The sequence below is a fragment of the Shewanella litoralis genome, assembly GCF_009828585.1.
Lineage (GTDB): Bacteria > Pseudomonadota > Gammaproteobacteria > Enterobacterales > Shewanellaceae > Shewanella > Shewanella litoralis.
The window spans coordinates 173015-230685 of sequence record NZ_WSRZ01000003.1 but is presented as its reverse complement, the minus strand read 5'-3'; the positions used below and the strand labels follow the sequence as shown (position 1 = coordinate 230685).

Here is a 57671-nt window from a genome sequence, read left to right as displayed (position 1 = left end):
AGCCTAAATCATTCGACTAAAGGGTGATCAATTTACTCTTCTAACAATTGGTAAAGAATTTTCTTTACCAATTGTGGTTCGAAAGGCTTATCACATAAGGCGTTAACCCCAGCACTGAATACATTACTTAGGTGGGTGTCGTTTGCTTCAGATGACACCATTAAAATAGGAATATGTGACTGCTGACTTTCGTTACGAATGTATTGCGTTAGCGCTAAACCATCTACTGAAGGCATGTTGTAGTCGGTGATGACTAAGTCATACATGTTGTTTTTCATCAAGCTTATTGCTTGTTCTCCATCTTCGGCTTCGGTAATAAGTTGCATACCTAAATTGCCGATAGTGCGTTTAATCACGTTACGTGCCATCCGACTGTCATCGACCACTAATACCCGAATATTGTGGACATCAAAATGGCTTAAATCGAGTTCATCATTACTCAGTAAATCAACGGTAGAGTTGAGCGCTGTGGCGAGGTTTTCGGCGTTAAATGGCTTAGGTAAAATAGCCACTACGCCAGATTGTCTAAATATTTCTAATTGTTCACGGCGGCATTCACTGGAGACCAACATAAATTGAATGTCGTTTAACCCTGGAGTGTTTTTGATATATTGCAATAACTCAGTCGATTCACCATCAACAAAGTGCAATGCACTGGCTATCAAGTCGGGTTTATGACGTTGAATGATCTCTTTTGCTTGGGTAATTGTGGCGGCCGTTTGTATGCTGCTGACGCCTTCTTGTTGTAAGCGGCTAATGATTATTTTGCGCTGCGTGTCAGACGATTCGACTAGCAAAATAGACAGCTCGCTTGGAGATAGACTTTTCATGATTAACGTTCCGCGTTGATGTATTTATTATTTTAGTTTTAGGGTGTTGCTGTATTGTTGAGCGTGTTAACTCATGATACCCAAACTTATGAGGTGATTATAGACAACAGGTTAGGTTATGTCTTTTGCTCTGCTTTTGCGCCAACCAAATAAGTGCGAGTGACGGTAGATAATCCCACCCACCATTGAAATCCAATAAGCGTGGTGAGTAGTAGCCATAAAGGGATCAGTGGAATGTTGTACCCTTGAAACGTTAAATTCACGTCATTAGGGGTAATTTGGTAGGCAATGATAGCCGTTGTGCTCATTGCAGCTAGGCCAAGCGTTTGTAATCCCACATAAAAAAACAATACTACTCTTGTCCATTGGGCGCGGGTCAATATGCCAAATAATAGTGGCAAAACACCCAGGGTGAGTAAATCAAATGCATAAAAAGTGGTCATACGCCAAAGCGCGATTAACGTAAGAAGTGCATACAGTGCTACCAGCATTTTTACTCTTAACGGCATGGCGGATTGTGCTATCTGATTCATATTGGTCATCTGGCTATAAAATTTGAGGTAGAATATCGCACAAACACGCCAGGTGGATATATTTTGATGACAGAAAACGATTTTTGGGCACTGGTTACACGTGATAAACCAAGCCAATCTTCTGATGACATTGCGCAACAACTGCGTGATAAATTAACCGCTTTAGACGATGACTCACTTAAAGCATTTGATAAAATGTTCGGCCAACAATTACGTCGCAGTTATTTGTGGTCAGTTTGGGGGGCAGCCTACATTATTGCCGGCTGCGATAGCGATTACGCCTTTGCCGAGTTTAGGTGTTTTTTGTTGTCGTTAGGCCAGCAATGGTATGACAAGATCGTTAACAACCCCGATTGCTTAGGTGAATTAAACGACTGGCCGTTAGTGGATAATTACGCTTATCCATTTGTTGAAGATTATGATCTTATTGCCGGGCAGATTTACGAAGATCGAACCGGGCATGAATTACCTTTTGTGCCGTCTGGACAAAATACGCCCGTGGGTAAAAAATTCAGCACTAAGCCAAAAATTATGCGGCAAACCTATCCATTATTAAGTGCACGGTTTCCATTTTAAGCGCGTGACTAGATTGTTCTTGTTAAGCGTTGGTTCAGCTTGATAACGCTAAAGTGAATGCATTGAATATGTCACTATGAGTGGCGACTCATGTTACTGCTGCGCAGCTCAAGTTATCCGCGTTAAAGTGGAGAACGGTTAGGTATTTTGGAGGTTTATTATGAAGATTAAATATTTACTATTGGCTTCGGTATTTTCGGGGCAGGTTGCGATGGCTGAAGATGCGCCTGAGCCTAATCCGCTAACGGAAGTTGGCGTGGTAAAAATTGAATGGCAAAATCCAAAAGAATTTCGAGATATTAAAACCTCTACGGAACTGCAATCGCGTTTTGAAAAGCGCTTATTTGAAACCTTAACTAAAAATATTAATAAACAGGCTGAAAAGTCGCTTAAACCGGGGCAAACCTTGCACATGCAAGTGACTAATCTGGATTTAGCCGGAGACATGCGCCCAACCTTTGGTGCGACACCAGGTGATTTACGCATTGTAAAAGATTTGTATCCACCACGTGCTACATTTAGTTTTACAGTAAATGAGGGGGATAAGGTCATCATTAGCGGTGATGAAAAAATCACTGATATGAGCTTTATGTACAACTCGCACCGTTTCAATGACAGGCCGTTTCAGTATGAAACCACGCTTTTTACCGATTGGCTGCAAAAGAGTGTTGAGCCTAAGTTATAGTGCTTTTGGTGACGTCATTGGATATATCGCTTTAAAAGCAAAAGCTCCACAGTTGGAGCTTTTATTTTTTATTCAGCCAGTGAAGTCACCATTAAAGCCCGCAAAGCCAACATAAGCACAGCTAATGAAACGTTAGGTTACTTAGCAAGCTTAAACACTTGCAGTGTTTGTAGCAGTGTCGCGAGCTTTTTAACAAACGCTTCTAGTGTTTCTGGGGCGACGTGCGTGCTGTTTTGCATTTTATCGAACTCAATGACAAGCTCTTGCACGTAAGGTAAAAAGCGGTTACTGCTTTCGGTGAACCCCTGGTCTTCAGTAAAAATCGCCACAAACTTACCATGACCTGCTTTACGCAACTCATCTAGGCGGGTATCTGAATCAATGGCTTGTCTATAGGCTATTTGCAGGTTTTCTTTTATCTGTAGAAAAACATTGGTGTACGGCATAATTGCCTCATACTGCATGGGTAAAGAATATAACTAATTATAAGGAGCTGCTATGCAGGCAACAAGGAAAAGTCGGCTTAATTTTAATATCGGTTTGATTTATCGTCATTTACAACGCAATGCCAAATTATTTTATACATTGTTACTGTGTTTATATGCCCTTCCTGCCGCGGCATTGGATTCACCCGTATTTTATAAAGTAGAATATCAGCAACAGCAAGCCTATTTATTAGGTTCGATTCATATTGGACAAGCTGATTTCTATCCTTTAGCGCAACACATCGAATCGGCGTTTACGCAGTCTGATGCATTGGTGGTTGAGGCTGATATTACACAAGGAAATGCGGCAGCGTTGTTGCAACAATACGGGGTGTTGTCGCCAGACATTGCTGCTGATGTTGATACCACGCGCAAGGTCTATTGCCAAACGCATCAAGCCATGTGCCAGGCGTTAGCGCCATATGCCCCCTGGTTACAGTCAACGCAAATTAGCGTAAACCGTTTTGCTGAGCTGGGGTACAGTGCTGAACAAGGTGTCGATGCCTATTTTACTGCCAATAAAAAAGACAAAGCCTTGATTGAACTTGAAAGTATTCAATTTCAATTTGAGCTTATTTCATCATTTTCAGTAGAAACACAATTACAAATGCTCGACGATGCGATTAACGCCAGCGATGCTGAAATGCTTGATTTGATCCACGCTTGGCGTCAAGGCGATGCGCAGGCATTAGCGCGAATTATGGAAGCGCAAGCGGGTGAGTCTGACGAGTTTTTGGAAAAATTATTGTGGCAGCGTAATCATTCAATGACACACAAAATAATCCAGTTGCTACAAGGCAAAACGCAAAAACAATTGTTTATTGTGGTGGGTGCAGGGCATATTGTTGGCCAACAAGCTATCCCTGATTTACTCAGACAACAAGGTGCGACGGTAACGCGATGCACCTTATTGCAATGTTGATACTGTGAGTAAGCAACAATCCGAGTGTTATTTTGTCGGTGATTGAGCTAAAAAATGGACATAACGGCCAAGCGATAAATACGGTTCGCGTTGCGAGTAAGCCAGCTCCATTTCTATCAGTTGTTGAGTGTCAAAGTCAGGCGGTAAATGTTTTTTAAGGTAATCGTTAATGACTCGTACCCCTGACTGCGTCACCATTGTGAGTTGCCATTGGGCAAACCACTGGCGCACATCTTCGATGTATAGTGGGTGCGTGGGGGTTAAGCCGACCTTCTTTTTAACCACAAAATCACGTTTTACATAGTCAAAATTACCCGACACCAGGCTGTGGAATCGTAACGCTTCTTTGTTGTAAAACATCAACGAAAATAAACCATTAGGTTTAAGTAGTTGCAGCAGTCCGTTTAGGGTGGTGTTGGCATCGATAAGCCACTCAGCTACGGCATGGCACAATATGACATCAAATTGCCCATATTGTGCAGCTGTTAATGCTTGAATAGGACTGTGTACTAATTCAATCGATAATGGTGTCTGGGATGCGGCAATTTGTTGTTTGGCCAATGCGAGCATTTGTTCTGAAATATCACAAAGCACTACTTCGTGACCTAACGCCGCAAACTTTTGACTCAAAAAACCAAATCCCCCCCCCGCATCTAAAATTCGTAACCGTGGTTTACCCTGAGCAGCAAGTGCTGGAGCGAGGTCTCGCCATAACACGGCTGCACGGATTTCACCTTTGGTGGTACCGTAGATGTTGTTAGCAAATTTAAGACTGAGTTTATCGAAGTTTTTATCTTGCACGGTATCATCACGTTATTGAATCAATGTCAGTGTTGTAATTGTCTCATTGCGAATGAAAAAAGGTAAAGACAAATCATCAGTTGTGTCCAGACAGTAAAGAAAAGTTTGCCGATAAATCAATATGGACTGCCACCACAACGGATATTAAACGCATTTAACAATTAGCTATTTAGTAACCTCAATACTGTAAGGTATAATGATTGATTAACCGTTTTGCAGCTTAGTATTTTGGCTGTCTATTTAGGGTCTATATTGTGAGTCACGACTACGCTATTGAATTAAAAGCGATGCCTTCGCTTTTGTCTTTGTATCGCAACATTCTGTTTGGGCGTAAGCCTGGGTGGGATCAGCAACCGTTGCCGACGATTTATGTGCAAGCATCAAATGTGGTGATGTCACAAGAGAAAATTCGCCAATATGCTGAAGTGTGTGGCTTTGAATTTGACGGTGTTACGTTACCACCAACGTATTTATATGTGTGGGCTTTTCGATTACATGCGACTATTTTTACCCATAAAGCGGTGACCTTTCCGTTGTTGGGCATGATCCACCTTAAAAATAGCATCAGTGTATTTCGCCCTGTGCGAGCTGATGAAACCTTAACGGTACAATGTGAACTTTCTGGCAGTCGTAATACTGATTCAGGTCTTGAGTTTGACTTAGTCTCTAAGGTATTTGTGGCGGATGAATTAGTATGGCAAGCCTTGTCGACGTATTTATATCGTATTGACACGCCCGGTCGTCGTGCTCGCCCACCTAAGGCGTCGGAAATGGCCTGGGAAGATGTAAAGCAATGGCGGTTAACGGAAGATTTAGGCCGTCGTTACGCTAAAGCCTCTGGCGATTATAATCTTATCCATTTGCATCCTTTATTGTCGAAACGTTTTGGCTTTGAGCGTGTACTTGCCCATGGTATGTGGTCAAAAGCGCGGGCGTTATCACAATTGATGCCACACATTGGCGAACGTGCTTTTCAGGTTGACGTTGAGTTTAAGCTCCCTGTGTTTATGCCATCAGAAGTCACTTTTGGCTTTGAAAGTATTGAAAACGGTAAACGTTTTGAAATGCGTGACGTTAAAGGGCGCAGACCACATTTGCAAGGCAATGTGACCTATTTATAAGCATCGACGTAAATGCCAATAGTAAAAAGCTCAAGTCAGTGACTTGAGCTTTTTCGTTTATTATTTTTGATAAATATGCACATCGCGTTGCGGGAACGGAATGCTAATACCTTCAGCGTCAAAGCGCATTTTAACTGCCCGAGTAATGTCCCAATAGACTTCCCAGTAATCATCAGGGTTGACCCAGGGTCTCACGATAAAGTCGACAGATGATTCGCCTAAGGTATGCAGTTTTACAATCGGTTCTGGTTGGGCATGAACTTTAGGGTGCTGTTCAACGATACTTTTTAAAATCGTTTCCGCATGTTCAATATTGTCGCTGTAACTAATGCCGAAGGTCATGTCTACCCGGCGTTGATGCTCGGCGGTAATATTATTAATAGTATCCCCCCAAATTTTATTGTTAGGAACAATCAGTCTTTGATTGTCTAACGTTTTGATGGTGGTAGACACTAAGCTCATGTGGCTCACACGGCCAGTTACTCCGGCGGCATTAATTAAGTTGCCGACATCAAATGGACGATAAATTAAGATCATCATGCCCGAGGCAAAGTTTGACAGTGTGTCTTGTAATGCAAACCCGATAATCACACCGGCGATACCAAAGCCCGCGAGTAATGGGCCAAGTTCAAACCCCAGTTGTGATAGGGCGATTAATAAGCCTACGGCATAAACCACCTTACTAGACAGCGAGATAAAAAACTCTTGTAACAGTTGGCTAAATTGTAGTTTAGAGGCGCGGACTGTTTTGGCAATAATTTGGTTTACGATTTTGGCGATTAAACTGGTCACGAACAAAATGAACAAGAACACCAAAATTTTAAATGTGAGATTAGGGCCGTTATTGATGGTTTGGTCTTTAATCACTTTGGCCCAACCCTGGAGTAAATTAGACGCCACGCTAAAGTTCAATACATCCTGGGTAATGTCACCAGACACGCTAAACAAGGTTTGTTTAATTTGCGATACATTTTCGCCTAAGCTTTCAAGGATTGACGCCGAAATTGCTAAGCTTGAGCTGTTTTGTCCTAAACGTTCTTTTAAAGACAGCACATTGGCTTTTTGTTCGGCGCTAATATCTGCACCCGCTTTAGCGGCTTCAGCAACGGCTTTTTGTAATTCGTCTTGGGTGTAATTCACTAAGCTGTCAAATTGATCGGCTCGTTGAAGCATAAAGTCGGTAAACGTTTGCTTTTGCGTGGCGACATCAATGCCTAAGGTTTCTGCCCATTGTAGGGTTTCTAAAGTTGCTTTTAAGTAATGGTCACGTTCAAATTCACGGTCAGACATGGCGGCAATCACTTTGCTGTCATCGTCACGGCCTAGTTGATTACTGAGCAACAACAAATCGACATCTAAATAGCTAATCACCTGGCGTAAAAACACCAATTGATTTTGCACTAACGGGATAAGGTATTGTGGATCTGTGGTACCGGAGGTCATTAACTGATCGATTTCATCACGTAACTGCGATGATTTATTTTTAATTCGATATTCGGTAATGGTACGCATTTCGCCTTTAGCCGACGATAATAACTGCGTGTCATGATCAATGGTTTGTTGCAACAAGGTCATTTTATTGAGCGTATTAGTGTCGATAGCGACACTAGAGGCACTGGTTGTTTCTGGTGCTGCTGTGATGGGGTCTTGTGCTGACACTGATGGCGTGATTAACAATGTGGTCGTTAATAAAAGTAAAGCAGGTAAAGTCCGTAACATCTAAGCGCGTCCTAATGAAGCTAAGTTGCGATTATAATAATAGAAAACCACTGATGGAGCTATGTTCAGCAATGTCATTAGCATGGTTATTTGTTAAACTGGACTCATTATTGATTAACGGTACTCAACATGTCATTGCAATGCGCCCATTGCTATAAACACTTTTCTATTGCGAAAGTTACTGAAAGCCGCGGCAAGGGATTGTCGGTTGAGGTGCAATGCCCACATTGTGCGGCATGGCTTGGGCATAATAAAACCTTAGCCTTGATTAAAATTAGCGGCTTTTATGGTGGGGTTATAGCGGCATTAGCGGCGTATTTTGTTGATGATGTTGCGCATATCACCACGCCACTGATGATTTTGGCGGTTATTGTGGTGGGCTTGTCACACATTATGGATCATTTAAAAATGGTGGAAGCGCCAGAAGACGACGCTAGCATAAATAATCAATAAGCGTGAACTGGTTTGTTTAGTCGACCACGATGACTTGGCTTTCTAAAGACGACTCTACATAGTAAATTCCGCCGAGCACGACAATGCCTACGATGGCCATGACTAAAATGATGCCGATATTTTCGCGAATAAATTGTGCCATGATGTGGGTCCTATTGAGGTGGTTTTTGCCTGTTGTGTTAATGGTATGAGTCACAGCTTAAGCTTATCTTAAAAATGCCTAACGTGATGAAAAAGTCAGCAGTTGCGCGATGTTATTAATCCGTGATCATGAATTGTCACAATCTATCTGTTGCTTTTCAGCACGGCTATTTTACACTAATGCTCACATTTATTAACCTGATGGAGTTTTGCCGTTGAGTTCACGCATCCACATTAGACAAACTATCGCAATCTGGCTCAGTGCCATTTTGATTGTGCTGTCTATTGCTGCGTCTGCCCACTCGGTTCGCCATCTTGATGATGGGGTGCAAAATCACTGTACCTTATGTTTTCATCAACATCAGTTAAATAAAACCATTCACACCAGCGAACTTGTGTTTACCGCAAGTAAGCAAACCTTTGAACGTCTGCAATTTACATTACCTTGTCTTGTTAGCGCATTTCAAGCTTACTACCAAAGCCGTGCCCCGCCTGTATCTCGTTAATCCAACAACGTTTTTAACCTAATCTCAGGATAGTAAATGACGCTATAGCGGCCTTTTACTTTGCGAGCTGTATTCATTCGCCAGCAATAGCTAAGCTATTGAGGTGTTAGTTCAGTGTATTTAGCAAAGTTAAACAGCAAGTTTTATAGTGTTTAATCGATATGATTATTAATCTTTTATCTCTGACTTAGGTACCCCATTTTTCTGTTATCAGCCGGTGTATTACTACCTAGAAAGTCGGCTATTTGTTGTATTTTGGAGATATCATGTCTGCGTTAAACACTCGCGTTTCTTTATTGGCACTAGCATGTGCTTTTGGTTCTTATTCGGCAATGGCTGAAGACTCTAGTTTAACTAATCCGAGTATTAGTGCCGTATTAGACGGTTATTATCAAACAGGCGACCGCCCACTGGCTGAGCGTGGCGAAGGCTTTGGTTTAGGCGAAACGGAATTGGCGTTAAGTGCCAATATTGATGAAATGTTCTACGGTAAAGTGACCGCAGTGGTGGAGTCTCACGACGGTGAAACTGAATTAAATCTAGAAGAAGCGTTTATTCAAACGTTAGCGCTACCAAGTGGTTTGTCTGTGCGTGCGGGTCGTTTCTTGTCTGATGTTGGTTACTTAAATAATCAACATCTACACACGGATGCATTTTCTGAGCGTCCTGCAGCATATCGTGCTTTTTTAGGCGGCCATTATTTTGATGATGGTGTGCGCTTAAGTTATGTTGCCCCAACTGATCTGTACTGGACCATGGGTCTTGAAGCATTTGGCGGGGACAGTTTGCGCGCTGCTGACGAACATGGCGAGCGTGATTTTGACGATGTCGGTGTGTTTACAGCTTTAACCAAAATTGGTGGCGATATTGGTGTCGAGAGTTCATGGCAGCTAGGGTTAAGTTATTTACGCAATGAAAATGGCTTAGCCTATGCTGAAGAGCATGACGATGAAGAAGAGGAAGTCGCTGATGAGCATGATCACAGCCACAGTGCTTCATATACAGGTGAGAATACTTACATCGCTGATTTTGTTTACAAGTGGGCACCTAATGGTAACTACAAGTACCAAAATCTTACTGTAAGCGGTGAATACTTCAGAGTGACAGATATTTTTGGTGAAGAACCAGGACATGTTGATGATGTCGGCGATGTAGATGACCATGACCATGAATTAAGCGGTGATGATTATCATGAAGGTTGGTATTTAAGCAGCGTTTATCAGTTCTCTCCAAGCTGGTCTGCTGGTGTGCGTTATGGTCAAGTGGATACGTTTGAAATTCATGAAGATCATTTAGACCCGCAAAAGCTGAAAGAAACTGAAGTTAGCCTTGCATGGCACAGCAGCCATTTCTCTACTGTGCGCTTGCAGTATACCCATCAGCAAGGTACTAACTTTGATGGTTTCGAAGACGATAATATCGTTACTTTACAATATGTCATGTCATTAGGAGCTCACGGTGCGCATCAATTCTAAAATGCTTTTAGCGGTGACGTCATTGTCACTGCTGTTTACCGCGACAGCAAAAGCGGAACTTAACGTGTTTGCCTGTGAAGCAGAATACGGTGCTTTAGCTAAAACTTTAGCGCCATCGGCAGACGTATACTCAGCAACGACAGCCATGCAAGACCCTCATCAAGTGCAGGCGCGTCCAAGCTTAATTGCAAAAATGCGCCAGGCTGATTTAGTGGTGTGTGCCGGTGCCGATTTAGAAATCGGCTGGCTGCCTATGCTGCAGATGAAAGCCTCTAACCCTAAGGTTAAATCAACCGATAAAGGGCTATTTTTTGCAGCTGAGCAAATCGACACGTTAGATAAACTTACCAGTGTTGACCGCTCAATGGGCGATGTACATGCCAAAGGCAATCCACACTTACATTTAGACCCAGAGCGTATGTTGGCTGTGGCGAAAGCGCTGAGTGCAAAACTGATTGAAATTGATCCGCAAAACAGCAGTGAGTACCAGCAATCATTGACTGATTTTAGTCAACGTTGGCAGGCTAAAATCCCTCAATGGCAGGCGCAAGCTAAAGCGTTAGCCGGTAAAAAGGTTATCGCTTATCACTCAAGTTTCCGTTATTTATTTAACTGGACGGGAATTGAGCAAGTGGCCGATCTTGAGCCAAAACCAGGCTTAGCCCCAACAAGTAGTCACTTAGCAAGCTTGCTTGCTCGTGCTGAAAAAGGAGATGTGATGGCGGTAATTGTCGCGTCTTATCAGGACGAGCGTGGTGCTAAATGGTTAGGCGAACGTGCTAATTTACCGGTTGTGATGTTACCAATGTCTGTCGGTGGCAATGAGCAAAGCCAAGATTTATTCAGCTTATACGACAGCTTATTAGCCCTACTTAATGGGGTGAAATAACGCCATGTTTGATGTTGAGCTTCTGTCGATATTGTTACCAGCGTTAGCGGCAGGTTTGTTGGTATTATCAACTCATGTGTTGTTAGGCCAACAAGTGCTGAAGCGCGGTATTATTTTCATCGATTTAGCCATTGCACAAGTCGCAGCGTTAGGAGCGATAGTGTCACACATGGATCATGATGTTGAAGGTTTACCTTTTGTTCATGTGTGGATGCCGGCATTGTTTGCACTTGCTGGCGCGGGCGTCATTGCCTGGATGGCTAAGCGGCTGACAGGTGAGCTTGAAGCAATGATTGGCTGCTTTTATGTGCTGAGCGCTGTAGCAGCTATGCTATTGCTGGCAAATGATCCCCATGGCGCTGAGCTGTTAAAGCAATTAATGTCAGGGCAGATTTTGTGGGTAAGTTGGTCGCAACTTATATTACCGGCAGTGGTGTCTGTGGCTATTTTAGCGCTAATTGCGCTTAAGCCCAGCATACTGGATGGCGCAGGTTTTTACTTTTTGTTTGCTTTGGTGATTACTTTATCGGTAGAGCTGGTAGGGGTTTATTTAGTGTTTAGCACCCTCATTTTACCGGCATTGGCATTAAACAAATACTTAGGCCAATATAAACTCGGATGGGCTTATGTGGTGGGGATCGTTGGTTATGTAGCAGGGCTATTATTGTCTGCTAACTACGACCTGCCAAGTGGCGCAGCGATTGTCGCGACATTGGCGATCAGCGCGTTAGTGTTTAGGCAGTTACTTAAATTTCGTCCCACAGCAGTGTAACCAACTGCGCTACTATAGCCATAGCGACATTCTTTTAACCTAGGAATGTCGCATGGTTGTCACATAAAACGTGTTATTCTGCCCTGTATAGCAGGGCAGAGTATTTCAGCGTACATATGTAAACAAAATAATTGAGTCCCTAGACCTGCATCGTTATACTGTCGCCAATTATTTTGCAGGAGTATGCTGTGCTGCTAATCGCTCGTTTAATTATTCTCGCCGTGCTATTATTTTTAGCCTTTGTTTTCGTGATGTTTTTTTGCCTTTTAAGGCCAATGCATCGCAATAACGTTCATGTTGTGGCAAAAATTTTCTCTTCTGTTGCGCCAGTGCTTGGCATAAAAGTCATTACTCGGGTTCACCCTGTCAGCGACATGCCACAACCGTGCATTTATTTAGCAAACCATCAAAATAACTTCGATTTGTTCACTCACACCTCTGCCGTGCCTAAAGGTACTGTAAGCCTAGGTAAAAAGAGTTTGGCGTGGATGCCGTTGTTTGGGCAGATTTATTGGTTGTCTGGCAATATTCTAATTGACCGTAAAAATCGTCATAGTGCGTTTGATACCATGGCTAAAACGGTTGAGAAAATGAAAACCAAGCTATTATCCGTGTGGATTTTTCCTGAGGGTACACGTTCACGTGGTCGTGGTTTATTGCCCTTTAAAGTGGGTGCATTTCACACGGCTATTGCAGCGCAAGTGCCTGTCGTGCCGGTATTGGCTTCATGTCAGAACCACATTAAGTTAAATCGTTGGAATAACGGCGTGGTGATTGTTGAAATGATGCCGCCGATGCCAACTGAAGGATTAACTAAAAATGACGTTAAAGCCTTTAGCGCTAAAGTTCATGAGACCATGTCAGCAAGACTGGTTGAGTTAAACAAAGAAGCCTTGGCACTAGATCAAACCGTTAAAAACTAAACTGCGTTGATAAGTTCGCAACTGAGTTGAGTTTGGGTATAATTGACTAAAATTTATATGTGTTTATTAACGGAGTAATCCATGTCTGTCGAGCGTCAGTTAAAAGAACAATTTGCTGAAAACCGCGAAATTGTTGATGCCTTACTTGCTGATGGTTCAGAACCTGATGCGGAATATACAATTGAGCACCATTTTTCGGCGACTAACTTTGATCGTTTAGAAAAAGCTGCGGTTGATGCATTTAAGCTTGGCTTTGAAGTTAACGATGCTGAAGAAATGGAATTAGATGATGGTTCAATCATTTTCTGTTTTGACGCCATTGCGTATCATAAGCTTGAAGCGTCACTACTTGATAAAGCCTGTGAGCAATTAATCCAGTTAGCGGCTAAGCAAAAAGTGGATTACGACGGTTGGGGTACTTACTTTGTTGGCGATGAAGCTGATGCTGAAGACGATGAAGATGATGAATTTGAAGACGATGGTTTTGACGAAGATGATACCGATTCGTTTCACTAATTCGCAATGGTAATACCATTGCGCGTTAGTAAGTGATCTCTCAGCGAGAATTTAAAAGGGCTTAAACAAGGCGAATGACTGAATGAATAGTTATTCTCTTTCGAAGTCATGCAACGCAGTGTAAGCCCTTTTAAAACTCGCCTGAAAGGAATGCCCCAGCGGCTTTTGCCCTGCGTTCTCGCTATTTGAAAGGGAACAACCATTACTACATAGCGACGCCTTAATCAAAAATCGCTGGATGCATTCTGAGTGGTCACTTATTAATGCGCCATGGTATAAGCATTAAAAAATGCTCATCATTGATGAGCATTTTTTTATTTTAGTCGAAGTAGATTGTTGTCGCGGGTGCCAGTGATAAAGCTTATACCAATTCTATTAATTATCTGATTGGTCGCATAATTAATGGAAATGGTACAATGTCGCGCTATCGATTAACCCAAAGGTTGTTTATTTAAATACCACACTCTTATTACGACCTTCTTGCTTAGCGGTGTATAGGGCTTTGTCTGCGCCAGATAACCAACTTGAACTATTATCAATTTGGGGGTTGAGATCGTTAATACCTAAACTCACCGTGACTTTAATGAGGCGATTTTCAAAGGCGACTTCCGACTCTTCAATGCGCTGTCTTAGGCGCTCAGTAAAGTGTAATGCTTCTTCTGCCGTGGTTTTAGACAGCACTACCGCAAACTCTTCTCCGCCATATCTGCCCGCACAATCGGTTTCACGTAGTGACTGTTTTAGTATATAGGCGATGTGTTGAATGACTTTATCACCAGCAGGGTGGCCATATTTGTCGTTAACCTGCTTAAAGTGGTCGATATCGATCATCACTAACGTTGAGGTATCGCCGTAGCGCGAGTGACGCTCAAACTCTTTTTCCATGCAAAGCTGCCAATGACGACGGTTATGCAGTTGAGTTAAACCATCGGTTTGGCTTAGCTCTTCTAATTGTTCATTGGCGGCCTTTAATTGTAATTTGTTGACCGCAATATCGGTAACATCATAAACAATAATGCTGATGTGAGTAATTTGCCCTGTAAGCGATGCAAGCGGCAACAGCGTGATGTTTTGGAACATAAAATCAGCGCGCCCAGTAACCGGACGATAATTTTTAAATTTGAATACATATGGCCGTTGTTCCCAGCTGATAAAAGTGCGGTTTTTTAAGACAAACACCGATTCCATTTTTTGCTTCAGCCAATCTGCAGGCAACTCGGGAAACTTTTCAAATAAGTTATGGCCTTTAATTGAATTAGGCGATACGCCGCTGTGGTTTTCCATAAACCCGTTCCACAGCTGGATATTATAGTCGCGATCAAGTACCACTAAGCCAACTTCAATGGTTTGCACCATATCGATTAGCCAGTGTAGTTCGTTCATCGCACTTTGGTCATTTGACATAATAAAGTTATCCAGCGTTAGTCGAGTAGGTAGCCGAGCTTGTAGTTAAGCGTAGGGATTGAGTCTTCTGTAAACAGCAGCAGTAAATCACATTGAATATTGTAATCTTCAATGCGGTAATTAATTTCCATTGCGAGTGTACGCTGCCATTTTTCCGAATTGTCGTGTATGAGCTCGTTAACGCTGCAATGTCGGCCAAGCACCACTGGATGAGCCTGGCTAAATTTCATGTCGAGCTGTTCTGAAATACCATTTAAAAAGGCACCAATGAGCACATTACCTGTGTCCATCATCACTTCTATTTCGGTATTAATGTCATCTGGATTCTCTAATCCCATGAGCTTGGCCATATCTTCAAAACTTGAATCATGGAACAGCAATAACGCTTCACCTGCAATGCCTGCACCAATAAAGCCCTGGCAAAGTCCTGATACTTTTGCACTTTGCTCAGTGGCTTTTAATGCCATGGTGAGTTCGCTTACTTCAAGCACGTTTACGTTAGGAATAGGAAGAAGTACAAATACGTCGAGTAATTTAGCGAGTAAGTCAGCTGCGCGGCCCATGGCAACGTTGGCTATTTCCTGGCATGCATCGCGCATATCAACTTTAACCATCGGTGTTTCGTCGGCTTTATTGCCTTGAGTCAGAGTAAGAATGCCATATTCTTGCAAGATATTACTGATGGCATCTGCGCTCACAGGCTTTTGAATAAAGTCGAGTGCGCCTAATGCTTTAACCCGTTCATGGGCTTTAATTTGAATATCGCCAGAGACCACAATGATCAGTGCGGGCAAATCTTGTTGTTGTACAGCCTGAAGCACTTCGTAACCGTCCATGACGGGCATGTTAAGGTCAAGAAATACAATTTCGCCTTTACCGGCACGGATCACATCGAGACCTTCTGCACCATTTGTGGCGTAGCTAATTTCAACGTCCCAGTCTTTGGGCAGAGTGCGTGCCATTTGTTTTCTGGCTAATGCAGAGTCATCACATATCAATATCGGTATGGTCATTGTGACAGGTAATCCTTAATTCGCCTTTAGGGGAAAGCACTCTTAATGCAGTCGTGAGTGGTGCTAGGCGTTATTGTTATCATTAAGACTGTTTTACAGTACTTTGTCTTTAAATATTCATTATACGCAATTGTTAATTAAATGGGTAATACGGCACTGATAAAAACATTTTTGCAACATAAAGTGCGGTGTAACTCCCATTATTAGCATTCTCATCGGTGTATTTTTAATCAAATGCTAATCAAATATGAATAACATAAATATAACTAACTTATTCTACGCTAAAAAACGTGGCAATATTTTGACCAATGACGCTTATTTGTCATGTTATTACTATTCGACAGATAGTCCAGATATGTTAACCTGAAAACTGGACTGACCAGATGAGCGGAACCCATTTATGGAAAAGGATTTAATTAAGCTTAGTATCGAACACGGAATTGCGCATGTCTGTTTAAATCGCCCGAGTAAAATTAATGCACTCAGTTTCGAGATGTTTAAGGCGATTGATAAGGTGATTAAACGCCTTGCTGCAGATAAAAGTGTTAACGCGGTGGTGTTGTCTGGTGCCGAAGGAAATTTTTGTTCCGGTTTAGATGTTAAAAGTGTGGCAAACTCGCCGAGCAAAGCCATGAAGTTATTGTTTAAGTGGCTACCCGGTAATGCAAATTTAGCACAGCGAGTGTCTCTTGGTTGGCAGCGCCTGCCTATTCCTGTTATTGCGGTTCTTGAAGGCTGTTGTTATGGCGGCGGCATGCAAATAGCACTGGGTGCCGATATTCGTATTGCCAGCTCAAATTGCAAATTATCGATTATGGAAGCGAAATGGGGCTTAGTGCCTGATATGGCGGGGTTGGTGGCGTTGCGGCAAATTATGCCTAAAGATAAAGCGCTCATGCTGACTTATACCGCTGATATATTAACGGCAGCACAAGCGCTTGAGTTGGGTATGATTACTCAAATCAGTGATACGCCTTATGACGCCGCGGTGGAGCTCGCTAATAAAATTATGCGTACTTCACCCGATGCGAATGCCGCCATTAAGCTAAGTATTAATCGAAATTGGACTGGGTCTATCCGCAGTTTGTTGGCTCGAGAATCTCTGAGTCAAATTCGTTTGTTAATGGGCAAAAACCGAGTGATTGCGGCCATTAGGCAAACTAAAAACCCTGACAAGGCTTATCGAGCTAGGCAATCTTGGTGGTCATGATTGATACTGATAATAGAAGTGATAAGGACTTTTTATCTACCGATAACGGTGCGTGAAAAGCCTTCTATTTGATCGAGAGCCTCTTCCCAGCCGCTTTGATTGCTAAAATCCAAACTCATTTGATATTGGCGATAATAGCGAGCGGGCTTAACCTGGTTGTAGTTAAGTCTGGTGGGTGCTTCGGTAATCGAAATAGGGTGGGCATCGCTCGATTGAATGTCGAGGATCGGTAATGACATGGTGACTAACTGCTCGGCGATCGACTTGCGCTGACTTTGCGGATCGATCAGGTATTCAAACTCGCGGTATGGATTCACCACTACAAATACATCGGGTGTGGGAATTTTTTTGTCATAAAGTAAGTTAGTTATCATGCCCGCACTGTCATCAATAGCAACGAGAATGCTCGCCCCCGGGAATAAGCTTACGGTTGATCCGAGCTGATTGATGGCTTCACTCAACGCCGCTTGTTGAAAGTTACGCAGTTCGAGTAATTGCTCTGAGGTGTACTTAGGGATGCTTTTATTGGTGCTGAGGGTGATTTGTTCGCTGCCAGCTTTGTTAATATCTTCAGGTTTGGTGGCATAGTTGGGACGATAAAGCCCTTTGGCTGGGGTTAAACTGATACTGGCCCAGCCGCGGGTATTAATTTGAGTGCGTAAATAACTCGCCAGCCCGTTAGCGTCGGCATCGGTGTCTGATGGCCCTACAATCATCAGCGAACCAAATTGTTTTTTGCTTTGCCATGAGCGCACTAATACTTCTGATTGTTTCCCATCGACGGTAATAAATTTAATTTCATTGCTGTTTACGTGAGCGTACTTTTGCTGCGCACTTGCTAAAGGGACGAGTGCCCACAGCCCAACGGCAATCATTACTATGTGGCAAAAATGTCTTACTTGCACAAAAACCTCACCAGTAAACATAAAATCTAAAAACAATAATGCCCTGAAAACAGGGCATTATCAAAGTACTATACCCAATCAACTTGAAGATCCGTGTTTCAGAGCTTCACCGTGTTTTCAATACTAGGCGCGTTAATGCGGTAATGTAGGTACCTTATAAATTAACGTAACAACGTAGTGGAAGCACGGTGAAACTCCCAAAGGGCAAGTTTTACACGCGTTTATGCTGTGTTATTGATTTTGGAAAGGGAACGACCATTACCCGCAATCAATGCCTTGCTTAAACACGTGTAAATTCTTGCTGAAATCGAGCATCTTCAGGTTGTTTGGGTATAAATTTTTTCCCTAAGTTAAAAGGGATTAAACGTGACTCACTAACACCATGCGGATGGCATCAAGCTGTAACTGGCTATTATCCATGTAGCCGGTTAGCTCGACCATTTGGTTGCGAATATACTCTAGCTCATCTTCGCGAATGTTCGGGTTTACTGCTTTTAGGGCTTCAAGTCGTTCAAGCTCACCAGTTAATTGTTGGGTCATTTTAGCACGAGCATCGGTGACTAAGTCGCCCAGCGCTTGTTTTGCATGCTCTTCACCTTTAGCAAATAAAGGATGCAATATTGGCTGTGATGCATTGACCAATTTGCTGGCGATATGTCGATTGACTGCACTTAGCTGTTTATCAAAGCTGGCATAGTCGACTTTATCGGCCATGTTTAAGCCGTTTTTATCGAGCAACACACGGATAGGGGTTGGCGGTAAATAACGGTATAACTGAGTTGATTTAGGTGCAGACGCGTCTGCCATGTAGATCAACTCTAAAAATAGTGTGCCTGCTGGCAACGCTTTATTTTTTAGAATTGCCACACTGGTGGTACCGGTTTCAGAGCCTGTGATTAAATCTAGGCCCGTTTGTACCAGTGGATGTTCTTGCGATATAAACGCAATATCATCACGTGACAAGGCGGTAGTTCGATCAAATGTTACCGTTACGCCATCTTCATGTAAGCCTGGGTACGTTGGGAACATCATGTGCTCGCTAGGGCGCAAAATAATCGAGTTTTCACCACGGTCTTCTTGATCGACACCTATGATATCCCATAGACGAATCACCGAACCAATCAGCTGGGTGTCGTTGTCGCTGTCTGACAAACGTTGGACTAATTTATTGGCACGCTCACCACCATGAGAGTTAATTTCTAGCAGCTTGTCGCGGCCTTGCTCCATGGCATGTTTGAGTTCTTTATAACGATGCTGAGTGTGATTAAGTAGCTGCACCATGGCATCTTCATCGTCATGACTCAGTACACCTATCAATTCATCGGCAAACTCACCAAATAATACATGACCACTTGGACAGGTTAACTCAAAAGAATTAAGACCTTCATGATACCAACGCATTAAACGTTCTTGCGCAGTGTCGCGTAAGTAAGGTAAATGTATTTGAATATCATTTTGTTGGCCGATCCGGTCTAAACGACCAATACGCTGCTCAAGTAAGTCAGGATTGAGCGGCAAGTCGAACAAGACTAAGTGGCTCGCAAATTGGAAATTACGTCCTTCAGAACCGATTTCAGAACAAATTAGTGCCTGTGCACCGCCTTCTTCTTGGGCAAAGTAGGCACCAGCTTTATCGCGCTCGATGATTGACATGCCTTCGTGGAATACGGTGGCTTGAATCCCTTCGCGAGTACGCAAGGCTTCCTCAAGACTAAGGGCCGTTTCTGCCTGGCTGGCAATAATGAGTACTTTTTTGCTGCGATGCGATTTTAAGAATTCGATTAACCAATCTACGCGCGGATCAAACTTCCACCAACTGGCGCTGTCGTTTTCAAAGGCTTGATAAAGCTTTTCTGGGCTTAATGCCTGTATCGCTTTAGCCTGGGCAGTTTTCGCGCTGCCCATCATGGCATTAACCCGCTCAGCGGTAATATATTGCTCCGGCATGTCTTGCGGATAGGCATTAAAGAAACGCTTTGGGAAGCCTTTTACCGAGGCGCGGCTGTTACGGTAAAGCACGCGGCCAGTACCGTGACGGTCGAGTAACTCTTGCAGTAAGTCCTGGCGCGCCGCTTGCTGAAGCTCGCTATCAACCTCTTTTGATTGAATTAAGCGAATACTTGGCTCAATGTCTTTTTCGCTGAGTAATTCGGTTAAGCTATTGATCGCGCTGTCAGGCAACTTAGTGTCTTTACTTAATGCTTCAGCGGCATCTGCAACGTCTTTATAGCTCGATTCTTCTGCTAAAAATGCGTCGTAATCGTAAAAACGATCGGGATCGAGCAAACGTAAACGTGCAAAGTGACTTTGATGACCTAATTGATCTGGGGTCGCGGTAAGCAGTAAAACACCAGGCACGACTTCACTTAATGCTTCTACGATTTGATAGGCGCGACTTGGTGCGTCTTCAGACCATTCTAAGTGATGGGCTTCGTCGACAACCATTAAGTCCCAGTCAGCGTCTAAGGCTTGTTCTAGGCGTTTTTTCTTGCGCAATAAATCAAGTGAGCAAATGATTAACTGTTCGGTATAAAACGGGTTGTCATTGTCGGCATAAGCTTCAACGCAGCGGTCTTCGTCAAATACAGAGAAACGCAGGTTAAAGCGGCGTAGCATTTCGACTAACCACTGATGACGCAGGGTGTCTGGCACAATGACTAAAATACGCTCAGCACGACCGGTTAATAACTGCTGATGAATAATCAGGCCTGCTTCAATGGTTTTACCTAAACCCACTTCATCGGCCAGCAATACACGCGGCGCATAACGACGGCCGACTTCATGAGCAATCCACTGCTGATGCGCAATCAATCCAACGCGCGGGCCTTGTTGTCCCAATAAATCTGATGTGGCTAATTTATGGCGTAATAGCTGGCATTGGTAACGCACACCAAAACGCTCTAAGCGATCGATTTGTCCGGCAAATAAACGATCTTGTGGCTTGTTAAAGCGAATGTTGTGGCTCAACATTGTTTCACGCAGGCTGACGTTTTCTTGGGTTTCGCTATGGATCCCGTGGTAAATCACCAATTGGTTTTTTTCTTCAACCTCATTGATGGTGATACTCCAGCCTTCACCGCTTTCTACGGTGTCACCGGGGTTAAAAATAACCCGAGTTAAGGGAGCTTCACTGCGAGAAAACATCCGGTTTTCTCCAGTGGCAGGGAACAGCAGCGTAACCATGCGGCCTTCAATTTGAACGACGGTTCCTAATCCGAGCTCCGACTCGGTATCACTAATCCAGCGTTGACCTAAAGCAAAAGGCATCTTTAATTCTCTATTTGAAGCGGGGGAAACAAAAAGGGGGCGTATGTTAAACCAAACCCATGCAGATTGAAATTCTAGCATCGATTTATCTATCAGTTGGGTGTTTTTACAACAAATTGACATTTCGGTGTCACATTGGCGTCATAGTGTGGAGCAAAGGATATACATAATTTATTGAGTTATGATGAAGCAGGTGCCATAGTCATTTTAGGTATGTTTTGAGTCATATTAAGTTTGCTTATGGCCAAACATACCGCCTGTTTTCAATAATGAAGTAAATTATCCTTTTATGGTAAGCGTTTAAGTCGATACATTGAAATCAATTAATTGAGAGCACACTGGAGGCGCCATGGAACTAAACGACAAAAAGTTGTTTGTACTGGATACCAACGTGTTACTGCATGAACCTTTAGCGATATATTCGTTTAAGGAACACGACGTAATTATCCCAATGACAGTGTTAGAGGAACTTGACAGCATTAAGGACAGAAAGCGCGATGTGAGTCGCGATGCTCGAGTCGCCATACGAGCATTAGAGGATATTCTTGGCGGCCCGACAACACCGGAGCAAATTTTAAAAGGCGTTGCATTACCCACCCGCGAAGAACACACCGAAGTCTCTGGCCATTTATCCATATTTCCTGACCATCAAATTGAATTTATTATCGGCTCACTTCCCGGTGACAATAACGATAACCGCATCATCAATACCGCACTGCATTTACAAAAAATTCATTCACCGCGTACAGTCGTCCTTGTCACGAAAGACATTAATATGCGCTTAAAGGCTAAAGGAGCTGGCATTGAGCGTGTTGAAGATTATCGCACTGACCAACTTATTGATGATATTCGCTTTTTAGCCAAAGGCTTTTATCAGTTTGCGGGTGATTTTTGGCAAAACGTCGATAAGGTCTCTACTGATCGCAAAGGGCGGCACACTGTGCATCAGGTACCACTGGAGCATCTAGGCAATGAACATTATTACCTTAATCAATATCTTATTGATGAAGGTTCCGATTTTTGTGGCCGAGTGGCGAGTAAAAGCGATAAACATCTAGAGATCATTGATCGCGGCCGCGATCGTTTATTGCATCATGAGGCCTGGGGGGTAAAACCTAAAAATATCTATCAAGGCATGGCGCTTGATGCGCTGCTCGACCCTGACATCGAATTGATTATTCTCACCGGCCCAGCGGGCTGTGGTAAAACCTTATTGGCCATGGCGGCAGCCCTTGAATTAGTGGTTGAACGTAAACAGTACGACAAGGTTATCGTGACACGTAATACTCCAGACATTGCCGAATCTATTGGTTTTTTACCCGGCACCGAAGAAGAGAAAATGGCACCTTGGTTAGCGGCGATTACTGACACACTTGAGGTGTTGCATAAAAATGATGTTAATCCCACTGGCAGCGTTAATTACATTATGGAAAAAGCCAACATACAGTTTAAGTCGATTAACTTTATGCGCGGCCGCTCGATTCAAAATTCTGTGGTGATTTTAGATGAATGCCAAAACCTAGCCGCATCACAAATTAAAACCATGATTACCCGTATGGGCGAGGGTACTAAGCTGATTTGCAGTGGCAATTTAGCGCAAATCGATTCAACTTATTTAACCGCTGTCACGTCTGGTTTGACTTACATAGTGGAGCGTTTTAAAGACTTTGAGGGCAGCGCCAATATTTACTTAAATGGCGTGGTACGCTCACGCTTGGCAGAATTTGCAGAGGAACATTTGTAACTGCTGCAAAATGGTACATCGTTAAGTCAATAAGGTTACCTGGGTAACCTTATTTATTTTTATCTGTATTTTATTCTATGATTACAGTGCTGTTTTTTGAGGTTGGACAAGTGGTAATGGGTCATTATTACATGTGCTTGTGCTTATCTTCCTGATATCATGGCCATTCATTTTTACATTGCCTATTTTTTGGTGTTATTCGTTCGACAGCGCGCCATTTTTCGCTGTATCAAGGGTTGTTAATGAAACCGACAGAGCCAGATTTACAACTGAAATCTCCTATTCAACGCAATTATAACCAAGCGGTGTTTTACACCTACATTGGGGTAATTGTGATGGCCTTATTGTCGGCCGGCATAATGTTTGAACGCCAAAAAGAGCAGCAAATTTATCAGCGTGAAGAGCAGGTCGCTCGGCATGTGTTGCAAATTGATTTATTACTTGAATCAAGCATTAGGGCGGTTAAAAGTTTACGAGATGTGGCGGTTGATCATTTACGTCTCGGTGAATTCGTGCGTAAAGACCGACTACCCAAATATGAAAAGTTTAACGAAGACGGCCAATACTTCACTTTAGAACCCATGTACGGTCAAAGTGATGTGCCTTTTACCAATATGGGCCGGATCACTGGCGCGGGGTCTCTTAGCGATCGCAGCGAGCCTTTTTATCAAGAACTTGAAATGCTGTTTGAGTTGTCGCTATCGTTTCCGGTCGCCAAAGAAGCAGCGCCAAAAGCCTCGTCAATTTATTATATTTCGAAACGCCGCATGATGTCGTTTTACCCTTGGGAAAATAACGATCTGCGTTTTAGAGATGAGCTACTCAATAAAAAACAATTCCAATTATCGACACCGTCGATGAATCCACAGCGCAGTGTATTTTGGAGCGAAGCCTACATTGACTCTGCTCATCAAGGTTTAATCACCACCCTTGGGCTGCCGGTATATTTGCAAGATGAGTTTATTGGATCGATTAACCTCGACATGACCTTGTCGTCATTAGACAAACAAATTCGCACCTATTTTAAAATGCCGGGCACGGTGATTTTGCTGGATCAGCAAAATAATATTTTGTCGCACAGTGACTTTGATGCCAACGAAATGAACAAGGTGTACCACATCAGCCAGCGCATTCCTGCGGCGTTGCACTCTTTATCAGAATCGGAACTGTTTGATGCCCATGAAGGCATTATTCGTAATGGTTACTACATTCACTCTGTTGCCTTACATAACGCTCCCTGGCGCTTATTGTATTTACAAGATGAAGACGACTTGTTCAAAGACTCATGGGACAAGTTACAGCTGAGCTTTTTACTGGTGGTATTAGCATTATCCCTGTTAGTGACTATTGTGCATTGGCAAACAAGGCGTGCCTTCGTAAGCCCTGCATCGAGGCTATTAACCCACCTTGAAGCCTGTTCACAAGAGCCCATCCGCCCGCCTGAAAAAATCACCCATGGCCGGGAGCCCTGGTTTGCGTTAGTGAGCCGTATTTTTGAAGAAAACCGCCAATATACTCATCATTTAGCCGAGCAAAATAAGCGCCTAGATAACTTAGTTGCGAGGCGTACTCAGCGCTTACGTGAAACCACAGAGCGACGTGAACGTGAATATGCTTTACTGCGATCGCTCATTGACTCTATCCCAGAAGCCATTGTATTTAAAGATAAAGAAGGCAAATATCTAGGTTGTAACAAGTCTGCTGAGCGTATGCTTGGTTACAGCGAAAACGAAATTATAGGTTTAACCTCATCTGAAGTCGTGAGCCCTGAGCAGGGCGAGCGTATTCGTGAAGAAGACAAAAAAGTACTCAATCAACAGCATTCATTACGCTACCAAGAACGGGTTAATGTTGAGGGAAAAGCTGTATTGCTCGATACCTTTAAGTTGCCATTTTATAACCGCCGCGGTGATTTACTGGGGTTAATTTCTGTGTGGCGTGACATTACCAAAGAGCATGATGCCGCAGAGCAACTTCGGATGTCTGAGCAACGTTATCACCTCGCGATGGATGCGGTAGAGGATGGTCTGTGGGATTGGTATATCGATTCGGAGCAGATTATTTGTAACCCTGCATTTTATTCGATGCTGGGGTATCAGTCGCATGAGTTTCCGCCGTTACTTGCGTCGATAGATGCATTATTCCACCCCGATGATCGTGAACGTGTGCAGCAGTATCGCAGTGGTTATGTCGAAAATCCCAATGGCACTTATGAAATTGAATTTAGAATGCTGGGTAAAAATGGCAAGTATTTTTGGGTGTTATCTCGTGGGCGTGCCGTTGAATTTAGTGAAAGCGGCCGCAGTAAACGTATGCTGGGTACACACAAAGACATCACTCGCCAGAAGAGTAACGAAGTGGCCTTGCTAGAAGCGAAGCAAGATGCTGAGTTAGCCAACATGTATAAGAGTGAATTCCTGGCTAACATGAGCCATGAAATCCGTACGCCAATGAATGCCATTATTGGTATGGTGCAACTTGCACAGCGCACTAATTTAACGCCTCAGCAGCAAGACTATCTCAATAAAGCCGGTTTTTCGGCACAGTCATTGTTGCGCATTATTAACGATATTCTAGACTTCTCGAAAATTGAAGCTGGTAAGTTAGAGCTTGAACGCGTTGCGTTTCCGCTAGATAAAGTGCTAGACCATGTTATTGATATTAATGCGATTAAAGCCCAAGAAAAGGGCGTAGAACTGCTATTGTATGCGCCAGTGACCGCAGGGTTAATTTTAAATGGCGATCCGCTACGTTTAGGCCAGGTATTGGTTAACTTACTGTCTAATGCGGTTAAGTTTACCCAAACAGGTGAGGTTGAGCTCGGCTGTGAAGATGTCGGTGAGCGTGACGATCGGATCACCATGAAATTCTGGGTACGCGATACAGGTATTGGTATCGGTAAAGACCAGCAAGCCATGCTATTTGATGCGTTCTCCCAAGCCGATGGCTCAACGACCCGTAAATATGGCGGTACCGGTTTAGGACTATCTATTAGCAAACACTTAGTGTCGATGATGGGCGGTACCATGCAGGTAGAGTCTACACTCGATGTGGGCAGCACCTTTAGTTTTACCATTAGTTTTGAAATTGCAGAAGAGCAGGTGATTGAGCCGTTAGTGGTGCCAGAGCAGCTTAATAATTTGTGCACCCTGGTTGTTGACGATAACCCGAGCGCATTACAAATGTACTCGACCTTAATGCAAGACTTCAGCTTTGGTGTCGACACGGCTGACAGCGGCCAAAAAGCGTTAGATATTTTACGTCAAAAACCTATCGATTTACTGCTACTCGATTGGATGATGCCTGAAATGAGTGGCAGTGATGTGATTAATCATTTGGATGACATGGTTCGCGATGGCGTGATTGCTAAAAGGCCGATTATCATCCTTATGACTGCTTATTCGGCCGAGCCTTTGGATGCAGAGCTGGCTAAAAATAGCGTTTATGCCATATTGCAAAAACCGTTCAAAGCATCTGACTTATTTGATGAAATTATTAATGCATTTGCAACAGAGCCCAAGTTAAATGCAATGCCAATCATTGAAGCCGATGAGCCGAGTAAAGAGGCAGGGTTAGTCTTGTTAGTTGAAGATAACTTTATTAACCAGCAAGTGGCCTCTGAACTGCTTAAAAGTGCAGGTTATGAGGTGGTGATTGCTGATAATGGTCAAATTGCCTTAGACATTATTGATTCAAAACCATTTGATGCAGTATTAATGGACATTCAAATGCCCGTGATGGATGGCTTAACCGCATCGGTTGAACTGCGTAAGCGTTACACCAAAGAGCAAATGCCGATCATTGCCATGACCGCACATGCCATGTCTGGTGATCGCGAAAAAAGTTTAGCGGCAGGAATGAACGCGCACATTACCAAACCCATTGTATTAACGGAGTTATTTGAAACGTTATCGCATTGGATTACATATAAAAATAATCATAAATGATGCGATTAATTGCACAGGCTCAATCGCATTATATTTGTTGATAGGATATTCACGACAGGGAGAGAGTTTATGATCCGCCGCTGTATTTCATTGGCACTTTTGCTGGCCATCGCGCCAGCAACGGTTGTTTCAGACTTAGCGATTGCCGCGAGCGATCCGGCACAAAAAATCATAAAACAAGCACAAACTGCCCAGGGGTTTCTTAACCTGTTTTATGATGCCAAAGCGGGTCAATTATATCTTGAAGTCAATAAGCTCAACCAACCCTTCTTAATGCTAACCAGTCTGCCTCACGGCGTAGGCTCTAACGACATAGGCTTAGACCGTGGTCAACTTGGCCAAACACGCATGGTACAATTTGAGCAACATGGGCCGTACCTTGTATTAAAGCAGCTCAATACAGATTACCGCGCTTCAAGCAACAATATTGCCGAGCAACAAGCGGTTACACAGGCATTTGCCGAGTCTATTTTATGGCGTGGTAACATCGTCGAAGGCAAACCGGCTATTGTCGCGATTAATGATTTAGTGATTAATGACCTACATGGTGTCGCCGATGTGCTTGTTGCGACCGAACAGGGCCAATATAGTTTAGATGACAGCCGTTCGGTTATTTTGCCGCAAGGGATTAAGTCGTTTGAGCGCAATGCCGATGTTGATGTTAACTTAACCTTCAACACCAGCAAGGCTGGTAAACAGGTTGCAGAAGTGACTCCAGACGCTAAGTTTTTATCTGTGCGTGTGCGTTACTCTTTCGTGCAACTGCCAGATGAAGGCTTTGAGCCGCGTAGCTATCATCCAATGAGCGGATATTTATCTGATCAATATATTGATTATTCAACCGCAGTGGATCAACCCTTAGTACAACGTCATTTATTAAAACACCGCCTGCAAAAAGTGATCCCTGGAGATGCTCCAAGCAAAGTGGTTAATCCTATAGTGTATTACCTCGATCCCGGTGTGCCAGAACCTATTCGTGGTGCGCTATTAGCTGGCGCGCGTTGGTGGGAAGATGCGTTTACTGCCGCTGGTTTTATTGATGGCTTTAACGTGGCGTTATTACCAGAGGACGCAGATCCGCAAGATGTGCGTTATAACATGATCCAATGGGTGCATCGCGCAACACGCGGTTGGTCATATGGCGCTGCGGTGACCGATCCACGCACTGGTGAAATCATTAAAGGCAATGTCACGCTGGGCAGTTTACGGGTGCGCCAGGACCATCTCATTGCCCGTGGATTAACCGCAGGTTGGCCAGACCGTGAAGCGGCAAGTGAAGCGGCAATGGCATTGTCGCTAGCCCGTATTCGCCAACTTGCGGCTCATGAAATTGGCCACACGCTGGGCCTCGATCATAACTTTGCCGCATCGACTAACGATAATTCGTCGGTAATGGATTATCCGCACCCTTATGCCAGTATTGAAGGTAAGCAAATTGATATTAGCCAGCCATATCGCGAAGGTATTGGCGAATGGGACAAATACACCATAGCTTATGGGTATGGCTCGGCATCACAAGCCGAATCTTTGTTGGCATCGACATTAGAAAAAGGTTTTCGATATATTGGTGAAGCCGATTCGCGTCGTGCGAGTGCCAGCCATGCTTATGCGAGTTTATGGGACCGTGGTAACGATGCAGTTGCGGAGTTACAGCGCCTAGAAGCCGTGCGCCTAAAAGCCATTAATGAATTTAATTCTGATGCGTTATTGACTGGTGAGCCCAACGGTGAGCTTGCCGATGTATTTGTGCCAATGTATTTGCTCACCCGCTACCAAATTGAGGCGGCAGCTAAATGGATAGGTGGCGCTGATTACAGTTATCAGCAAGTTGGTGGTGGAGTGAGATGGAGTTATGTACCGCCTAAAATGCAATTAGCGGCATTAGAGGGCTTATTGGGCAGTTTACAAAGCAGTAGTTTGGCGATCCCTACCAATGTGCTCCAGACATTGGTCCCTAAAGCGGGTCATTATCGCAAAACTAGAGAAAGCTTTACTTCTAACATTGGGGTGGTGAGCGATCCTGTCACAATGGCTGAAATGTTAAGTCGCCATATTGTCAGTGTTTTATTAACACCAGAGCGTTTAAATCGAGTGAATCAAGCTTATATGGAAGACAGTGCGCAGCTGTCGATAGTCACTCTAGTCGACAAACTTGTTGGCAAAAGCTTATATAAAGATTTACCAAATGGCCGTGAATTAGCAATACAAATGCGCGTAAATGCAGTGGTTGTCGATGCGATGTTAGCAGCCTATCGTCATCCTAATACAGCACCAGAAGTACAGGCTCAATTAGCCGCGCGTTTTGACTATATTGTGAAACAATTAAAGCGTCGCAGTAACCGAGGTAGCGACTATCAATCGGCGCATTACGATTGGTTGTATAAGGGGATTATTAACGGTTTAGCGCACCCTGAGTTTACGCTGATTAAGAAACCAGCACTTATGCCGCCAGGTTCACCTATTTAAGGTGATATCAAATGAAAAAATGCGGCCGAAAAAGGACGCATTTTTTTATGTTTGAAAAGAGTCTTATTGCTGTTGTTGTTGTTGTTGTTGTTGTTGTTGGTCAAACGCTTTAGGGTTTTTGGGGTAAAAGCGATCGGCTTTACGATCGAGATGACTAAACTGGCGAGTATTTCGGTAAGGTAGTTTCATAAAACCAGAAATACCATGCCCCTGAATTTTATTGGCGTGGGAAATGATACGGTCAAGACATGCCCTAAATGCAGCTTGTTTACGTGGATTGAGCAAGCGTAAATAGCTGTGGATTTTTAAATGATTGGGTAATGCTTCAAAAATAATACAACCGCTGTGATGTATTTGGTTTAACCAACCCAATTCGGTCATAATTTCGGCGGGCAATTCGAGGTTTTCTTCAGGATCTTTACCGTCTTCAAAGTACGAATGTAGCCTGGATTTATCTTCTAATGTAGGTACATCACCGACTTCAAATGGCAGTTGTAACTCACCAGTGATGGTGTATTCGTGTTCTGTACTTTTGCGCTCTAAGTGCAAGGTGTCTTTGGCATTAAAAAAGCAGGCTTTAAATACCCCTATGCGTTTAATGCCACGTGCCATGGTGACCATGTTATTGACTGCTAAGGTCAGTGGGTCTTTACTGTCTGGGTCGTAAATCGCCAGGTTTGAGTCGATAAACACCCCAGACTCTTGCCAATGGATCACCAAACCTCCCACAATAGGGTATTGAGCTAAACGTCCCACTGCGGCAATAAATCCTTTTTCGGTGTCGGCCATACCCGCCATAAAGTTTCGGTAGTATTTTTCTAGCTGCACATCATCCATTTTGGCGATAGGGTCTTGAGTGTTGTGCTCTTTTAAAAATGATTTACGCGAGCTGTAACTCACGGTCTCAACCGTTTTTGAACGTGGTTGCACCCATACTGGAATATCAGGTACTAATGGAGGCTCTGGCAATATGGGTAAGTGCATTCGATGACTATGACGTAGGCTTGTTAAAAAATAGTCGCCAGCCAGATTACGTCGTTCAACATCATCACTTAACATGGCGTCCAGTGTTTTAGCTAATTCAATGGGTAAGCCGATGCTGGTGGCAGGGATAACCTTAGTGCCAAACCGGCTTATTTGTCCCGATGCTAAAGCATATAAAGTTGCGGCTGCGCCTTGCTCGTCAAATCTTGGGGTTGATAATGCGCCACCAAGTTGTTCCTCACCGATAAAATACACATCGCCCATACGAGCATTGGTATGTTGTTGATCGCTAGATAATAACGACATTACGTTGTCATCAACGGCGCGATTATGCTCATCGCGCTGGGCAAACACGGCAGAGCCCCAATCGATTAGCGACAGTTTGTCTGTTTCAATGTCGTAGACCAAATTAGAGGGTTTAATGTCGCCGTGTACCAAGGGCTTACCCTTGCGCAGGTAATACAAAATATTGGCCAGTTGCCTGGCGATACTCACGACCATCACTGGTGGGAGTGCGCCTAAGCGTTGGCAAATTTTATCGAGGTCTTCACCAATTGCCCGCTCCATGACTAAAATGCCTTGCTTGCCAACGCGTTCAAATTTTATCGCGCTGGGCACATTGGGGTGCTTAACCTGGCTAAGCATATAAGCTTCTTCTTCAAGCCTGTCTTGCACACTTTGGGGTAGGTTAACGCGTGAAAACTTAAACACATGCGATTGACCAAATTCATTTATTCCGGCAAATACAAACCCATAAGCACCTTTACCAATAAATTCAATTTGCTGGTATCCCAATTTGCTGAGCTGTTGTTTACATAAACGTACCCATGCTTTGTGCTTGCGGGCATCATTGGCACTGAGTAAGTATATTGATTGCTCTTCATTGATATAAAAGTGCTGTAGCTGTGGAGTTTGCAAAGTCATCCCTCGTTATTTATCTCCCCATTAAACCTTGATTCGCCTGTGTGCGGCAAGTGCTTCCTAGCTAAAAAATTACGATATGTAAACCTTGACCTACATCAAATCAAAATCAATCAACAGTAGGTAGTATGGAATGTAAGATCACTTAACGCTTTTAGCAGAGGTATTCATGCCTAACATTGATAAAGCACAACTAATTCAGTTATTTAATTTTCCTCGAACCCGTATTTTGCAATCGATGGAAGTGACTCATTGTCCTCATGCGGTGTTTTTTAATCACAGTGATGAGGAATGTATCACTTGCCATCAAGGGGAAGAGTGCCTGTGGATCAATCATAATGATGAAATGGTTGCACTCGAAATGAAATCTGTTGCTGAACTCAAACAACAGTTGCTTATTGCCGTAGACTATATTGACTCAAATTTGAGTCCGCATCATATGTCGCGACGTAAATGCCAGTGTGAAAATTGCCGTTGGTTACGACAAGTGCAGCTAACGCTGGACGGTAAAGCCTAAGTTTATTTGATTAGTTGCATCTGTTTTTTTTAGTCTTTAAAGTAGCCAGCAATATTGGTAAACAGACTAAAGAGACCATCATGGAACCACGCTTTTGGCATGAAAAATGGCAACTACAACAAATTGGTTTTCACCAGCAACAAGTTAATCCGTTTTTAGTGAAATACTGGTCGTGTTTAGGCTTAGCTGAACAAGCTGAGGTGTTTGTGCCTTTATGCGGTAAATCACACGACATGTGCTACCTCGCTGAGCAACGGCACCGTGTGTTAGGTTGCGAATTAAATCCCATCGCAGTGGAGCATTTTTTTACTGACAACGAGTTAGCATATCAGGTTGAACAAATCGGTGAGCATGCTGTGTTTAGCGCCGATGAAGTGCACATTTATCAAGGCGATATTTTTACCTTACCCCATACACTAACCGCAGGAATTGGCGGGTTTTACGATCGTGCGGCATTGATCGCGTGGCCAGAATCCATGCGCCAACAGTATGCAGATGCTCTCGCTAAGCTCATCCCAGCAAATGTCAGTGGCTTATTAATTACCCTCGACTACCCTCAAGATACCCTTAAAGGACCTCCATTTGCTGTCAGCCCGGATTGGGTAGAGACTCATTTGGCGCCACATTTTGATGTTGAGTTATTAGAATGTGTTGATGTGCTGGCAGACAATCCTCGTTTTGTGAATAAACAGGTGCCTTGGTTAAACGAAGCTGTGTATAAACTGACGCGTAAAGCGTAAAGAGCACGGTCGCAAGGTATAAAAAAACCTACGCCAGTTGGGGGTAGGTTTTTTATTGCACATTGGCAACATTAATGAATATCGCGCAGGGTAATCTTTGGGCGCAAATCAACTTCACCATCGGCATAAATAGCAGCAATATCATCTTGTTGGCTTATTACAGCCACCGGACCCGTTAGCATATGGCGCACAAACAGCAAACGGTAACCAAAGCGATGTAAATCATACAGTGCGAGTTTTTGGTCTGCAGTGGTTGAATCCCAATGCTCGTCATGCTTTAACGTATCTTTGTGTCGACGCTCATTTATTTGATATGCAACTTGAGTCATAATCCCTTCGCCTAAGTCGTTTAAATATTGAAAAGTAAATGGTCAACTCTGTGTTTGATATTTCAAGCTAACATGAGATTGTGCAACATGTTGCTTGTCTATGAGCAGTCCATTACTGAACACTGTTCTTTAACACGAACAATTATAACCATAAAACTTTCGAATGATAGTTTTTTATCAGTATTTAGTATGAAAAATTGACTTTTTATGATCAATTACCGATAACCCGTATTTCGTCTCCTTATTCAAAATAGCGGTCTCTCATACTCCAAGTGATCGATGAGTATCGCTGGGGAAAGTGTCGTGTTTCAAGGTTCACCATCAGCATGATAGTGAGTATCACCTATTTGATGCGAAGTTATGTTACGTATACCGCGATTTACACAGCGATAATATTTGCCGTTTTCTTGGTGAGTTTAGGCTCAATAAAAAATGTAAATTTCACCGATTAATTCACTTATTAAATTGCACACTGGCATAAGTTAGTGATCTAAGTGTAGTTGGTTTTTGTGACTGATTTATACTTGATAACGATAGGTTATTGTATTTATTTCAATGTTTTATTGATTCATGTGAGTTATTTGTAAAATATGGTTCAGGCATCATTTTTTGGATTTTATTTAAAGTAAATGTAATAATTGTGTTAATCTGGTCGCAGTAAAACAAAAAAAGAGTTGCTACTTTTAGCGAATATTTCGTTGTTTTAAAATCTATTTTATTGAACAGAGTCTATACTTTTTAAGGTTGTTGAACTCGGCATTAATTTTGTTGACTAATTAAATAGGTTATTGAGTGTTTATGACATTTATGCAGGAATAAAAAAGTAGAGTTTTTGCATAAAAATTCGTTGCGTATTGGTTGAAAATATCGTTTACTGCGCATGTTTTTACAGACCTAAAAACGCACTTTTATCGCCCAACTAACAGGAGGCACTGGCCTAATGAGCCAATTTCAATCGATTGATGTTGCAGATTATTATGACAAGGACACGTTTGACCGCATTGAGGCATTTGCTAAAGATAAGCCGACGCCGTTTGTAGTTATTGACACCCAAATCGTTGCGAAACAATACGATGACATGGTTAATAATTTTCCTTTCGCAAACGTTTATTATGCGGTTAAGGCAAATCCGGCCAAAGAAATTCTTACTTTGCTGCGTGACAAAGGTTCAAACTTTGACATCGCCTCTATTTATGAGCTTGAGATGGTTACATCGATTGGTGTTTCTGCTGACCGTATCAGTTACGGCAACACCATTAAAAAGCGCGTAGATGTGCGTTCTTTTTATGAGCAAGGCGTGCGCATGTTCGCTTCAGATTCTGAAGCTGATTTACGCATGATTGCAGAAGAAGCTCCAGGCGCTAAAGTGTATGTGCGTATTTTAACTGAAGGCACACACACAGCCGATTGGCCTTTATCGCGTAAGTTCGGTTGCCAAAACGAAATGGCATACGATTTATTGGTATTAGCTAAAGAGCTTGGATTACAACCGCATGGTATTTCGTTCCATGTTGGCTCACAGCAACGTGATATCGGTGCGTGGGATTCGGCGATTGGTAAAGTGAAAAGTATTTATGACCGTTTAAAAGAAGAACACGGCATTGTGCTTAAAATGATCAATTTAGGTGGTGGTTTTCCTGCCAACTATATGGATAAAACCAATGAACTTGGTGTTTATGCACAACAGATTAAGCATTTTCTAGAAGAAGATTTTGGTGATGAATTACCAGAAATTATTTTAGAGCCTGGTCGTTCATTATTGTCAAATGCCGGTGTATTGATCTCAGAAGTGGTATTGATTTCTCGTAAGTCGCATACAGCACTAGAGCGTTGGGTGTTTACTGATGTGGGTAAATTTTCAGGGTTAATTGAAACCATGGATGAAGCCATTAAGTTCCCTATCTATACTGATCGTAATGGTGAGTTAGATAAGTGTGTTATTGCTGGCCCAACCTGTGACAGTGCCGATATTATGTATGAGCACTACAGTTATGGTTTACCGGTTGATTTAGCCATTGGCGACCGTATGTATTGGTTAACAGCCGGTGCTTATACTACAACTTATTCTGCTGTGTGTTTTAATGGTTTCCCACCGTTAAAAGATTACTACCTGTAGTATGCCTGCTCAGTATTAAGAAAAGGACGCTTAGCGTCCTTTTTTGTTTTAGAGAATGAATCGCTGCTTAATTCAAATTGTGTGACAAGGTTAATTTGATGTGAATCACGTTAATGGTTTTTAAGTTAGATAAATAGCTTGTTGTTTTTAACCGTATTCAACTATGCTCAAAGCCATGATTTTTGTGGGTTTTGGTCATATATTGGTAATAATTTAACGAAACTATATTAACTATTATGAATTTATATGTGATCAAGTTAACCTTATCCTCCTAAAGACTAGGTTAAAGTCTGCAATATAAGAATTTAATATTCAAAAATGAAAGGGGTTTTCAAAATGTCCGATGTATTTCACTTAGGATTAACCAAAAAAATGTTAGATGGCGCAACCTTAGCTATCGTTCCTGGTGATCCAGAACGTGTTAAGCGTATTGCCGAGCTTATGGAGAACGCGACGTTCCTAGCGAGCCATCGTGAATACACAAGCTACTTAGCTTATATTGATGGTAAGCCAGTTGTGGTGTGTTCAACAGGTATTGGTGGACCGTCGACTTCTATTGCGGTTGAAGAGTTGGCACAATTAGGTGTGAGAACGTTTCTTCGCGTAGGTACAACAGGTGCAATTCAACCACATGTTAACGTGGGCGATGTGATTGTCACTCAGGCTTCTGTTCGTTTAGATGGTGCCAGCTTGCATTTTGCTCCGCTTGAGTTCCCTGCAGCAGCTGATTTTGATTGTACTACCGCTATGGTTGCAGCCTGCCGCGATGCCGGTTTAGAACCGCATATCGGTATTACCGCTTCTTCTGACACTTTCTATCCTGGTCAAGAGCGTTACGATACCGTTTCAGGTCGCATTACTCAACGTTATGTTGGCTCTATGAAAGAGTGGCAGTCAATGGGCGTGCTTAACTATGAAATGGAGTCAGCCACGTTATTTACAATGTGTGCAACTCAAGGCTGGCGTGCAGCATGTGTAGCAGGTGTGATTGTAAACCGTACACAACAAGAAATTCCAGACGAAGCCACAATGAAGAAAACTGAAGTGAGTGCAGTGTCTATTGTTGTTGCAGCAGCGAAAAAACTATTAGCATAATGTTATTGAGTCATACGTTTACCATGGTTGCTTGCTCAGCCTAGCTTAAACAGTAAAAAAGGTGCCTCGGCACCTTTTTTGTTATCTTATTTTCGCCAATTAGAAATGATATTGGGCAATAATAGAGTAAGTATTTTGGTCAACACCATTAACGCCGTATTTTCTTTGCCAGTAATCGTATTCAAAACCGACTAGCAATTTGTTCTTTTTGTGCTCGCCAAATAAACTTTTACCTAAATCGTATTTAATCTGTGGATTAAAGTGCAGGTTTTCATCGTAGCCATTGTTGTCGGCAATAAATACCCAATCTATAAAGCCATCGATAATGATGTTTGCATCACCGATTGGCATGTCGATTCTAAATACTGGCGTAAACTGCCAACCATCGCTGATATTGCCATTGCTAATAGCATCACGGCGATAAGTATTGAGCTGCAAGTAAGTGAAAAATGGCACATCAAAGTCAAGCCCCACACCGTAAAGCATGCTTTCTACAGGGCCATCGCCATGCTCGTACGTTAAGGCAACAGACATATCCTTAATCGCACCAAACTCTAGTGGCTGACCAAGGATTTTACTGGCACTAAAACGCGGTGAAATCTCGCCATAATGGCTGTTATCGTCACCGCCATTGTTACCGTTAAAGTTGATAAAATCGTGAAACACGAACCAATCGCCGTAGGTCCAACCACCTGCTGTTTCTAATGTGATGGTGGTTTGTCTTTCTGATGGAGCCAGGTCGTAGTTATCGCCATGCAAGACAGTTGCACTTGCATCCCACCATTGGATAACGTCATTGGCAAATACGTTAGGTGAAAGCACGAGTGTGGCTAAAAGGCAGGTTTTTTTCATTTTTTTTCCGGTTTGTAAAATGGCAATAAAGCCACAATGATTATCAATTCGGCTGAATCGAGTCTGTAAAGAAACCACATTATTCTCGATCGTGCACAATGGGGCGCAATATATTCAAAAATGATAATCAACACAATCAAAACGAATCACGATCTGCAGATTTCAGCGTTTTGTAGGTAGAAAAATCAACCTTTACACTTTTAACGATGACGATGTGATATGAAGCATTGGACTAAATTATTGATACTGTTATGTTAACAGTTATTGAATAATTGGAAATATTGCACGCGGTTAATGTTGACATAATATGTCGCAATAATGAAAAGCAACTGATATAGTCAATGCACGGCATACTCATTTTATGAGGAGAATTTATGGAGCTTTCTAATCCGATCACAGTCTGGTTAGTGCTTGGGCTGTTATTAATGCTATCGGAAATTATTATTCCGGGCGGCATCGTCATTTTACTTGGTGCTGCTTGTATTATTGTTGCATCGTCATTAGCGTTAGGGATTATCGACGGCTTTGTTCAAAGTATGACGCTATGGTTTATGGCATCAATGGTGCTGTTACTCAGTTTTCGTCATGTCACCCAACGCCTGGTTGGCGGTGATGCTCATGTGGCTAATACCGACGAAGAAGTCGATCTGTATAATCAGATCGCCACAGTGAAAGAAGCCATTGGGCCTGGGCAACAAACCGGGCGAATTCATTGCCTAGGTTCTGATTGGACAGCATTAGGTGATGGTACAGAGATACGCGTCGGCACTAAGGTAAGAATCATCTGTCGCGATAATATTGGGTTTGTGGTTGAACCCGTGATCGACTCTGTTTAATCGTGACTGTTTAAAAGTGAAAGTTTAAAGTGACCGTTTAGGGATTAGTTAAATGACAAAAAGGAAGTGGATATGTTTGTGTTAACCATCGCATTTTTATTTATTATTTTTATTTTATTCAAGCTGATGCTGATAGTGCCCATGCGTGAAGTGCATGTGATTGAGCGCTTAGGTAAGTTTCGTACCGTATTATCGCCAGGTTTTCATTTTTTAGTGCCATTTGTGGACAGAGTGGCATATCGACACGATACCCGTGAAGAGGTGCTTGATGTGCCACCGCAAAGCTGTATTTCAAAAGATAACACTCAGCTAGAAGTAGATGGGCTAGTGTACCTTAAAGTGATGGATGGCAAACTGGCCAGCTATGGTATTGAAAACTATCGCCGCGCGGCAGTAAACCTGGCGCAAACCACCATGCGTTCTGAAATCGGTAAGTTAACCTTATCGCAAACCTTTTCAGAGCGTGACAGCTTAAACGAATCGATAGTGCGTGAAATTGATAAAGCTTCAGACCCATGGGGAATTAAGGTATTGCGTTATGAGATTAAAAATATCTCACCGTCGCACAATGTCATCCATACCCTCGAAAAACAAATGGAAGCGGAGCGTCGCAAACGGGCAGAGATTACCTTAGCAAACGCCGAGAAAGCCGCGATGATTAATATGTCGCAAGGTGAGCGCCAAGAAGCCATTAACCTGTCAGAAGGTCAAAAGCAAAAACGCATTAATGAAGCTATTGGTACCGGGCAAGAAATTTCAATCGTGGCCAATGCTAAAGCGCAAGGCATGGAAATGATATGCAAAGCGTTGACCATTAATGGCGGTAACGATGCCATGAATATGTTGCTTAAAGAGCAGTTTATTGGTCAGGTCGGTAAGATTTTAGCTGAGTCTCAAGTGTCTGTTGTACCTGCTGAGATGGCTAAACTTGAAGGTTTCTTTGAAGGGATGGAACAAGTCACCCATGCCGTAAGTAATGCACCAGCGAAAGGAGCACGATAATGACGATTAACGGAATTGATACCGATTTTATTGTGATGGTGATTTGGGGCGTTATTTTTGCCATTTTTGTACTGAAGCTGTTTCAATCGATTCGTTTAGTACCCACTAAATCAGCCTATATTGTTGAGCGTTTAGGTAAGTACCACAGTACCTTAGATGCCGGTTTTCATGCATTAATCCCTTTTATCGACAAAGTGGCTTACATTCATGATTTAAAAGAAGAAACCATCGATGTACCTCCACAGGAATGTTTTTCAAGCGATGAAGTGAATGTCGAAGTGGACGGGGTGATTTATATTTCGGTTACCGACCCAGTTAAAGCCAGTTATGGCATCACCGACTATCGTTACGCTGCCATTCAGCTGGCTCAAACCACGACGCGCTCGGTTATTGGTACGTTAGATTTAGATCGCACGTTTGAAGAGCGCGATTTAATTTCTGCAAAAGTGGTTGAAGTGTTAGATGAAGCGGGTTCAATGTGGGGAATGCGTGTTCATCGCTATGAGATTAAAAACATTACTCCGCCAGAAACGGTTAAAAATGCCATGGAAATGCAGGTGAACGCCGAGCGTGAACGCCGTGCACTGTTGGCTAAAAGTGAAGGTGATAAACAAAGCAAAATTAACCGTTCAGAAGGTGTGATGGCAGAAACCATTAACAGATCTGAGGGTGAAATGCAGCGCCGTATAAACGAAGCTGAAGGTAAGGCGCAAGAGATTTTAACCTTAGCTAAAGCTACCTCAGAGTCGATTGAGCGTTTAGCGGTAGTGATTTCATCTGAAGGCGGACAAAGTGCATTGCGTATGCAACTTGGTGAGCAATACATGAAGCAACTAGATGGTCTCAGCAAAAAAGACAGCCGCATTGTATTACCAGGCAACTTGGTCAACTTTGAATACTGGATGGACAGTATTGGTTTAAAAGACGATAAAAAATAGGTTGTTAAAAAATAGGTGGTTACGATGCACCATTCAGTAGGTTATCCGCTGGGTAGAAACGCTGTATTGTACCAATGATGTTATTTAAGAGGGGCCAGCAGCAATGCTGACCCTTTTTTGTATTTTATAAGTCCTCGTTTTAGTCCCCTAAATTTTCGATACGTTGACCTTGCTGGGTTAAGTTGGGTTTAGCTGGGTTTCGCCGAGGTTAGTGTCACTATTTAACCTGAGCTCAGGTTATTTAACGATATTGCATAGGTGTTCAACAAACACTTTGGCAACTGGCGACGGTGCGCTGTCTTTGGGTGAGAGAATATTGATATCGGTAAATCCTGCACTTAATTCTGGCAATACATTGATGAGCTGCTGATTTTCAACGGCATCAACTGCAATGACTTTGGGGAGGAGAGTAATCCCCGCGCCGCCGAGACAAAAGTGATACAAGGAGTTGTAATCACTGCAAATAATTTTATAGTTGGCACTCACGTTTATGTGCTGGAAATTCCATTGATGCTCTAAAGTGCCTTCGGCATCACGATACCCAAGTAGAGAGTGGTAATGTAAATCGTCAATGGTTTCTATCACAGATGATTTTTCCAGGTATACGCTACTGGCATACATTTTTCGCTCAAACGTCATGAGTTTTTGTTTGGCTATATTGCCTTTACTCACTGCCCCAGCATTGATCATACAGTCTAAATTTAAGCGTTTTATGTCCTGGTGTTGTCCTGGCACAATAAAGACTTCTAATTGTACTTGCGGGTACGTATGCACAAAGTTGGCGATGTGCTTATCCATTAACTTATCAACAAATGGTTGTAAGCCAATTCTGAGTTTGCCTTGTACGTCGTCGTGCCGATGTTTAAATACGTCCCCAGCATGGTTTAGCTGGCTAACCAAAGGGGTTATTTGGGCTAAATAACGTTTACCTGATTCGGTTAAGTCCATCACGCGAGTGGTGCGGGTAAATAGCGGGGCACCAAGTTGTTTTTCTAGATCAGCAATGCGCCGACTCACCAATGCGCGGCGAGTATCAAGTGATTTGGCTGCCTTAGAAAAGCTACCTAATTTAGCCACGGCAATAAACAGTTCTAAATCTTTGATGTTCAATGTGTCAGCCTAAGTAAGTCTCTTATTTTGTATAGTAATTTTGGTGATTGTTATTGTCAATTTAGTGGGGATCACGCCCTAAGTCGCGCCACTCGCTGTTTTCAAGTGTTCTTGCCCCCATTAGGTAAACTACTGCAGGGTTTTCCAACGCTAATTGATATATACCCAAACAACCTGAAGATGTTCGATTTCAGCAAGAATTTACACGCGTTTAAGCAAGGCATTGATTGCGGGTAATGATTATTTCCTTTCCAAAATCAGCTAAATTAACAAAAGCCGCAGCATAAACGCGTGTAAAACTTACCTTTTGGGAGTTTCACCGTGTTCCTCTGATTTTAAATCAAGAGTGTTGTTGCGCTAATTTATAAGGCGCCTGCATTACCGCATTAACACGCCTAGTATTGAAAACACGGTAAAGCTCTGAAACATATATCTTCAGGTTGATTGGGTATATAATGCCTCGCAGATTTCTGGGAGGAAAAATGGACGTATCATCATTATTAGACGGCCTAAACGATAAGCAGCGTGAGGCAGTTGGCGCGCCACTTTCGAATATGTTGGTGTTAGCGGGTGCCGGCAGTGGTAAAACCCGTGTGTTAACCCATCGTATTGCATGGTTAATGCAAGTAGAGCAACAAAGTCCATATTCAATTTTAGCGGTGACCTTTACCAATAAAGCGGCTGCAGAAATGCGTGAGCGCGTGGAAAAAGTCGTTGGTACTAACATGGGGCGGATGTGGATAGGCACCTTCCACGGGCTAGCCCACCGGTTATTACGTACTCATTATCAAGACGCAAATTTACCGCAAACTTTCCAGATTATTGATTCTGACGACCAGTTACGTTTGCTTAAACGCATTCTTAAAAGCCTAAACTTAGATGAGAAACAATATCCTCCTCGTCAGGCTCAAGGTTACATTAACGGTAAAAAAGACCAAGGTTTACGCCCAAAGCATATCGATGCGGGCGGGTTTCCTATTGAACAAAATTTACTGAATATTTATAAGGTTTATCAAGAGTCTTGTGACCGTGCAGGCTTAGTCGACTTTGCTGAAATCTTATTACGTGCTCATGAATTATGGCTCAATAAGCCACACTTGTTAGCGCATTATCAAGAACGTTTTCGTCATATTTTGGTTGACGAATTCCAAGATACTAACGCCATTCAATATGCTTGGATCCGTGTGCTTGCGGGTAATACGGCAAACGTGATGATTGTCGGTGATGACGATCAGTCTATTTATGGATGGCGCGGTGCACAAATTGAAAACTTACATCGTTTCTTGAAAGACTTTTCTGGTGCACAAACTATCCGCTTAGAGCAAAACTACCGCTCATCGGCAAATATTTTGAATGCCTCAAACGCGGTGATTGCCAATAACCCTGACCGTTTAGGTAAAGAGTTATGGACCGAAGATAAAGATGGCGAACCTATTTCAGTTTATTGTGCTTTTAATGAAATGGACGAAGCCAAGTTCATTGTCGCGCGCATTAGTGACTGGCAAGAAAAAGGCGGTAGTTTAAGCGAATGCGCTATTTTATATCGCTCAAATGCGCAGTCACGTGTGCTCGAAGAAGCTTTTTTGCACAAAGGCTTAGCTTACCGAATTTACGGTGGTTTACGCTTCTTCGAACGCCAGGAAATTAAAGATGCAATGGGTTACATGCGTCTTATTAATAACAAAGATGATGATGCCGCATTTGAACGTGTAGTGAATACACCTGCACGTGGAATTGGCGATCGCACGTTAGATATTGTGCGATCGACCGCCAGACAGCATCAGTTAACATTGTGGCAAGCCAGTGTGCGTTTGATTGAAGAAAAGGTATTAGCTGGCCGCGCTGCCAATGCTGTGCGTGGCTTTATGGAGCTTATCATTGCGATGCGCACCGATACTGCGGATATGTTGCTGTATCGTATGGCCGATAGCGTGATTGAACGTTCGGGTTTACGGACCATGTACGAAGCTGAAAAAGGCGAAAAAGCCCAGGCGCGTATTGAAAACTTAAACGAATTAGTCACAGCTGCGCGCAGTTTTGAAATGCCAGAAGAGCTTGAAGATATGGGCGAGCTAAATGCCTTTTTATCGCATGCGGCATTAGAAGCTGGTGAAGGCCAGGCTGACGCATTTACTGATGCTGTTCAGTTAATGACATTACACTCTGCCAAAGGACTTGAATTTCCGATGGTGTTTATGGCGGGTGTTGAGGAAGGCTTGTTCCCGAGCAAAATGGCGCTAGATGAAGGCGATCGTTTAGATGAAGAGCGCCGTTTGTGCTATGTCGGTATGACACGCGCCATGCAGAAGTTGTACATCAGCTATGCAGAGTCGCGTCGTATTTATGGCCGTGAAGATTATGCGAGTCCGTCACGCTTTATTAATGAAATTCCTGAAAAGTTTGTCGAGCAAATCCGCATTCGCGCTCAGGTGACACCTTCAATCAGTCAGAGATTCCCTGCGCGTGCCGTTGCGGTAACAGCAACCAAAAAACCTCATGGTTTTAATGACACAGGCCACAAAGTGGGTTCTAAAGTGAAACACTTTAAGTTTGGTGAAGGGGTTGTAACCAGCTTTGAAGGTTCAGGTGAAAAAGGCCGTGTTCAAGTTAATTTCGTTGATTTTGGCAGTAAATGGTTATTGGTATCATTAGCTAAGTTAGAGCGTTGTTAAGCTGTCAACATGCGAAATCATGGAGATGTGACATAGATGTCATTGCAAGACAAACTTCGTGCTTATGCACGATTAATGCGAATCGATCGACCCATAGGTACGTTACTTTTACTTTGGCCTTGTTTAATGGCACTAGTATTAGCAGCGCAAGGTATGCCATACACTAGTGTACTGCTTATTTTTATTGTGGGTGTTGTCATTATGCGCGCCAACGGTTGCATTATTAATGACTATGCTGACCGTAATTTAGATGCCCATGTAGAGCGCACCAATATGCGCCCATTGGTGTCGGGCGAAGTCAGTGTTAAAGAGGCGCTAAGCTTATTTGTGGTGCTGGGATTGGCCGCGTTTAGCTTAGTGTTATGGCTTAATCCGCTGGTGGTGCAACTGTCGATTGTTGGTATTATTTTAACCGTGATGTACCCGTTTATGAAACGGGTAACCAATATGCCACAGATGTTTTTAGGCATAGTGTGGAGTTGGTCTATACCGATGGCGTACGCCGCGCAATTAGGCGAGGTCCCAGTCGAAGCCTGGTGGCTGTTTATGGCTAATTGGTGCTGGACTGTCGCGTACGACACCATGTATGCCATGGTCGATCGTGATGACGATTTAAAGGTTGGGATTAAGTCTACTGCGATTTTATTTGGACGCTTTGATCGACATATTATCGGCTTGTTTCAATTAGCGGCTTTAGGTTGTTTTGTGATGGCTGGCGTATTGGCCGAGCGTGGCGTGATTTACGCTTTAGGCATTGTGAGCTTTATTGGTTTCGCTGTTTACCAACAAGGGCTTATTTATCGCCGCGAGCGAGCACCCTGTTTTAAGGCTTTTTTAAATAATAATTGGGCTGGGATGGTACTGTTTATCGCACTGTCGCTAGATTATCTCGTTTAGTTCGTTACTGATATGGGCATGGATGCTTGAACATGATGAATACGCTATATCATTTTGTTGGCTTGTTGTGTTGTGGCTATTTATCACTTTATAGTTTGGTTGCTAGTGCTGAAAACAGCCACAATGTACCATCACAACTTGCGAGTCAGTGGGCCGAAGTATATGCGTCAGCTGCTGTAGTTAATATTCCCCGCACCCGTCAGTTTACCCTTAAAGATGACAGTCGTGACTATCAGTTGATGGTCAAATTACCTAAAAATTATCAGCAAAATAGCACGCACCATTACCCTGTTATCTACATGACCGATGGTATGTACAGTATGCAAGTTGTCTCTGGCGCAACGCGATTCCCCATGAATAGCAATGCGATGCATCAGGCGATTTTGGTCGCTATTGGCTATCAAAAGGGCAGTAAAGGGGCGTCTAGTCGTATTCGAGATTATACTCCAAGCCATGACTCTAGCTGGAAGCTCAACACGGGTGAGGCAAAGCGACATCTCCGCTTTATACGCGACACTGTAATGCCTTTTGTTGAACATCAATATCGAGTTGATACTCAACAAAATACCTTTATGGGGAATTCGCTCGGCGGGTTATTTGGTGCATATGTGTTACTGGAGCAACCTGCATTATTTTCCAACTATGTGCTGGGCAGCCCTTCATTGTGGTTTGATAATAAGCACTTATTACAGCGATTTATTCAAAATTTTAACCAAATGCCAGCCTTGTCCGCTAAGGTCTTTATTGGTATTGGTGAATTAGAAAGACCGCCTTATACCCACAACAAGCATCAAATGGTGGCTGATGCGCAGGCATTCTATCAAATCCTTCAATCTCATCCCTCTACTCACGCGGGTACATTGCAATTAAAACTCTTGGTTATCCCAGAAGCAGATCATTCAATGGCGTTTCCAACGACAGCGATTCACGGTTTGTCGTGGCTATTTAAACGTACTGATTAACTTAAGCTAGATAAAGCGAGCTCATAGATATCGGTCATTTCTTGTAACAACTTTACATGCAATCATTAGTCTTACTGGTCACTTTTATTGTTATGTTAACAACTTGTTTAAATTTATATTGCCCCAATATCTATGCTTAACCTGAGTTTAGGTTACTTAGAACACGGTATTAATTTGATTAAAATAGCCCAAGGATGAGTTTTGAATGAGAGCAACAATAAAGTACCGGTTAGTTTTTTTAGCCTTAATGATATTCAGTTTTGTGATAGGTGTTAACTGGACGCCAGATACGTTAGCTAACGATGCAGACAAACAAGCTTTGTACCTTATTTCTGCGCTGTATTTTGTGCTACTGCCATTGGGTTATTGGTATTGCATTATTAAAAAGGGTGCTCAAAAACTGTGGAAAATAATTGTTATTTTCAGTTTAAGCAGCCTGGTTGCACGGTTAAGCTTTCCTGCTGAAATAGCGCACTACTTTGAATTTATAGCCTGGTTACGCTACCCGATTATTGCCGTGTTACTCATTATTGAATTGTATTTGATTGTGAGTGTAGTGCGTGGATTATTAAAGGTACGCAAGCTTAAGGGCGACCCTAGAGTGGGCGCCGTTGAAACCTACCGTGAAGGCGATGATAAAAGTTTAACGATTGCGCTGATTATGGCGAGCGAAGCAACAAACTGGTTTTATTCTATTCCGTGGTTTTCACGCAATCATCCGCCAGCAATTGCCAACATTAACCTTAAGAGTGCCGCGCGCTGGCATGTGTGGTTGATGTTAACCGGCTGCATTGTTGCATCATGTAGCAGTTATTTTTTACTGGTGTCGTGGAGCGAGTGGGTGGCCATTATTGTCTCGAGCATTATTGGCTACACCTTAATGTCTATAGTGGCTAACCACAGATTGTCGCGTTATTACTCGTTGTATTTAATGAGAGATAATTTAGTGATTAACAATTCTTTGTGGGGCTTTATGGTGATTAATCTGACTGATATTGCCGATGTCACAAATCAGCCGTTAGCCGAAATACATCAGGAGGATGCTGAGACGATAAGTATTGGTGGCGGGCAAAGTAACGTCACTATTAAATTAAACCGCCCGGTTATTTACCATGGCGGTATGGGGCAGTTACCCGAACCGATGACAGTGATACATTTGAGTGTCGATGAGCCGCAGCAGTTAATGAATACGCTCAATAGCGCTAAATTATCGCAAGCGGCATAAAACCCATAAAAAATGCGCATTATAAGCGCATTTTTTATGGGGTAAATGAGTTCTATTAATTTTGCACTAGGCTCGTTAAGTCTGCTGGGCGATAATAAACCGACTTTAGCACTTTGCCCTGGCGAACCACTTTACCCCCCATATCGACATCTTTAGCGCACTTAGCGATGATAAACTCGCCTTTTTTGCTGCCAACGATTTCAACACCTTGTTGGGCGTAATGGGCTATGGTTTCATCGAGTTCTTGCTCATTGCGGCACACTTTACTCATATTACTAGAGTGAACTTCATCCCAGCATTTTATGAAATCGATTTCGCGGTTTTTAGCTACGTTTAATAGTAAATCGATAAGATAGCTTACCTCAATGCGATCGCTCACCAGAGCGGCGCCTAGGTGCACTAGGCGGCCCATTAATACATAGACAGAGTCTACGATTGCATCGGCTTGTTCAATCCGTGAATCCGCTTCAGCTAACTCGGTCATTTCTTCAATAATTAATGAGGTGTGCAGGGTGTCTGCCTGGTCATCTAGGCTTATTGGGTCGTTAACGGGTAAATCAAAGGTGCTGCGAAACTCAAAGATATCGCGGTATAGGTGGTCAAAAATAGGTTGGCTTAATTGGCTGAGTTTCATCGGGCTACCTTAATCGTAAAAATGTCTAAAAATAATAAATTGAATGCGATAAAAAAACCGACAAACTTGCCGGTTTTTATAGGCGTTATGAGCGGTTACAGACGCTCAATACTTACTTAATGAATGCGAAAGCATCGCCGTATAAGTGGGCTTCTTCAACACCAAGTTCGCGGAATAACTCACGTGCCGCGCCAACCATATCAAAGCGACCAGCGATGTAGATGTCGTAACCGTTTAAGCTGATAAAATCATGCTTAATTTGTTCCAGCAGGTTGGCTTGTTTACCTTGCCAGGTGTCACTGACTTCTTCGATGGTTGGGATAAATTCTAACCATTCGTTTTCGGCATGCCATTGACGGGCAATGTCTTGATAGTACATGGCATCTTCGTTACGGCAACCCCAATACAATTTGGTGTTGATGGTTTCGCCGTTAGCAATTTGTTGCTCAACAATACTTTTAATGTATGAAAAGCCTGTGCCGCCAGCAATTAAAATACGAGGTCTATGGCTGTCGTTACGCAAATAGGCATCACCAGCAGGGGCTTCAATGTCGATATGCGTTGCGTTTTGTAAGCGTTCTACCACTTGCATTGGGTAGCTTTCACTGACCGCGGCACCAATATGTAATTCGATTAACGCAGCATTAGGCGCAGAAGCGATAGAAAAAGGACGTTTGTCTTTTTCGCCCATGACTACACACAAGTATTGACCAGCCTTGAAATCGAAGGCGGTTTCTGGTTTTAGCAACACTTGATAAACAGCGTCATTAAACGGGGTGACTTTTTCAATCTGACAACGAATGGTTTTCATCTAACGTCCTTTAAGGCCTTTTTACTTTTTATCAGTCATTCAATTATTTATAGCCAATAGCATCCTAATTGGATCACTCTGGTTACAGCGTAGGTCTTTCATCAATACCAAGATCATCCCAAATTTGGTCAACTTTTTGTTTGACCTCTGGGTCCATCACAATTGGCGTACCCCATTCTCGGGTGGTTTCACCTGGCCATTTGTTTGTTGCATCTAAACCCATTTTTGAGCCTAACCCTGCTACCGGAGAGGCAAAATCGAGATAATCGATGGGGGTATTATCGACTAGCATGGTGTCGCGTGTCGGATCCATACGGGTTGTAATGGCCCAAATCACATCTTGCCAATCACGACAATTGACGTCCTCATCAACAATAACAATGAACTTAGTGTACATAAATTGGCGTAAGAAAGACCACGCGCCCATCATGACCCGTTTAGCATGCCCTGGGTATTGTTTGCGAATCGATATTACTGCCATACGATACGAACAGCCTTCTGGCGGTAAGTAAAAGTCGACAATTTCAGGGTATTGCTTACGCAAAATAGGCACAAATACTTCGTTTAATGCCACGCCCAACATGGCTGGTTCATCAGGTGGACGACCGGTATAGGTGCTGTGATAAATGGCATCTTTACGGTGAGTGATATGAGTGACGGTAAAGACAGGAAACGAGTCGGTTTCGTTATAATAACCTGTGTGATCGCCATACGGGCCTTCTTCCGCTGTTTCGTCTGGGTCAATATAGCCTTCAAGAATAATTTCGCTGGTGGCAGGCACTTCTAAATCACAGCTAATAGCTTTGCAGACTTCGGTGCGCTCACCGCGCAATAAACCGGCAAAGGCGTATTCGCTCATTGAGTCTGGTACAGGCGTTACTGCGCCTAAGATGGTCACAGGATCGCTGCCCAGAGCGACTACTACAGGGTAACGTTCGCCAGGGTGTTGTTGTTTAAAGTCTTTAAAGTCTAACGCGCCACCACGGTGATCTAACCAGCGCATAATGAGCTTATTTTTGCCTAAAAGCTGCTGACGATAAATCCCCAAATTTTGGCGTTTTTGGCGTGGGCCTTTGGTAATGGTTAAGCCCCAGGTGACCAATGGTGCAACATCGCCTGGCCAACAATGTTGAATAGGTAAAGCGGTGAGGTCGACTTCATCACCGGTTTTAACCACTTGCTGGCAAGGGGGATTGCGCACTGTTTTAGGCGGCATGTTGAGCGCTTGCTTAAACATAGGGATTTTAGCAATTGCATCTTTAAAGCCGCTTGGTGGTTCTGGCTCTTTTAAAAAGGCCAGCAGTTCGCCTACTTCACGCAGTGCCAATGGATCGTCTTTGCCCAATGCCATGGCAACGCGTTTTGGGGTACCAAATAAGTTTACCAATACTGGCATGGTGTGATTTTTAGGATTTTCAAAAAGCAGTGCGGGACCACCTGATCGTAAAACGCGATCAGCAATCTCAGTCATTTCTAAATAAGGGTCAACAGGGTAGCTAATACGTTTTAGCTCGCCATTTGCTTCTAAATGATCGATGAAGCTGCGTAAGTCCTTAAAACTCATGTTTACCGCCTGAATATCAAATCCAATATGGCGCGCACTATAGCATTTTTCTAATTTAGGGTTAAGCCAAAATGGAGGATATCGACTTTATCTCGACTTAGCGTAAAATGAACTGTGTCGATGACGACGTTGAGGTGACCCATGCAAAAAATTAAATCCCCATTATTGCTGAGTGTTGTAGCGGTAAGTGCTTGTTTATTAACTAGCGTATTTGTACCTGCTCATGCTAAAGCACCACTCGATAATGATAGACTGAATCGCGAGTCACATTCGGTGGGTAACCAACATGACGGACGACGCCATTCACAGTACCATTCTCGCCATCGTGATCCCTGGCGTTTGGGCTTAGGTTTAGGGTTAAGTCATGCCTGGGGATGGAGTCATGGTTTGGGAGTTCACAGCGGCTGGGGTATTAACAGTGGTTGGGGCCCAACTTTTGGTGTGAGTTGGCCGTATGATGTTAACTCACGCTATGACTATCGCCGACAAAATCAGACCTTTTATCCATACTCCAGTGTGAGTGTTGCGCCAACAACTCGTTACCGGGTTATAGATGAGCCTGTGATTGTGCCTACTCGTGTATCTACACCGCAACAATTAACGACAGCAACTCAGGTCAATAAAGGGTTACGCAGTTTACCCGAGAATGCCAAAGTCATTCAACGTGAGAGCGGCACTGTGTATGAGTGGCAAGGGGTGGAGTATTATTTTGACTGGAATACGCAAACTTACGAGCTCGCTAAGGTTGATATGCCATGATCGCCGGCGTAGTAACAATATTCTATGCTGTTGTCTGCTTTGGCTTGGTACATGGCGGTGTCGGCAGCGCTGATTAACTCTCTGCTACTCAACCCATGTTTAGGGAGAATGCTAACACCGATACTGGCACCTACTTCTAGGGTGTGAGGTCCAATGTTAATCGGTTGTTTGATGATATTTAAAAGCTGAGTTAATTTTTGGTCGATATCAATTGGTTCAGCAATTAAGTCTAGCCACACAACAAACTCATCACCGCCGAGTCGGCCTACAATATCCGTCGCTCTAAGATTTCCTAATAACCGTTGAGCGAGGGTGACAATAACCTCATCCCCTATGCTGTGACCTAACGTGTCATTGATTTGTTTAAATTTATTTAAATCGATAAACAGTAATGCTGCTTGATCGTCGGAACGCAAATCCCTAGCAATGGCACTGTCGATTTTTTTAATAAAAGCGCGGCGATTATAGATACCGGTTAACTCATCATGCTCAGCCAGAAAAATAAGCCTGTCTTGCTGTTCAATCAATTTATGTGTTTGCCGGTCGACTTCTTGTTTAAGGCTGTCTTTTTTGACCGTAATTTGAGTTAGCGAGTGCTTCATATTATTAAAATTACTCGCCAATGCTGACAGCTCATCGTCGTCACTAAATACAATTCGACTGGTTAAATCACCAGAGGCAAGCGCTTGCATGCCTTGATTTAATGAATATAAACCTTGTCGAAAACGGACTAAGGTCATAAACGACCATACGGTGATTAATGTTGTGAGTACTAATAATACTAGCCCAACCAACCATAATAACGTTTGCTGTTTACTTTTTGCGTGTTTAATCGATAGCTGATGCAGATTAAACATTTCTTCGGTCATTTCTTCAATAACCATGCTGTATTTAGCTTTAAATAGGCGCTCAGCCGTCAATGTAACATTATCATCAACATCGGTATCGTGATGACTGTTTTGAGTGTTGATTAGTGCTCTGACGTTGGTGTTAAGTCTATTAAGGTTTTGGATGATGATTTTTTGTTGCACATCCCAATCGATATCTTGCGATAGCTTTTCCGCTAATTCTGCCTGGCGGTTATTGAGTTCAACAAGCCCTTGTTTATCTGTATATTCTTGATATAACCATAATTGGCTGCGCAAGCTGTCTATACTGAGTTGTAGCTGCATTGAGTAATTGAGTTGACGATAAATTTGTTGTTGATAATTATGCACTTGAATAAGCGATAACCCGACAATCAATGTCAATATTGAGCACAGTATGGCGGTCAATTTTAGGCGCTTTGATAGCATCATAACTTACCAGCCGGCCTCTTGGTTATTAAAGGTTTCAAGTAGTTGCCGGTCAAATACTTGTCTGAAATCGACTTGATTTTCTTTAGGCACTAATTGGGTATCAATAGCCCACTGGCTTTGGGTTTGAATGTTAGAAAACAGTGCGTTACTGAGTGATAATCTAAAAGTATAGTCGTCCCATGAGTATTGGAGTTGTGATGGCGTAATATTTAATGCTTGGCTGAGGATCATTTGGGCTTGTTTGGGGTGAGTGTGAATATAAACCGTGGCATCATTTATAGCTTTAAGCAGTGCAAGTTTACGATTTTTATTAACACTGGTATTTTTAAGGCCGATTAAATTAAATGACAGATGATATAAACCACGGCTATTAATAATTTCAGGTTTTTGCGAAATATGTTCGGACAACATATAGCCGAGCGGCTCCCAAGCCGAAATGATGTCTACTTTATTATTGAGTAATGCCGGTATGAGTTGATCTTGGGGTAAATATATACGTTCGATAGGTAAGTGAGCTTTATTATACATAATGAGCAAGCTGTCTAAAAAAAACTCACTGGCACTGCCTTTAACAATACCAATGCGCGCATTAGCGATATGGTTAAGTTGTCGATATTTATCTGGCGTTAAGCTGAGTAATTTAACGTCATTGTCTGATTCAACAAAGCTGGCTATTACCGAAAAATCAGTTCGCTCAAAACTATTGAACATCACAACGGTTTCAGAAGCAGTTGCAAAATCAACTTGTTGATTAATTAAGGCATTAAAACACTTAACTCCACCATCAAGCCTGACAAGTTCCACATTGAGATTATTATCGGCAAAAAAGCCCATTTTCTCTGCAATAAAAAAGGGGGCTGATAATGGTGTATTCGATACGGCAATAGTAATAGGTTCTTTTGATGTAGCCTTTAGCGATGTTGATTTAGCTGAAAAATCACAGCTAATAATACAACATAAGAGGCTAATGTTGATGATGGTAAAAACACACTTTTTAAACGCTGCTGTCATTAATTACTTTCAATCAGTATGGGGTATGATTAAGTGTAGTAATGTTAACAATTTTTGTTGGTATATATTTGTGTTATTTCGTCTTTATTTAATAAAATCAAACCCCAGCACTAATCCCTAAGTATTAGTGGGCTATAGTTTTATACAACTTTTTAGTTGTGTAAGCCTAGGCGCGCATTAAAAACCTAAAATGGCAGCGCTATCAATATGAGTCTGAGTGATACTTTTGCAGTATCTTAGGCTGAATATTTTTGAGGATCTCTTGCGCTTGTTCGAATTTAAGATTTTTGACTAAGTGCGCTAATAATTCGTGATCATTTGGTTCAATAACCTGAAGAATATGGGAAATATTGTCAAAGGTGTTGGTTGCGTTCATATTAAAGGTGTCAATTTCTCCTTGTAAAGTGGTAAACAATAGCAGCACCTCGTCGTTAATGGCTGTCGATTGCTGCCTAGTTGGCTCGCTTGCTGCGGGAACTGCGCCTTGCAGTTGATTGAATAAGCTTTGTGCGATAGGTAATACGAGGTTTATTTGCTCGACAAGGGCGGTATAACCTTGTGCTAAATCGTAATTCTCGTTGTTTTTTATCTCTGCTTCCTGTTTTTTAGCAAAGTGAGAGAGAGCCGTGAACCCCAATGTTGCAGATGAACTTTTAAGGGTATGAAACATCATTTTGAATTCAGCATTAGCGTTTGTCGATAATATATCTAATGCAGTGTATTGAGATAAATCCTCCATAAACAGTTCGAGTGCTTTTTGGTAAACCGTTTTATTATGACTAAGGCGTGATAATGCACCTTGATAGTCGATATTTTGCTGCTCACAGTAGGCTTCAATACTGCTGGTTATTACCCCTGCAGAATGATCATTGTTAGGGGGAGCAATATTGTCATCACGCGTGACTGAAGTGTAGGATTGGTCGATTGGTTTTATCGGTAAGGTGTGTTCAGTGCTTAACTCTTTAGCTGCTGCGTTCATCGCAGGACGATTATAATGCTTTTCCTCGATGTGTTTTGCTTCAATAAAGGTAAATTCAACTTCATCAATGGTGATCAGTGACGCAGATATTCGCACAGACAGGGATGGGTTATTGAGAGTATGAATTTGGTAGCCAATTTCGTTATTATTCCCATCAAGTAAACTGAGCTTTAAATCTTGCCATGTTTGCTCGCTGTTGTGCACGAGTATGCTGTCGATATTTTTGCTTTGTATGTCTTTACTGCCATACCCTAAAACTTGCTGTGCATGTTTATTGCTATGAACAATATAACCGTCTTTATTGACCCACAATAAGATGTGTTGCGAGAAATCGACCGCACTGCTTATTAAATGCAGTGTCTTTAATATGGCATTCTTTTCAGTTAAGTCCTCTACCACAAATACAAACCCGGTCGTGCCTAATGTACGAAGTTTCATTGCTGATACATGTAAGTATACCTGCTTATAATCGCCATACTTTTGCTTGATATTGCATTGTAATAAGAGATGATCTTGCTGTTGCAAGTACTGATGTAAAAAACTGAATATTGTTTGACTGTCTTGAAGGATAACCTCGGGTTCTCTTGTGTCGTTATGGGCAACATTGAGTATCTCGACATTTTCTATCAGCGCAGTAAAATTATGAGTACCAACCATGTCATCGTGATCAAAGCGAAGGCTCTGTTCTGCGCCACGGCTAAAAAAGGAAATTAACCCTGTAGCGTCGGTGGCGATAACAACCACTTTACTGCTGTTTAGTATGTTTTGTTGGAATAACGTTGCCTGTTCAATTTCTAGCGTATTTTCATCTACTTGGTTTTTTAGTTCACTATTGTGTTGCTGTAATTGACGTTGCAATAATTTGAAATCAGATACGTCATTGATGGTAAAACTTGCCCCTAAAAAGTGCTGATCTTTCAACAGTGGCGTTATGTCTAGTACCAGGTAACGAGATTCTATTGTGTTATTGGGTTGGTAAGTCAACTCTATTTTAGTGACACGTTCTCCTCGGGCGACTTTTTTAAAATAGCCTATTAGGGTATCGGGTGAAATACTCTCGCTTAAGTAATGGATGATGGGTTTTTTATAAGAGGCATTACTGAGACTAAACATCGTTGCTGCAGAGTCATTCCAATTTAACATCGCAAAACTGCTGTCTACCCCGATTAAACACTCCGATGAGTTATCGATAAAAGAAGACAAAGATATTTTTTGCCTAATATTGTCCATTCGTCGGGTGATAAAGCGTAATAAACTGTGGAGTACCACAATTAATAATAATGTGGCGAGCAGCGTAATAAACAGTATACGTTGCGGGTCGGCTAAATGGAGATTGCTTATCCATTGTGTCGAAGGGGTAAATTTGACTTGCCACTGACGGCCATATATTTGTATTTGCTGTTGGTGAGTATGCTGATTATCAGTGGTTGTTGGCGCCGCAGTGCTGGGGACTGATGTGAAAAATTGCACATTATTTGTTGGACTAATATCGGTTATCTCGAGCTTTATGCCGTTACTTTGCTCTGTTAACGTCGCGAGGATTTCATTTATCAGCAAGGGGGCATAGACCCAACCAAGTACTTCTGGAGGCGCCAACGCAGGGGAATTCAGTGGTGCAAAAATGGGCAGTAAGAGTAAAAAACCATGGTTTACTTTGTTGTTTGCTTGCACCAGGGTTATGGGGGCTGTGAGCGTTACACTGCCAGCAATTGCTGATGATAACGCGGCAAAGCGGCGGCTTTCTTCCGAGCCTATATCAAGTCCGAGTGACTCCACATTAGGGCGTTCCGGCTCAATGTATTGCACAATAAACAATGGGTCTTGTGGTACGCCAAGCTGCTTTATGTTGAATTCTTGGCTACGCTCAAGGTTGGCTTGTTGTAAAAATGTCTTTAAGTCTTTTTTAGGCACAATTTTTATTACGCCAAAGCCTCGAGCTCCCGGAAATTCTCTGGCGTAATCCCGACTATGAAAGTAAGCTAAGTTGTGTGAGTAATGAAAGTGTTCAAGGCCAATAGTGTTGATTGCTCCGCGTAAGCCCTGTAAACCATATTCAAATTTGTTGACTCGTTCGACCACCTCTTGACTGACTTTGTTTAGGTGTTGAGTTAAGCTGTTTTTTAGCAACACTGCATTGTGTTTTTCGGTATTGCTCATAAGTGTAAATGCGGTAAAAATGCCAATGATAAGCAGTAAAATAGAAGTTAGGTTTGCCCACTTGTAAGTGTTGAACTTTGCATCGCTTTTAACCGTATTAAGCATAGTGTTACCTGTGTTGAATGTGCGTTGCTGAGTCAATGGTGAAAGGCTGCATGTCGTTAACTGTAACCGCTTATTACTTGCCAATACAATGTAATATAAAGTAAGTCGTTAAAAACCTAACAATATATTAGGTAAATGGATGTTGTGACGTAAAAAGGAGTAAGGCGATAATGTTGTTGTCGGGTTTAGCTAATACAGTTTATCGAATTTTAATTATTGATGACGATATTCAAAATATCTTTGTTTTAGAGGATATTTTAGCACCGTTAGGTAATATTTATTTCTCAGAGTCTGGCAGCAATGCATTGGCGTTAGTGGATAAAATTAAGCCTGATGTCATTTTGCTTGATATTGAAATGCCTGATATGGATGGATGGCAAGTATGCAATGCGCTTAAATCCAACCCGCGATACCGTGATATTCCGATCATTTTCATTACTGGTCATACGGAACCCGAGTTCGAAAAGCTGGCACTAGAAAGTGGCGGTGTCGATTTTATCACTAAACCTTTTAATGCCTCTATTTGTTGTTTGCGCGTGCATACCCAACTTAAGATCCGACAACAAAACCACCTGATTATCAAAGCGAAAGAAGAGCTACAGCAGTTGGTTAACCAGGTGCCTATGCTGATTACCTATTGGGATAATGAAGGGCATAATTTATTTAGTAATGATTACTCTGGCGCCTGGTTTGAGTCACTATCGGGGCAAGTCAGTGGCAAGCATATTTCGACTATCTTTCCAAATGAGCTGAGTCGTGCTGTGTTGATGCACCAGCCAAACGTCACTAGCGACCCATTAAAATATATCGTCACCGTAATCGATAAGCTTGGAATGAGTTTCTATGAAGTCTTTCAATCTAAGATGAAATCAAGCGCAGGCGTCGATGGCTACCTGGTGACTGTTGTTGATGTCTCTGAAGTTAAGCATGCAAAACAAGCCTTATACTCAGAAAAAGAACGTTTACGGGTCACATTAAATTCTATCGGCGATGCGGTGATTGCAACTGATACTAAAGGGCTCATTACTTTTATGAACCCGATAGCTGAGCGAATGACTGGCTGGCGAATTAAAGAAGCATTACATCAAAAAATTGAAACAGTAATGCAATTACGTGACGCCAACACTCGCCATACCTTGTTAAACCCGCTGTACATTGCATTGCGTGAACAACGTATTGTGGCAATGGCATTAAATAGTCAGTTAACCGCTCGAGGCGGTCAAGTTTTTGCTGTTGAGGACTCTGCAGCGCCTATCCGTAATGAAAATGGTGAAGTTATTGGCGCCATTATGGTGTTTCATGATGTGAGTGAAGCAATGGCTATGGCGATGAAAATGAGCCATTTAGCAAACCATGATCAACTTACCGATTTACCCAACCGTATTTTATTGCAAGATCGCTTAAGCGTAGCCTGCTCAACAGCCAAGTCTTTTGGTAGTAAGGCTGCGGCATTACTCGTCGATATTGACCACTTTAAATACTTAAATGATTCACTTGGGCACCAACTGGGTGATGAGATGATTTGTTTAATGGCACAGCGTTTGCGCTCACTCATTCCGCCTTCGTACACGTTAGCGAGGTTAGGTGGTGATGAGTTTGTCATTCTGATGAGTGACACCCACTCGGTTGATGCGACATCGGTGTTAGCTTCTAAATTAGTCGAGGCCATGCACGAGCCCTTTACTCTGGCTGAGCAAAAGTTCAGTGTGTCGATCAGTATCGGCATTAGTGTTTATCCAAATGATGCTGCCGATGCTGAAGAGTTAATGCGTCATGCCGATGTGGCGATGTACAGAGCTAAGCAAGAAGGCCGAAATCGGTTTAGTTTCTTCTCTCATGATCTAGAAAGTAATA

48 protein-coding genes (1 of these 48 cut by a window edge) are annotated in these 57671 nt (G+C 42.7%); 28 read left to right on the top strand and 20 right to left on the bottom strand.

The window, feature by feature from the left end; genetic code table 11:
- Window positions 1–32: 32 nt before the first annotated feature.
- Together GQA99_RS04945 and GQA99_RS04940 are read right to left on the bottom strand one after the other, a co-directional pair.
- Window positions 33–830 (bottom strand): response regulator, encoded by a 798-nt coding sequence (locus GQA99_RS04945; protein WP_160052772.1) that lies wholly within the window; start codon window positions 828–830, stop codon window positions 33–35.
- Between the two features lie 116 nt (window positions 831–946).
- On the bottom strand, window positions 947–1363 hold the full coding sequence (locus GQA99_RS04940; RefSeq protein WP_229785958.1) for a hypothetical protein: 417 nt from the start codon (window positions 1361–1363) through the stop codon (window positions 947–949).
- Between the two features lie 66 nt (window positions 1364–1429).
- On the opposite strand from GQA99_RS04940, the gene GQA99_RS04935 reads away from it, so the two are divergent.
- The gene (locus GQA99_RS04935; RefSeq protein ID WP_160052769.1) at window positions 1430–1939 is read left to right on the top strand and encodes a DUF4240 domain-containing protein; all 510 of its coding nucleotides are present in this window, start codon (window positions 1430–1432) and stop codon (window positions 1937–1939) included.
- A 160-nt stretch (window positions 1940–2099) separates the two neighbouring features.
- Entirely contained in the window at window positions 2100–2624 is a 525-nt protein-coding gene (locus GQA99_RS04930; RefSeq protein ID WP_160052768.1) for a DUF3016 domain-containing protein, read from the top strand.
- Between the two features lie 137 nt (window positions 2625–2761).
- Here the strand turns inward: GQA99_RS04930 and GQA99_RS04925 are convergent, their stop codons facing one another.
- Window positions 2762–3070 (bottom strand): prephenate dehydrogenase, encoded by a 309-nt coding sequence (locus GQA99_RS04925; protein WP_160052767.1) that lies wholly within the window; start codon window positions 3068–3070, stop codon window positions 2762–2764.
- A 52-nt stretch (window positions 3071–3122) separates the two neighbouring features.
- Between GQA99_RS04925 and GQA99_RS04920 the strand changes: the two genes are divergently transcribed.
- Window positions 3123–4031 carry a TraB/GumN family protein gene (locus GQA99_RS04920; protein WP_160052766.1) on the top strand — a complete coding sequence of 303 codons (909 nt, stop codon included), beginning with the start codon at window positions 3123–3125 and terminating at the stop codon, window positions 4029–4031.
- A gap of 27 nt (window positions 4032–4058) precedes the next feature.
- On the opposite strand, the gene GQA99_RS04915 is transcribed toward GQA99_RS04920, so the two are convergent.
- Entirely contained in the window at window positions 4059–4832 is a 774-nt protein-coding gene (locus tag GQA99_RS04915) for a methyltransferase domain-containing protein (RefSeq protein ID WP_160052765.1), read from the bottom strand.
- A 287-nt stretch (window positions 4833–5119) separates the two neighbouring features.
- On the opposite strand from GQA99_RS04915, the gene GQA99_RS04910 reads away from it, so the two are divergent.
- On the top strand, window positions 5120–5953 hold the full coding sequence (locus GQA99_RS04910; RefSeq protein ID WP_189386256.1) for a MaoC family dehydratase: 834 nt from the start codon (window positions 5120–5122) through the stop codon (window positions 5951–5953).
- Window positions 5954–6013: 60 nt separating this feature from the next.
- Here the strand turns inward: GQA99_RS04910 and GQA99_RS04905 are convergent, their stop codons facing one another.
- Complete coding sequence (locus tag GQA99_RS04905) at window positions 6014–7672, bottom strand: mechanosensitive ion channel family protein (RefSeq protein WP_160052762.1); 1659 nt, start codon at window positions 7670–7672, stop codon at window positions 6014–6016.
- Window positions 7673–7801: 129 nt separating this feature from the next.
- Here GQA99_RS04905 and GQA99_RS04900 point away from each other — a divergent pair, with 129 nt between their 5' ends.
- The gene (locus tag GQA99_RS04900; RefSeq protein ID WP_160052761.1) at window positions 7802–8125 is read left to right on the top strand and encodes a hypothetical protein; all 324 of its coding nucleotides are present in this window, start codon (window positions 7802–7804) and stop codon (window positions 8123–8125) included.
- Between the two features lie 16 nt (window positions 8126–8141).
- On the opposite strand, the gene GQA99_RS20880 is transcribed toward GQA99_RS04900, so the two are convergent.
- A complete protein-coding gene (locus GQA99_RS20880; RefSeq protein WP_268244230.1) occupies window positions 8142–8267 on the bottom strand; it encodes a hypothetical protein in 126 nt (41 codons plus the stop codon).
- Between the two features lie 214 nt (window positions 8268–8481).
- Between GQA99_RS20880 and GQA99_RS04895 the strand changes: the two genes are divergently transcribed.
- The 6 genes from GQA99_RS04895 (at window position 8482) to rraB (ending at window position 13347) form a co-directional block, all read left to right on the top strand.
- Window positions 8482–8772, top strand: a complete 291-nt coding sequence (locus tag GQA99_RS04895) for an ABC-type zinc uptake system zinc chaperone (protein ID WP_160052759.1) — start codon at window positions 8482–8484, stop codon at window positions 8770–8772.
- 266 nt (window positions 8773–9038) lie between these two features.
- Window positions 9039–10247: a hypothetical protein gene (locus GQA99_RS04890; protein ID WP_160052757.1), complete on the top strand. Its 1209-nt coding sequence runs from the start codon at window positions 9039–9041 to the stop codon at window positions 10245–10247.
- Window positions 10231–11136 (top strand): metal ABC transporter solute-binding protein, Zn/Mn family, encoded by a 906-nt coding sequence (locus tag GQA99_RS04885; RefSeq protein ID WP_170293501.1) that lies wholly within the window; start codon window positions 10231–10233, stop codon window positions 11134–11136. The genes GQA99_RS04890 and GQA99_RS04885 overlap by 17 nt, the downstream gene beginning before the upstream one ends.
- 4 nt (window positions 11137–11140) lie before the next feature.
- A complete protein-coding gene (locus tag GQA99_RS04880) occupies window positions 11141–11908 on the top strand; it encodes a metal ABC transporter permease (protein ID WP_160052755.1) in 768 nt (255 codons plus the stop codon).
- 188 nt (window positions 11909–12096) lie between these two features.
- Window positions 12097–12831: a 1-acylglycerol-3-phosphate O-acyltransferase gene (locus GQA99_RS04875; protein ID WP_160052754.1), complete on the top strand. Its 735-nt coding sequence runs from the start codon at window positions 12097–12099 to the stop codon at window positions 12829–12831.
- Window positions 12832–12912: 81 nt separating this feature from the next.
- Window positions 12913–13347, top strand: coding sequence for a ribonuclease E inhibitor RraB (gene rraB, locus GQA99_RS04870; protein ID WP_160052752.1), 435 nt, complete (start codon window positions 12913–12915; stop codon window positions 13345–13347).
- Window positions 13348–13794: 447 nt separating this feature from the next.
- On the opposite strand, the gene GQA99_RS04865 is transcribed toward rraB, so the two are convergent.
- Together GQA99_RS04865 and GQA99_RS04860 are read right to left on the bottom strand one after the other, a co-directional pair.
- A complete protein-coding gene (locus tag GQA99_RS04865) occupies window positions 13795–14751 on the bottom strand; it encodes a sensor domain-containing diguanylate cyclase (protein WP_160052750.1) in 957 nt (318 codons plus the stop codon).
- A gap of 17 nt (window positions 14752–14768) precedes the next feature.
- Entirely contained in the window at window positions 14769–15764 is a 996-nt protein-coding gene (locus GQA99_RS04860) for a response regulator (RefSeq protein WP_160052749.1), read from the bottom strand.
- A gap of 400 nt (window positions 15765–16164) precedes the next feature.
- Here GQA99_RS04860 and GQA99_RS04855 point away from each other — a divergent pair, with 400 nt between their 5' ends.
- Window positions 16165–16974, top strand: coding sequence for a crotonase/enoyl-CoA hydratase family protein (locus GQA99_RS04855; protein ID WP_160052747.1), 810 nt, complete (start codon window positions 16165–16167; stop codon window positions 16972–16974).
- 32 nt (window positions 16975–17006) lie between these two features.
- Here GQA99_RS04855 and GQA99_RS04850 read toward each other — a convergent pair whose 3' ends face one another.
- Both GQA99_RS04850 and rapA read right to left on the bottom strand, forming a co-directional pair.
- Window positions 17007–17879, bottom strand: coding sequence for a DUF3530 family protein (locus GQA99_RS04850; protein WP_229785959.1), 873 nt, complete (start codon window positions 17877–17879; stop codon window positions 17007–17009).
- 360 nt (window positions 17880–18239) lie between these two features.
- Entirely contained in the window at window positions 18240–21146 is a 2907-nt protein-coding gene (gene rapA, locus GQA99_RS04845) for an RNA polymerase-associated protein RapA (protein WP_160052745.1), read from the bottom strand.
- Between the two features lie 349 nt (window positions 21147–21495).
- Here rapA and GQA99_RS04840 point away from each other — a divergent pair, with 349 nt between their 5' ends.
- The 3 genes from GQA99_RS04840 to GQA99_RS04830 all read left to right on the top strand — a co-directional run bounded on the left by GQA99_RS04840 (window position 21496) and on the right by GQA99_RS04830 (window position 29303).
- Window positions 21496–22890, top strand: coding sequence for a PhoH family protein (locus tag GQA99_RS04840; RefSeq protein ID WP_160052743.1), 1395 nt, complete (start codon window positions 21496–21498; stop codon window positions 22888–22890).
- Between the two features lie 242 nt (window positions 22891–23132).
- Entirely contained in the window at window positions 23133–26837 is a 3705-nt protein-coding gene (locus tag GQA99_RS04835; protein WP_160052742.1) for a response regulator, read from the top strand.
- Window positions 26838–26906: 69 nt separating this feature from the next.
- Window positions 26907–29303, top strand: a complete 2397-nt coding sequence (locus GQA99_RS04830) for a zinc-dependent metalloprotease (RefSeq protein ID WP_160052741.1) — start codon at window positions 26907–26909, stop codon at window positions 29301–29303.
- Between the two features lie 63 nt (window positions 29304–29366).
- On the opposite strand, the gene GQA99_RS04825 is transcribed toward GQA99_RS04830, so the two are convergent.
- A complete protein-coding gene (locus tag GQA99_RS04825) occupies window positions 29367–31205 on the bottom strand; it encodes a protein kinase domain-containing protein (protein ID WP_160052808.1) in 1839 nt (612 codons plus the stop codon).
- A gap of 172 nt (window positions 31206–31377) precedes the next feature.
- Between GQA99_RS04825 and GQA99_RS04820 the strand changes: the two genes are divergently transcribed.
- A complete protein-coding gene (locus GQA99_RS04820) occupies window positions 31378–31725 on the top strand; it encodes a hypothetical protein (protein WP_160052740.1) in 348 nt (115 codons plus the stop codon).
- Window positions 31726–31805: 80 nt separating this feature from the next.
- On the top strand, window positions 31806–32465 hold the full coding sequence (locus tag GQA99_RS04815) for a thiopurine S-methyltransferase (protein ID WP_160052738.1): 660 nt from the start codon (window positions 31806–31808) through the stop codon (window positions 32463–32465).
- A 71-nt stretch (window positions 32466–32536) separates the two neighbouring features.
- On the opposite strand, the gene GQA99_RS04810 is transcribed toward GQA99_RS04815, so the two are convergent.
- Window positions 32537–32794 (bottom strand): hypothetical protein, encoded by a 258-nt coding sequence (locus tag GQA99_RS04810; RefSeq protein WP_160052736.1) that lies wholly within the window; start codon window positions 32792–32794, stop codon window positions 32537–32539.
- 940 nt (window positions 32795–33734) lie between these two features.
- On the opposite strand from GQA99_RS04810, the gene GQA99_RS04805 reads away from it, so the two are divergent.
- The gene (locus GQA99_RS04805; protein ID WP_160052734.1) at window positions 33735–34910 is read left to right on the top strand and encodes a type III PLP-dependent enzyme; all 1176 of its coding nucleotides are present in this window, start codon (window positions 33735–33737) and stop codon (window positions 34908–34910) included.
- Between the two features lie 336 nt (window positions 34911–35246).
- Complete coding sequence (gene udp / locus GQA99_RS04800; RefSeq protein ID WP_160052733.1) at window positions 35247–36005, top strand: uridine phosphorylase; 759 nt, start codon at window positions 35247–35249, stop codon at window positions 36003–36005.
- A gap of 99 nt (window positions 36006–36104) precedes the next feature.
- Here the strand turns inward: udp and GQA99_RS04795 are convergent, their stop codons facing one another.
- The gene (locus GQA99_RS04795; protein ID WP_160052731.1) at window positions 36105–36857 is read right to left on the bottom strand and encodes an outer membrane protein OmpK; all 753 of its coding nucleotides are present in this window, start codon (window positions 36855–36857) and stop codon (window positions 36105–36107) included.
- A gap of 374 nt (window positions 36858–37231) precedes the next feature.
- On the opposite strand from GQA99_RS04795, the gene GQA99_RS04790 reads away from it, so the two are divergent.
- The 3 genes from GQA99_RS04790 to GQA99_RS04780 all read left to right on the top strand — a co-directional run bounded on the left by GQA99_RS04790 (window position 37232) and on the right by GQA99_RS04780 (window position 39633).
- Window positions 37232–37693 carry an NfeD family protein gene (locus tag GQA99_RS04790; protein WP_160052729.1) on the top strand — a complete coding sequence of 154 codons (462 nt, stop codon included), beginning with the start codon at window positions 37232–37234 and terminating at the stop codon, window positions 37691–37693.
- Between the two features lie 72 nt (window positions 37694–37765).
- Window positions 37766–38695, top strand: a complete 930-nt coding sequence (locus GQA99_RS04785) for an SPFH domain-containing protein (protein ID WP_160052727.1) — start codon at window positions 37766–37768, stop codon at window positions 38693–38695.
- The gene (locus tag GQA99_RS04780; protein ID WP_160052726.1) at window positions 38695–39633 is read left to right on the top strand and encodes an SPFH domain-containing protein; all 939 of its coding nucleotides are present in this window, start codon (window positions 38695–38697) and stop codon (window positions 39631–39633) included. Before GQA99_RS04785 ends, GQA99_RS04780 begins: the two co-directional genes overlap by 1 nt.
- Before the next feature lie 237 nt (window positions 39634–39870).
- Here GQA99_RS04780 and GQA99_RS04775 read toward each other — a convergent pair whose 3' ends face one another.
- Window positions 39871–40743 carry a LysR family transcriptional regulator gene (locus GQA99_RS04775; protein WP_160052725.1) on the bottom strand — a complete coding sequence of 291 codons (873 nt, stop codon included), beginning with the start codon at window positions 40741–40743 and terminating at the stop codon, window positions 39871–39873.
- Between the two features lie 482 nt (window positions 40744–41225).
- Between GQA99_RS04775 and uvrD the strand changes: the two genes are divergently transcribed.
- The 4 genes from uvrD (at window position 41226) to GQA99_RS04755 (ending at window position 46499) form a co-directional block, all read left to right on the top strand.
- The gene (gene uvrD, locus GQA99_RS04770) at window positions 41226–43415 is read left to right on the top strand and encodes a DNA helicase II (RefSeq protein ID WP_160052723.1); all 2190 of its coding nucleotides are present in this window, start codon (window positions 41226–41228) and stop codon (window positions 43413–43415) included.
- Between the two features lie 36 nt (window positions 43416–43451).
- The gene (gene ubiA, locus GQA99_RS04765; RefSeq protein WP_160052722.1) at window positions 43452–44312 is read left to right on the top strand and encodes a 4-hydroxybenzoate octaprenyltransferase; all 861 of its coding nucleotides are present in this window, start codon (window positions 43452–43454) and stop codon (window positions 44310–44312) included.
- Window positions 44313–44344: 32 nt separating this feature from the next.
- On the top strand, window positions 44345–45274 hold the full coding sequence (locus tag GQA99_RS04760; protein ID WP_229785831.1) for an alpha/beta hydrolase: 930 nt from the start codon (window positions 44345–44347) through the stop codon (window positions 45272–45274).
- Window positions 45275–45479: 205 nt separating this feature from the next.
- The gene (locus GQA99_RS04755; RefSeq protein WP_160052720.1) at window positions 45480–46499 is read left to right on the top strand and encodes a hypothetical protein; all 1020 of its coding nucleotides are present in this window, start codon (window positions 45480–45482) and stop codon (window positions 46497–46499) included.
- A 55-nt stretch (window positions 46500–46554) separates the two neighbouring features.
- Here GQA99_RS04755 and GQA99_RS04750 read toward each other — a convergent pair whose 3' ends face one another.
- From GQA99_RS04750 to ubiD, 3 genes are all read right to left on the bottom strand, one after another.
- On the bottom strand, window positions 46555–47133 hold the full coding sequence (locus GQA99_RS04750; RefSeq protein WP_160052718.1) for a nucleoside triphosphate pyrophosphohydrolase family protein: 579 nt from the start codon (window positions 47131–47133) through the stop codon (window positions 46555–46557).
- A gap of 112 nt (window positions 47134–47245) precedes the next feature.
- The gene (fre, locus tag GQA99_RS04745) at window positions 47246–47944 is read right to left on the bottom strand and encodes an NAD(P)H-flavin reductase (RefSeq protein ID WP_160052717.1); all 699 of its coding nucleotides are present in this window, start codon (window positions 47942–47944) and stop codon (window positions 47246–47248) included.
- An 82-nt stretch (window positions 47945–48026) separates the two neighbouring features.
- Complete coding sequence (gene ubiD, locus GQA99_RS04740) at window positions 48027–49508, bottom strand: 4-hydroxy-3-polyprenylbenzoate decarboxylase (protein ID WP_160052715.1); 1482 nt, start codon at window positions 49506–49508, stop codon at window positions 48027–48029.
- Between the two features lie 141 nt (window positions 49509–49649).
- Between ubiD and GQA99_RS04735 the strand changes: the two genes are divergently transcribed.
- Entirely contained in the window at window positions 49650–50267 is a 618-nt protein-coding gene (locus GQA99_RS04735; protein WP_160052713.1) for a hypothetical protein, read from the top strand.
- Here the strand turns inward: GQA99_RS04735 and GQA99_RS04730 are convergent.
- The 3 genes from GQA99_RS04730 to GQA99_RS04720 all read right to left on the bottom strand — a co-directional run bounded on the left by GQA99_RS04730 (window position 50237) and on the right by GQA99_RS04720 (window position 55817).
- Window positions 50237–51565: a GGDEF domain-containing protein gene (locus tag GQA99_RS04730; RefSeq protein ID WP_160052712.1), complete on the bottom strand. Its 1329-nt coding sequence runs from the start codon at window positions 51563–51565 to the stop codon at window positions 50237–50239. The two genes, GQA99_RS04735 and GQA99_RS04730, sit on opposite strands and share 31 nt — an antisense overlap.
- A 3-nt stretch (window positions 51566–51568) precedes the next feature.
- On the bottom strand, window positions 51569–52576 hold the full coding sequence (locus tag GQA99_RS04725; protein WP_160052711.1) for an ABC transporter substrate-binding protein: 1008 nt from the start codon (window positions 52574–52576) through the stop codon (window positions 51569–51571).
- A 202-nt stretch (window positions 52577–52778) separates the two neighbouring features.
- On the bottom strand, window positions 52779–55817 hold the full coding sequence (locus tag GQA99_RS04720; protein WP_160052710.1) for a CHASE domain-containing protein: 3039 nt from the start codon (window positions 55815–55817) through the stop codon (window positions 52779–52781).
- A 170-nt stretch (window positions 55818–55987) separates the two neighbouring features.
- Here GQA99_RS04720 and GQA99_RS04715 point away from each other — a divergent pair, with 170 nt between their 5' ends.
- On the top strand, window positions 55988–57671 hold the 5' portion of the coding sequence (locus tag GQA99_RS04715) for an EAL domain-containing protein (RefSeq protein ID WP_160052709.1). It continues 776 nt past the right edge of the window; only the first 1684 of its 2460 coding nucleotides appear in the window; it begins with the start codon at window positions 55988–55990; its stop codon lies beyond the right edge, outside the window.

Excerpts from the sequence above, each read along its gene's own strand:
- GQA99_RS04945 (WP_160052772.1), bottom strand. The coding sequence starts at position 830 with ATGAAAAGTCTATCTCCAAGCGAGCTGTCTATTTTGCTAGTCGAATCG.
- GQA99_RS04940 (WP_229785958.1), bottom strand. The coding sequence starts at position 1,363 with ATGAATCAGATAGCACAATCCGCCATGCCGTTAAGAGTAAAAATGCTG.
- GQA99_RS04935 (WP_160052769.1), top strand. The coding sequence starts at position 1,430 with ATGACAGAAAACGATTTTTGGGCACTGGTTACACGTGATAAACCAAGC.
- GQA99_RS04930 (WP_160052768.1), top strand. The coding sequence starts at position 2,100 with ATGAAGATTAAATATTTACTATTGGCTTCGGTATTTTCGGGGCAGGTT.
- GQA99_RS04925 (WP_160052767.1), bottom strand. The coding sequence starts at position 3,070 with ATGCCGTACACCAATGTTTTTCTACAGATAAAAGAAAACCTGCAAATA.
- GQA99_RS04920 (WP_160052766.1), top strand. The coding sequence starts at position 3,123 with ATGCAGGCAACAAGGAAAAGTCGGCTTAATTTTAATATCGGTTTGATT.
- GQA99_RS04910 (WP_189386256.1), top strand. The coding sequence starts at position 5,120 with ATGCCTTCGCTTTTGTCTTTGTATCGCAACATTCTGTTTGGGCGTAAG.
- GQA99_RS04905 (WP_160052762.1), bottom strand. The coding sequence starts at position 7,672 with ATGTTACGGACTTTACCTGCTTTACTTTTATTAACGACCACATTGTTA.
- GQA99_RS04900 (WP_160052761.1), top strand. The coding sequence starts at position 7,802 with ATGTCATTGCAATGCGCCCATTGCTATAAACACTTTTCTATTGCGAAA.
- GQA99_RS20880 (WP_268244230.1), bottom strand. The coding sequence starts at position 8,267 with ATGGCACAATTTATTCGCGAAAATATCGGCATCATTTTAGTCATGGCC.
- GQA99_RS04890 (WP_160052757.1), top strand. The coding sequence starts at position 9,039 with ATGTCTGCGTTAAACACTCGCGTTTCTTTATTGGCACTAGCATGTGCT.
- GQA99_RS04880 (WP_160052755.1), top strand. The coding sequence starts at position 11,141 with ATGTTTGATGTTGAGCTTCTGTCGATATTGTTACCAGCGTTAGCGGCA.
- rraB (WP_160052752.1), top strand. The coding sequence starts at position 12,913 with ATGTCTGTCGAGCGTCAGTTAAAAGAACAATTTGCTGAAAACCGCGAA.
- GQA99_RS04865 (WP_160052750.1), bottom strand. The coding sequence starts at position 14,751 with ATGTCAAATGACCAAAGTGCGATGAACGAACTACACTGGCTAATCGAT.
- GQA99_RS04860 (WP_160052749.1), bottom strand. The coding sequence starts at position 15,764 with ATGACCATACCGATATTGATATGTGATGACTCTGCATTAGCCAGAAAA.
- GQA99_RS04855 (WP_160052747.1), top strand. The coding sequence starts at position 16,165 with ATGGAAAAGGATTTAATTAAGCTTAGTATCGAACACGGAATTGCGCAT.
- rapA (WP_160052745.1), bottom strand. The coding sequence starts at position 21,146 with ATGCCTTTTGCTTTAGGTCAACGCTGGATTAGTGATACCGAGTCGGAG.
- GQA99_RS04840 (WP_160052743.1), top strand. The coding sequence starts at position 21,496 with ATGGAACTAAACGACAAAAAGTTGTTTGTACTGGATACCAACGTGTTA.
- GQA99_RS04835 (WP_160052742.1), top strand. The coding sequence starts at position 23,133 with ATGAAACCGACAGAGCCAGATTTACAACTGAAATCTCCTATTCAACGC.
- GQA99_RS04830 (WP_160052741.1), top strand. The coding sequence starts at position 26,907 with ATGATCCGCCGCTGTATTTCATTGGCACTTTTGCTGGCCATCGCGCCA.
- GQA99_RS04820 (WP_160052740.1), top strand. The coding sequence starts at position 31,378 with ATGCCTAACATTGATAAAGCACAACTAATTCAGTTATTTAATTTTCCT.
- GQA99_RS04815 (WP_160052738.1), top strand. The coding sequence starts at position 31,806 with ATGGAACCACGCTTTTGGCATGAAAAATGGCAACTACAACAAATTGGT.
- GQA99_RS04810 (WP_160052736.1), bottom strand. The coding sequence starts at position 32,794 with ATGACTCAAGTTGCATATCAAATAAATGAGCGTCGACACAAAGATACG.
- GQA99_RS04805 (WP_160052734.1), top strand. The coding sequence starts at position 33,735 with ATGAGCCAATTTCAATCGATTGATGTTGCAGATTATTATGACAAGGAC.
- udp (WP_160052733.1), top strand. The coding sequence starts at position 35,247 with ATGTCCGATGTATTTCACTTAGGATTAACCAAAAAAATGTTAGATGGC.
- GQA99_RS04795 (WP_160052731.1), bottom strand. The coding sequence starts at position 36,857 with ATGAAAAAAACCTGCCTTTTAGCCACACTCGTGCTTTCACCTAACGTA.
- GQA99_RS04790 (WP_160052729.1), top strand. The coding sequence starts at position 37,232 with ATGGAGCTTTCTAATCCGATCACAGTCTGGTTAGTGCTTGGGCTGTTA.
- GQA99_RS04785 (WP_160052727.1), top strand. The coding sequence starts at position 37,766 with ATGTTTGTGTTAACCATCGCATTTTTATTTATTATTTTTATTTTATTC.
- GQA99_RS04780 (WP_160052726.1), top strand. The coding sequence starts at position 38,695 with ATGACGATTAACGGAATTGATACCGATTTTATTGTGATGGTGATTTGG.
- uvrD (WP_160052723.1), top strand. The coding sequence starts at position 41,226 with ATGGACGTATCATCATTATTAGACGGCCTAAACGATAAGCAGCGTGAG.
- ubiA (WP_160052722.1), top strand. The coding sequence starts at position 43,452 with ATGTCATTGCAAGACAAACTTCGTGCTTATGCACGATTAATGCGAATC.
- GQA99_RS04760 (WP_229785831.1), top strand. The coding sequence starts at position 44,345 with ATGATGAATACGCTATATCATTTTGTTGGCTTGTTGTGTTGTGGCTAT.
- GQA99_RS04755 (WP_160052720.1), top strand. The coding sequence starts at position 45,480 with ATGAGAGCAACAATAAAGTACCGGTTAGTTTTTTTAGCCTTAATGATA.
- GQA99_RS04750 (WP_160052718.1), bottom strand. The coding sequence starts at position 47,133 with ATGAAACTCAGCCAATTAAGCCAACCTATTTTTGACCACCTATACCGC.
- fre (WP_160052717.1), bottom strand. The coding sequence starts at position 47,944 with ATGAAAACCATTCGTTGTCAGATTGAAAAAGTCACCCCGTTTAATGAC.
- ubiD (WP_160052715.1), bottom strand. The coding sequence starts at position 49,508 with ATGAGTTTTAAGGACTTACGCAGCTTCATCGATCATTTAGAAGCAAAT.
- GQA99_RS04735 (WP_160052713.1), top strand. The coding sequence starts at position 49,650 with ATGCAAAAAATTAAATCCCCATTATTGCTGAGTGTTGTAGCGGTAAGT.
- GQA99_RS04730 (WP_160052712.1), bottom strand. The coding sequence starts at position 51,565 with ATGATGCTATCAAAGCGCCTAAAATTGACCGCCATACTGTGCTCAATA.
- GQA99_RS04725 (WP_160052711.1), bottom strand. The coding sequence starts at position 52,576 with ATGACAGCAGCGTTTAAAAAGTGTGTTTTTACCATCATCAACATTAGC.
- GQA99_RS04720 (WP_160052710.1), bottom strand. The coding sequence starts at position 55,817 with ATGCTTAATACGGTTAAAAGCGATGCAAAGTTCAACACTTACAAGTGG.